Source organism: Pirellulales bacterium (genome assembly GCA_035546535.1).
Lineage (GTDB): Bacteria > Planctomycetota > Planctomycetia > Pirellulales > JACPPG01 > JACPPG01.
In genome coordinates this window covers 1-46,359 of sequence record DASZWQ010000109.1, presented here as the reverse complement: position 1 = coordinate 46,359, position 46,359 = coordinate 1, and the positions used below count along the sequence as shown (strand labels likewise).

The 46,359-nt window shown below is 62.8% G+C and carries 41 protein-coding genes; 34 read left to right on the top strand and 7 right to left on the bottom strand.

From position 1 onward, the window contains the following. From VHD36_13635 to VHD36_13610, 6 genes are all read left to right on the top strand, one after another. Nucleotides 1-126, top strand: a 126-nt coding sequence (locus VHD36_13635) for an IS5/IS1182 family transposase (protein ID HVU88357.1), incomplete at its 5' end; no start/stop codon positions are given. A 114-nt stretch (nt 127-240) separates the two neighbouring features. Next, complete coding sequence (locus tag VHD36_13630) at nt 241-1,122, top strand: ankyrin repeat domain-containing protein (GenBank protein ID HVU88356.1); 882 nt, start codon at nt 241-243, stop codon at nt 1,120-1,122. A 3-nt stretch (nt 1,123-1,125) separates the two neighbouring features. After that, the gene (locus VHD36_13625) at nt 1,126-2,022 is read left to right on the top strand and encodes a hypothetical protein (protein ID HVU88355.1); all 897 of its coding nucleotides are present in this window, start codon (nt 1,126-1,128) and stop codon (nt 2,020-2,022) included. A 408-nt stretch (nt 2,023-2,430) separates the two neighbouring features. Next, nucleotides 2,431-3,336 (top strand): PEP-CTERM sorting domain-containing protein, encoded by a 906-nt coding sequence (locus VHD36_13620; GenBank protein HVU88354.1) that lies wholly within the window; start codon nt 2,431-2,433, stop codon nt 3,334-3,336. A gap of 60 nt (nt 3,337-3,396) precedes the next feature. Next, on the top strand, nt 3,397-4,377 hold the full coding sequence (locus tag VHD36_13615; protein ID HVU88353.1) for a DUF1559 domain-containing protein: 981 nt from the start codon (nt 3,397-3,399) through the stop codon (nt 4,375-4,377). A gap of 57 nt (nt 4,378-4,434) precedes the next feature. Beyond that, the gene (locus VHD36_13610; protein ID HVU88352.1) at nt 4,435-4,866 is read left to right on the top strand and encodes a hypothetical protein; all 432 of its coding nucleotides are present in this window, start codon (nt 4,435-4,437) and stop codon (nt 4,864-4,866) included. 11 nt (nt 4,867-4,877) lie between these two features. Here the strand turns inward: VHD36_13610 and VHD36_13605 are convergent, their stop codons facing one another. Together VHD36_13605 and VHD36_13600 are read right to left on the bottom strand one after the other, a co-directional pair. Continuing rightward, a complete protein-coding gene (locus VHD36_13605) occupies nt 4,878-6,302 on the bottom strand; it encodes an NAD(P)(+) transhydrogenase (Re/Si-specific) subunit beta (GenBank protein HVU88351.1) in 1,425 nt (474 codons plus the stop codon). After that, entirely contained in the window at nt 6,299-6,733 is a 435-nt protein-coding gene (locus VHD36_13600; protein ID HVU88350.1) for an NAD(P) transhydrogenase subunit alpha, read from the bottom strand. Before VHD36_13600 ends, VHD36_13605 begins: the two co-directional genes overlap by 4 nt. Before the next feature lie 469 nt (nt 6,734-7,202). Here VHD36_13600 and VHD36_13595 point away from each other — a divergent pair, with 469 nt between their 5' ends. From VHD36_13595 to VHD36_13540, 12 genes are all read left to right on the top strand, one after another. Beyond that, a complete protein-coding gene (locus VHD36_13595; protein ID HVU88349.1) occupies nt 7,203-7,817 on the top strand; it encodes an aminodeoxychorismate/anthranilate synthase component II in 615 nt (204 codons plus the stop codon). Nucleotides 7,818-8,013: 196 nt separating this feature from the next. Next, nucleotides 8,014-9,267 carry a gephyrin-like molybdotransferase Glp gene (gene glp / locus VHD36_13590; GenBank protein HVU88348.1) on the top strand — a complete coding sequence of 418 codons (1,254 nt, stop codon included), beginning with the start codon at nt 8,014-8,016 and terminating at the stop codon, nt 9,265-9,267. 341 nt (nt 9,268-9,608) lie between these two features. Then, nucleotides 9,609-11,318 carry an apolipoprotein N-acyltransferase gene (lnt, locus tag VHD36_13585; GenBank protein ID HVU88347.1) on the top strand — a complete coding sequence of 570 codons (1,710 nt, stop codon included), beginning with the start codon at nt 9,609-9,611 and terminating at the stop codon, nt 11,316-11,318. Between the two features lie 412 nt (nt 11,319-11,730). Then, complete coding sequence (locus VHD36_13580) at nt 11,731-12,591, top strand: hypothetical protein (protein ID HVU88346.1); 861 nt, start codon at nt 11,731-11,733, stop codon at nt 12,589-12,591. Then, on the top strand, nt 12,569-12,832 hold the full coding sequence (locus VHD36_13575; GenBank protein ID HVU88345.1) for a hypothetical protein: 264 nt from the start codon (nt 12,569-12,571) through the stop codon (nt 12,830-12,832). Before VHD36_13580 ends, VHD36_13575 begins: the two co-directional genes overlap by 23 nt. Before the next feature lie 92 nt (nt 12,833-12,924). Beyond that, nucleotides 12,925-13,974: a rod shape-determining protein gene (locus VHD36_13570; protein ID HVU88344.1), complete on the top strand. Its 1,050-nt coding sequence runs from the start codon at nt 12,925-12,927 to the stop codon at nt 13,972-13,974. Then, nucleotides 13,964-14,950 (top strand): rod shape-determining protein MreC, encoded by a 987-nt coding sequence (locus VHD36_13565; GenBank protein ID HVU88343.1) that lies wholly within the window; start codon nt 13,964-13,966, stop codon nt 14,948-14,950. The genes VHD36_13570 and VHD36_13565 overlap by 11 nt, the downstream gene beginning before the upstream one ends. Nucleotides 14,951-14,996: 46 nt before the next feature. Continuing rightward, entirely contained in the window at nt 14,997-15,509 is a 513-nt protein-coding gene (locus VHD36_13560) for a hypothetical protein (GenBank protein HVU88342.1), read from the top strand. A gap of 182 nt (nt 15,510-15,691) precedes the next feature. Continuing rightward, the gene (locus tag VHD36_13555; GenBank protein HVU88341.1) at nt 15,692-17,920 is read left to right on the top strand and encodes a penicillin-binding transpeptidase domain-containing protein; all 2,229 of its coding nucleotides are present in this window, start codon (nt 15,692-15,694) and stop codon (nt 17,918-17,920) included. A gap of 448 nt (nt 17,921-18,368) precedes the next feature. Continuing rightward, nucleotides 18,369-20,183, top strand: a complete 1,815-nt coding sequence (gene typA, locus VHD36_13550; GenBank protein HVU88340.1) for a translational GTPase TypA — start codon at nt 18,369-18,371, stop codon at nt 20,181-20,183. A 231-nt stretch (nt 20,184-20,414) separates the two neighbouring features. Next, the gene (locus tag VHD36_13545; protein HVU88339.1) at nt 20,415-21,572 is read left to right on the top strand and encodes a glycosyltransferase; all 1,158 of its coding nucleotides are present in this window, start codon (nt 20,415-20,417) and stop codon (nt 21,570-21,572) included. Between the two features lie 265 nt (nt 21,573-21,837). Then, entirely contained in the window at nt 21,838-23,061 is a 1,224-nt protein-coding gene (locus VHD36_13540; GenBank protein ID HVU88338.1) for an MFS transporter, read from the top strand. A gap of 127 nt (nt 23,062-23,188) precedes the next feature. On the opposite strand, the gene VHD36_13535 is transcribed toward VHD36_13540, so the two are convergent. Next, nucleotides 23,189-23,644, bottom strand: coding sequence for a thioesterase family protein (locus VHD36_13535; GenBank protein ID HVU88337.1), 456 nt, complete (start codon nt 23,642-23,644; stop codon nt 23,189-23,191). 238 nt (nt 23,645-23,882) lie between these two features. Here VHD36_13535 and VHD36_13530 point away from each other — a divergent pair, with 238 nt between their 5' ends. The 5 genes from VHD36_13530 (at nt 23,883) to hemA (ending at nt 29,747) form a co-directional block, all read left to right on the top strand. Further along, a complete protein-coding gene (locus VHD36_13530; GenBank protein HVU88336.1) occupies nt 23,883-24,644 on the top strand; it encodes a TetR/AcrR family transcriptional regulator in 762 nt (253 codons plus the stop codon). 51 nt (nt 24,645-24,695) lie between these two features. Continuing rightward, nucleotides 24,696-25,151, top strand: coding sequence for an SRPBCC family protein (locus VHD36_13525; GenBank protein ID HVU88335.1), 456 nt, complete (start codon nt 24,696-24,698; stop codon nt 25,149-25,151). Nucleotides 25,152-25,268: 117 nt separating this feature from the next. Further along, complete coding sequence (locus tag VHD36_13520) at nt 25,269-26,669, top strand: cytochrome P450 (protein ID HVU88334.1); 1,401 nt, start codon at nt 25,269-25,271, stop codon at nt 26,667-26,669. Nucleotides 26,670-26,880: 211 nt separating this feature from the next. Beyond that, nucleotides 26,881-28,476, top strand: a complete 1,596-nt coding sequence (ccsA, locus tag VHD36_13515) for a cytochrome c biogenesis protein CcsA (GenBank protein ID HVU88333.1) — start codon at nt 26,881-26,883, stop codon at nt 28,474-28,476. Beyond that, nucleotides 28,473-29,747 carry a glutamyl-tRNA reductase gene (hemA, locus tag VHD36_13510; GenBank protein ID HVU88332.1) on the top strand — a complete coding sequence of 425 codons (1,275 nt, stop codon included), beginning with the start codon at nt 28,473-28,475 and terminating at the stop codon, nt 29,745-29,747. Before ccsA ends, hemA begins: the two co-directional genes overlap by 4 nt. A gap of 49 nt (nt 29,748-29,796) precedes the next feature. On the opposite strand, the gene VHD36_13505 is transcribed toward hemA, so the two are convergent. From VHD36_13505 to VHD36_13495, 3 genes are all read right to left on the bottom strand, one after another. Then, nucleotides 29,797-30,129 (bottom strand): hypothetical protein, encoded by a 333-nt coding sequence (locus VHD36_13505; protein HVU88331.1) that lies wholly within the window; start codon nt 30,127-30,129, stop codon nt 29,797-29,799. After that, the gene (scpB, locus tag VHD36_13500) at nt 30,126-30,941 is read right to left on the bottom strand and encodes an SMC-Scp complex subunit ScpB (GenBank protein HVU88330.1); all 816 of its coding nucleotides are present in this window, start codon (nt 30,939-30,941) and stop codon (nt 30,126-30,128) included. Before scpB ends, VHD36_13505 begins: the two co-directional genes overlap by 4 nt. Before the next feature lie 240 nt (nt 30,942-31,181). Then, complete coding sequence (locus tag VHD36_13495) at nt 31,182-31,841, bottom strand: hypothetical protein (GenBank protein HVU88329.1); 660 nt, start codon at nt 31,839-31,841, stop codon at nt 31,182-31,184. A 244-nt stretch (nt 31,842-32,085) separates the two neighbouring features. Between VHD36_13495 and VHD36_13490 the strand changes: the two genes are divergently transcribed. The 6 genes from VHD36_13490 to VHD36_13465 all read left to right on the top strand — a co-directional run bounded on the left by VHD36_13490 (nt 32,086) and on the right by VHD36_13465 (nt 39,989). Next, nucleotides 32,086-33,303: a cysteine desulfurase family protein gene (locus VHD36_13490; GenBank protein ID HVU88328.1), complete on the top strand. Its 1,218-nt coding sequence runs from the start codon at nt 32,086-32,088 to the stop codon at nt 33,301-33,303. Nucleotides 33,304-33,353: 50 nt separating this feature from the next. After that, nucleotides 33,354-34,427, top strand: coding sequence for a DnaA/Hda family protein (locus tag VHD36_13485; protein ID HVU88327.1), 1,074 nt, complete (start codon nt 33,354-33,356; stop codon nt 34,425-34,427). A 517-nt stretch (nt 34,428-34,944) separates the two neighbouring features. After that, nucleotides 34,945-36,060, top strand: a complete 1,116-nt coding sequence (gene dnaN, locus VHD36_13480; GenBank protein ID HVU88326.1) for a DNA polymerase III subunit beta — start codon at nt 34,945-34,947, stop codon at nt 36,058-36,060. Between the two features lie 25 nt (nt 36,061-36,085). Further along, a complete protein-coding gene (locus tag VHD36_13475) occupies nt 36,086-36,391 on the top strand; it encodes a DUF721 domain-containing protein (GenBank protein HVU88325.1) in 306 nt (101 codons plus the stop codon). A gap of 165 nt (nt 36,392-36,556) precedes the next feature. Continuing rightward, nucleotides 36,557-39,025, top strand: a complete 2,469-nt coding sequence (locus VHD36_13470; GenBank protein ID HVU88324.1) for a DNA gyrase subunit B — start codon at nt 36,557-36,559, stop codon at nt 39,023-39,025. Between the two features lie 181 nt (nt 39,026-39,206). Beyond that, on the top strand, nt 39,207-39,989 hold the full coding sequence (locus VHD36_13465) for a hypothetical protein (GenBank protein ID HVU88323.1): 783 nt from the start codon (nt 39,207-39,209) through the stop codon (nt 39,987-39,989). Between the two features lie 20 nt (nt 39,990-40,009). Here the strand turns inward: VHD36_13465 and VHD36_13460 are convergent, their stop codons facing one another. Then, nucleotides 40,010-40,933: a site-specific DNA-methyltransferase gene (locus VHD36_13460; protein ID HVU88322.1), complete on the bottom strand. Its 924-nt coding sequence runs from the start codon at nt 40,931-40,933 to the stop codon at nt 40,010-40,012. 168 nt (nt 40,934-41,101) lie between these two features. On the opposite strand from VHD36_13460, the gene VHD36_13455 reads away from it, so the two are divergent. The 5 genes from VHD36_13455 to VHD36_13435 all read left to right on the top strand — a co-directional run. Continuing rightward, on the top strand, nt 41,102-41,350 hold the full coding sequence (locus tag VHD36_13455; protein ID HVU88321.1) for a hypothetical protein: 249 nt from the start codon (nt 41,102-41,104) through the stop codon (nt 41,348-41,350). A gap of 16 nt (nt 41,351-41,366) precedes the next feature. Next, nucleotides 41,367-42,635: a hypothetical protein gene (locus VHD36_13450; GenBank protein HVU88320.1), complete on the top strand. Its 1,269-nt coding sequence runs from the start codon at nt 41,367-41,369 to the stop codon at nt 42,633-42,635. A gap of 143 nt (nt 42,636-42,778) precedes the next feature. Then, nucleotides 42,779-44,248: an HD domain-containing phosphohydrolase gene (locus VHD36_13445; protein HVU88319.1), complete on the top strand. Its 1,470-nt coding sequence runs from the start codon at nt 42,779-42,781 to the stop codon at nt 44,246-44,248. A 362-nt stretch (nt 44,249-44,610) separates the two neighbouring features. Beyond that, nucleotides 44,611-45,807, top strand: coding sequence for a DUF6666 family protein (locus tag VHD36_13440; protein ID HVU88318.1), 1,197 nt, complete (start codon nt 44,611-44,613; stop codon nt 45,805-45,807). 69 nt (nt 45,808-45,876) lie between these two features. Continuing rightward, the coding region (locus VHD36_13435) for a hypothetical protein (GenBank protein ID HVU88317.1) at nt 45,877-46,359 on the top strand (483 nt) is incomplete at its 3' end.

Sequence of the window (46,359 nt, the reverse complement as noted above, 5' to 3'; positions counted from 1 at the left end):
TGGCTCGTCCGCTACCGCCGCCACGCCCGCGACTACGAACGCAACACCGAAACCAGCGAGGCCATGATCTACATCGCCATGATCAACCTCATGTCACGCCCCCTGACCCGACACAAATACATTTGAAGACACGTTCTAAGGCGGCTGAAGCAAAAAAGGAATTGAAAGCAGACTTAGAGCGCGCGTCACAGAAACAGAATCCGCCACAGGCACCAACGCCGCCAATCATATTTGGCCAAAATGGAATATGATCGTCGCGAAAACCTCGTGCAGAACTTCCCCATTCTTGGGTTCTTGCACGATTCTGAGGAGCCGCCGCTTGATCGCCTGGCTATCGAAGAACTGGAACTTGTCCTAGGGGTTCTTCTGCCGGCCGATTACGTAGACTTCCTGTTAGCATTCAATGGCGGCCGCCTTGAGCCTTGGGCGCACTTCGACATGCCCCATCCCACGACATTCGTCAGCGGCGGCGCGCTTCCGGGGTTTTTTGGCGAACCGGGCAATGGTGTGAACGGCCTTGGCGCGTATTCCAAAATGTTTCGAGACCGGCTACCGGAAAACTACTTGGCGATTGCCGATGGCCCGTCTCAGGACCTTGTGGTTCTGAAGTTTCATAGTCCCAGGGAATTCGCTGGCGTCTGGTATTGGAACAGTTCGGCCTTCTGGATCTCTGAAGAAGAACAGAGCATGTACTGGGTTGCAGACACGTTCCATGGTTTTCTTAGAATGCTCACACCAGATGTTGCACTCCCCACGGAAACCACAGACGTCTACCAAGCCATTGAACAAAATGACAGCGATGCGGTCCGCCGATTTTTGTCCAAAGGCAGAGCGATCGAAGAGCGTAACGACCGCGGCTGGACGCTACTGACGTGTGCCGCACACTACGGCTATCCGCGCGTTGTGAAGCTTCTTCTGGAACACGGTGCCGACCCGCACGCTCGCGACCACAAAGGGAAGACGCCGCTGCATCATGCGGCTAAGGCTTCGCTCGACTGCGTGAAGCTGTTGCTCGCCGCCGGCGCTGACATCAAGGCCCGCGACAACGAAGGACACGGCGTCGTCGGAAACTGGTACTACCGCGCTGATAAATACCTGCGCGAGCACGGCGCTGAAGAGTGAGACATGGCACCCGAAGAAGCGGTTTACATTTGCAGTTGGTCCCAAACTGAGGAGGGCTTCGAAGTTTGGATCAAGTCGCGGCCCGACGTGCGCGCCAGCGGTCCGACTTCCGATGCCGCGATCGAGACGTTTCTCGAGGTGATCATAAAACGCGGCGGGGCGTATCACGCCGTTCTGGAGTTCGTTCCGCCACTGCCGGAATCAGACTTCGATCGACGCTACAGCCAACCTGCCATCGTCGCGCTCGGAAGTAACGACGGCTACGAGACCGACGAGCCGAAACGGATTCCTTTCGAGCCGCCCGAAGAGCGCGAAGTCCGTGAATCATGGTACGACGGTTTTTTCAAAGCGCCTTGTTGTCGAACATGCGGAACCCCGCAAGGACCCCGCAATCAACGGCCACTTCATCTGACGTACGCCCGAAACGATGCAGGTTCGTTATGGTTCCAGGGGGCAAGGCTACGGGTGTTCTCCGAAGACTTTCTCATGATGCTCTCCGGAGAGGAACATCGCCATCTGACGTTCCAGCCTGTCGAACGCAACAAGCGGTCGCGAAAGCGCTATTTCGAACTGCTCGGACCCTCCGGCGCGCCTAACGTAGCCATTCGTGGCCTGGACTTTTCGGGATGGCAGTGTGGATCATGCGGCACGCGCTGCTTCGGTTACTGGTCCGAAGCGGCGAGCATGATCCACTTTGTCGCCCGTGCCGACTTGCCTGATCCGCTACCCGAGGTGTTTACGATTGGTCCACTACACGATTTAGAATTGTGCGTGACGGCTGAGCGATGGTCGCGGATGGTCGGACAACGCGGCACGCGAGGCATGGTCTCGCTGCCCATCGGCGTGGTGCCCGACGAGGAAGTCGAACGCGAGCCAGAATTGCCGCCGCGCGAAGTCTAGTCGAAAAACACGATTCAAGCGGTGATCTACAATTTCGCCGGTTAGTCCTCAATGTTGCCTGGCGAGTTTTTCGCCACGCGTGATGATCTTTTCGTCGCGATCGCGCCGAAATGTCAATGGCTCGCGGTGAAACTCACAATCGTCGTTCGACGCGATTGACGAGGCTCGATAGCATTCCGATAATTCGACCCGTTCCTTCGGGCCCGTTCGGCCAAGTACAGACACTGCCGGAATCGCTATTGCAGTTGAAAGTCTCTCATCGCTGACCAGCACAGTTCGTCCTTGAACGAAGCTGGTCCAGCGCCCTCTTAGGACTTTCGTTCGCAACCTCATTCTGCACCCATGTGCGGTGCGCGGTTGCACTCCGTCCCTCGGTCAATTGACCATAGCCTCTTTTGAAAGCTGGGTATGAAGTTTATTGATATATCAAAGTTCAACAGAGTTGCCGTCGCGCTGGCCGTGATCGGCTATGTCTCGACGGCGGCGATCGCGGCACCCTTGTTGCATGACTACGAATTGAACGGCAACTACCTCGACTCACTAGGCGGACCCGCGATTACGCCGGAAGGGGGCACGATGACCGCGACCTATCACCAACTGACGCCCACGATCCCCGCCGTTCAGCTGAACAATAACAACAACGGATTGACACTCAACTCACCGGGCCTGACAGATCCCGGCGCCTACACGATTTACATGCGGCTCGACATGCAGGAACTGCGCTCGCAGCCGTACGATCGGGGATACATCAAACTGCTCGACTTCAAGGATGGTGGCTACGACGACATCGACCCGGGCAAGGGCTATACGTCGAACGTCTATTACGACAACGGGCTGTACGCCTACGAAGCCACCGCCGGCAGCGGCAAATCGTCGCTCGTCTTCTATGGCGATTCGGGCGGCTCGTCGCCGACGCCGGTCATTACCCAAAATCAATGGTTCGATCTAGTCGTCACGCGCGATGCAACTGGCGAATTCAAGGCGTACTCCGGGGCCACATTGCTCTTTAGCTTCAATGATGCGGCAGGAGACGCAGTCTTCGATCACGGAGACAACACGATGCGGTTCTACCAGGACGATCTGTTCACCTTCGACCCCGACCCCGCAAATCCGCACCGCGCCGATTACGAGTTCGGCGACGGCCGCATCGATTTCATTCGCATCTATGACGGCGCGCTAAGCGCCACGGAAATCGCCGCGATCGTGCCCGAGCCGGGCAGTTTACCCCTGCTCGCAGTCGGAGGGTTGGGCGTGTTTTTTCTCGCCAGGAAGTGCCGCACAACCGTGGCACCTTGCGCGACGACAGTTGCGTAACGCCAGGATCCGAAGCGCCACGCGAGTCCATCGAACTATTGGACGTTGAGGACTGACGTTATGCATCGACGAAAGCGCAACGGTTTGACCCTCGTCGAGTTGCTGGTCGTAATCGCTATCATCGGCCTCTTGATTGCCCTGCTATTGCCGGCGGTGCAGGCCGCGCGCGAGGCGGCGCGACGAGCGCATTGTCAGAATAATTTGAAGCAAATCGGCCTGGCAATTCTGGAACACGAAGGGACGCAGCGCGAATTGGTCCTGACGTTCTACAACCCGGGAGTCGTCCCCGGTTCGACGAGCCTGATGGGCCATATGCCCTATCTTTTGCCGTTTTTTGAGCAAGGCGCGCTCGCCGGCCAATACAACGTGCGTGTGAACTGCGACGAAACCGCGAACGATACGGTTGTAGGTCAGCAGTTGTCTGTCGTGCAGTGCCCCTCGACACCCGAGACCGATCGTACGGTTGCTGCCAATGTCACTCTTACGTATGCCGGCAATGCGCGGCCACCGTGGAACGCCGCCATGAGCGATTATGCCTGCGTTCGCGCGATGTATTTCGACGTCGGACCGCCTCAGGATCCTGCCGGCATCGGAGCCTTTGAACACTATTCGGCCGACTTTACGCAGCACACACGCGTCACGCTTCCCATGGTTCTCGACGGCGCATCACACACGATCGCTTATGCCGAGCGCGCAGGCATGCCAGACCGTTGGGTTTTGGGGAGTAGGCAGAATCCCACGATTCCGTTTTCCAAGACCTATGCCTGGTACGGGCCCTGGGGAGGGACTACTTCCTTCTGGCTGACCACCTTCGACACGACGGGTACGTCCATGCAAGCGAACGGCCCGTGCACGATCAATTGCGCCAATATCGGAACGCAATATAATGTCGGCGGGTTCTACGCGTTCCACCCCTCAGGCATGAACGCGCTGTTCCTGGACGGGTCGGTACGATTCATACAGGCAACGATTTCGCCACAGGTTCTACTTGCCATCGTCAGTCGCGCGTCGGGTGACAATGTTCTCGACGGTGACTTATAGTTTCGGACTTACCGTCCGTATTCGCGAAACATGATCGACATGCGAATCGTATGTCTGATGCTCGTGCCGGCGCTTGTCGCGTTCGGCTGTTCACGCGCAGAGCAAAGGCTTCCGACGCGGCACGTTGTCAAAGGAAGCGTCACCTACAACGGACAACCGTTGCAGGGGGCGACCGTCACTTTTTGGCCCATGCCCGTAGACACGCACGATTGGCGGGCAGTCCGACCGATCGCCATTGTCGACTCCGACGGAACGTTTGCACCGAACAGCTACAGTGAACGAGATGGGGCGGTTCCGGGTGACTATGCGGTGACGCTGATCTATCGCGCTTCACGCGCCTCCCCCGACGTCTTTCGGGGACGGTATGCCGATCCCGAAAAGCCTTTGCTGACCGTCATCGTGGGCGAAGGGGAAAACATTCTGCCGCCAATCAAGCTCGAAGGCCCGCCACTCGCGCGGATGCAAGCCGAACCAGATAGCGGCAACTGAGGCAAAGCCGCTTAGTGAATCCCCGAATCGCCGGCGAGCGCCTTCACCAGGTCGCCGACCACGCCCTTGGCGTCGCCAAAGAGCATCCACGTCGCATCGCCGTAGTACAGCTCGTTGTCGATGCCCGCGAAGCCTGGGTTTTTGCTGCGTTTGATGGCGAACACTGTCCGCGCCTTGTCCGCGTCGATGATCGGCATGCCATAGATGGGGCTTTTCTTGTCGTGCCGGGCGGCCGGGTTCACGATGTCGTTGGCCCCGATTACCAGCGCCACGTCGACCTGCGGCATCTCGGCGTTCACTTCGTCCATCTCGGCCAGATCGTTGTACGGAATCTCGGCCTCGGCCAGTAGCACATTCATATGTCCCGGCATGCGTCCGGCCACGGGATGGATGGCGAACTTGACGGTCGCCCCTTGTTTCTTCAGATAGTCGTACAGCTCGCGCACCTTGTGATGCGCCTGCGCGACGGCCATGCCATAGCCGGGCACGATCACCACGTTGCGGGCCATTTCCAAAATCTGCGCCGCCCCTTCGATCGATTCGCTCTTGTAGGCTTGTTGTTCGCCGCTGGCCACGGCCGCCTGCACCTGGCCAAACGCGCCGAAGAGGACGTTGAAGAACGACCGGTTCATCGCCCGGCACATGATGATCGACAGGATCAGGCCGCTCGAGCCGTCGAGTGCGCCGGCGGTGATCAACAGTTTGTTATCCAGCACGAAGCCCATCGCCACGGCCGACAGCCCGGCGTAGGAATTGAGAATCGAGATCACGGTCGGCATGTCGGCGCCGCCGATCGGAATAATCAGCAGCACGCCGAAGGCTAATGACAGCGCCGCCACGGTCAGAAACGCGGCCGACGACCACGCCTCGGCCGGATAGAGCACGAGCGCCAGGCCCAATAATGCCGCCAGCGCGAGCACGCCGATATTTCCGAAGTTTTGAAATGGATAAGTAACCGGCCGCTGCGGAATCCACTTCAACTCTTGCAGCTTGCCGGCCGCCATCAAACTGCCGGTGAACGTGATAAAGCCGAGAATCACCTCGGCCACAAGCGCCGCCATGCGAAAACCGGTCAGGCGTTCTAAACCTTCGCCGCGCATAACAAAATATTCGGCCGTTCCGACCAAACCGGTTGCCAGTCCGCCGAAGGCGTGCGAGAGCGCCGTGCGTTGCGGCACAGCCGTCAATGGGACACGCGAGAGCGGCACGCCCACGGCGAAGCCGGCCGCGATCGCGCCCATGATCCACAGTTGATGTTCTAGTTGTCCGAACGCCGCGGCCACTTCGATCCACGTGAACAGCACGGCCAGCACCATGCCGGCCACGCCGACCTGGACGCCGCGCCGGGCCGTCTTCGGATCGTTCATCCAATGCAACGACAACACGAACAGTGCCGTGGCGATGACGTAGGCAAGCTGGACGGCGGAGTGAATCATGTCGATTCTCCGCCGCCGGGCTGGCTGTGCTTGAACATCTTCAGCATGCGGTCGGTGATCAAGAATCCGCTGACGATGTTCGTCATCGAGGCAAAAAGCGCGATCGCGCCCAGCAAGCGAATCGGCGCCGGATAATTGGAGCCGGTAACGATGATCGAGCCGACCACCGCGATCGCCGAGATGGCGTTCGTCAGCGACATGAGCGGCGTATACAGAAGCCGCGATACGCGGCGAATCACGCCCAAGCCCACAAACGTGGCGAGCACGAAGACAAACAGCATCGACCAGTAGTCGAGCGCTGGGCGGGCATGTTCGGCGGCCGCGGAGGTCATGTCCGCGGCCATTGGCACGGCTTCTTCAGCGCCGGCAACCGTGACCAGGACAGCGATGATGATCGCCGGCAGTGCCCCCCACAATGCAGCCCCCCACAACCGATTAATCCTTCGTCTTGGCATGGGGCGCTCGAGATCCAATCGGCACAACAAGAACGGTGTCAGCCCAGGCCTAGAATGCCGCAAGGGGCGAGGACTGTCAAACGCGTGCGCCTCGCGGACAGATGACAAATCTGCAAGCAGAGTACCGCAACAAGATTGCTATAACGGGGATCTGTAGGGTGCCCTGTGGGCACCGTGCCGCGAGAACTTCGTTTGTGGTGCGCATAGCGCACCCTACGATTCCGGCCTCACAGAGGGCCGGCTACAGAAGACAGCTACGCTCGCCCGATTGCGTCATCCTGCCAGGGCTGCGGCCGTGTGGTAAACTTGGGACAACGCAGACAGGCGGGCCACTGCCAATTCGATCGCGGGCAGCACTCGACAGCCGGACAATTTGGCAGCGTGAGGCGCCCAAGGCACGAACCCGGCGACAGGCAGAGCTGTCCCCCCTCCTGAGCCGATTTGTATGATCCTGTTGATCGATAACTACGACTCGTTCACGTACAATCTCGTGCAGCGGCTGGGCGAGATCGACCCGTCGCTGGCGCTTGAGGTGCGCCGCAACGACCAGATCACGCTCGACGAGATCGCGGCCCTCGCTCCGTCGCATTTGATCGTTTCGCCCGGCCCGTGCACGCCCAGCGAGGCTGGCATCTCGGTCGAGTGCATTCAACGCTTCGCGTCGGAAATCCCCACGCTCGGCGTGTGTCTCGGGCATCAATCGATCGGCCAGGCATTCGGCGCCGAGATCGTCCGCGCCCGCCGCCTGATGCACGGCAAGACGGACCTCGTGTACCACGACGATCGCGGCTTGTTCGCGGGTCTGGAGAATCCCTTTCAGGCCACGCGCTATCACAGCCTGGTGATTCGCCCCGGCACGCTCTCCGACGAATTCGAGATGTGTGCCTGGTGCGATGGTCCCGACGGCGAAAAAGAAATTATGGGCATCCGCCACCGCAGCTACCCGCTACACGGATTGCAGTTCCATCCCGAAAGTTTTCTGACGCCGCGTGGCAGCGACATGCTGCGCGCGTTTTTGGCGATTCGTCGGCCGGTAGCTACCGTGGCACGCGGCAAGTAAGTCTCCCGGGTGGCACGGACAACTTGCTTGTCCGTGCTGCGAAGCAGCAAGAACCTTGACCTGGTTTATGCTGAAGCGCCTACGGCGCCCTGACAATGAGTTGTCAGGGCCACCCAGGCGACGCCATGCGAAAAATGTTCCGTGGCCCGCGACACCGTGAAATCCCGGCCTCACAGAGGCCGGCCATAGAAAACACATGCTTTCGGTCGACGAAGCCCTGGCACTCGTTCTCGCGCAATGCGTAACACTGCCACGACGCGAAATAGCGCTGGCCGAAGCCGATGGCGCGATCCTGGCCGAAGACGTGGCCAGCGATCTCGATTCGCCCCCTTACGACAAATCGGTCGTCGATGGCTACGCCATAATCGCCGAGGATCTGGCTTCGGGCGAGGCCTCGCTCGTGATCCTCGAAGAAGTCGTCGCTGGCGACGTGCCGACCGTTGCCGTGGAACGCGGCACGGCCACGCGCATCATGACCGGCGCCCCCATGCCGCCGGGCGCCGACGCCGTGGTCATGGTCGAACGCACCGAGCACCGGCCGCATGAATCGCAGCCGCAGGGTGCAACGTCGCTGGGGCGCGTGGTCATCCGCGACGCCGGCGTACGCGCCGGGCGAAATATCCTGCGTCGCGGCACATCGCTGCGCGCGGGCGACACTGTGCTGCGCGCCGGCACGCAATTGCGCGCTGCCGAGATCGGCCTGTTGGCCGAAGTGGGCCGCGTACGCATACAGGTCGCGTCCCGGCCGACCGTTGCCATCCTGCCGACCGGTAACGAGCTGATCGAACCGCATGAAACACCTGCGGCCGGACAGATACGCAACTCGAACGGACTATTACTCGCGTCGGCCGTGCGCGCAGACGGTGGCGATCCGGTGGTGTTGCCCATCGCGCGCGACAATGAATCCGACCTGCGCGAGAAAATCGCCCGCGGACTGGAAAACGATATGCTGATCCTGTCCGGCGGCGTGTCGGCCGGCGTACTGGACCTGGTCCCACGCGTGCTCGCCGATCTCGGCGTTGAACAAGTCTTCCACAAGCTAAACCTCAAGCCGGGCAAGCCTCTGTGGTTTGGCGTGGCACGCGGCCGCCACCGCCCGACCCTGGTCTTCGGCCTGCCCGGCAATCCGGTCAGCAGCTTTGTCTGTGCCGAATTGTTCGTACGCCCGGCGATTGACCATCTTTGCGGCCGCACGGGCGGCGGTCGGCAGTCGAAGACCGCGCGGCTGGAAACTGATTATCAGCAGCGCGGGGACCGCCACACCTTCTTGCCGGCCATTTATCGGGTCGGGAATGATGCGATCGCCCGGGTCGCCCCCGTCACATGGCACGGCTCGGCCGACCTGCGTGGGCTGACCGCGGCCAATGCGCTCGTTTCATTGCCCGCCGGCGATCGGCTCGTTAAAGCGGGCGAAAGCGTGACGGTCCGCCTGCTGGGCGACTCGCGTTAGGAGCGGGGCGTTCGCGCCCTCGGTCGCCGCAAGCTGACCTGGGCAAGATCGCCCGGCTGCCGTAGTCTGGAATCGGTGCGTTTCACCAGCCCGAAGCGCCAGCGAGGGGTTCGTCGTACCCGCAGTTCCGACAGCCATTGGTTTAAAAGCATGCTTATCGCCTAGGGCGAAAAGCATGCCACGCAGAAAGGCCCTCGCTTGCGCTTCGAGCTAGTGACCGAGGTCTCAAGTCCATGCCCGAGCATGGGTGCCCCTGGTGGGTTGACCACCAGTGCCTCGGATTCACGCTCGTGACATACGCACCGCAACGAAACAGCAGTGTCATCTAAGTAACTTAAAGCATGCCCAGCGTGAAGTCGCGCGAAAACGACGTTCGCAAGCCCGGCACGAGTCGACGCGCGTCGAACGCCTCGCGTCCAGAGCACGACGCACAAGACGCCCGCCGGCGCAGCGCGATCACGCTTGGCTGGGGATTGTTGGGAAGCTTGCTTCTCTGGTTGTCGCTACCGCCGGTTGGCTGGTGGCCTCTCGCCTGGATCGCGCCGGTGCCGTGGCTTGCGCTGGTTCGCCGCCGCGAGCTGCCAGGGCGCCGTCCTTATCCCGCGCTGTATCTGGCAGGCCTGGCGTTCTGGCTCGGCGCGCTGCACTGGCTGCGGCTGCCTCATCCCGAGACGAGCCTCGGCTGGATCGCACTATCGGGCTATCTCGGTTGCTACTTGCCTGTCTTCGTGGCGCTATCGCGCGTGGCGGTTCACGAGCTGCGCATTTCGATCCTTATCGCGGCCCCTGCGATCTGGGCCGGGTTGGAGCTCGCGCAGTCGCACCTGTTGACGGGCATCAATATCGCCACGCCCGGCCACAGCCAGTACCGCTGGATCGAACTGATTCAAATCAGCGACCTGGCCGGCGGCTATGGTGTGAGTTTCGTCATCATGTTCGTGGCCGCCTGCCTGGTACGGATGCTATCGATCGACGGCGCGCGGCGCGTGTTTTGGCCCCTCGTGGCGGCCGCCATGATGCTCGCCGCCACGCTCACCTACGGCCACTTTCGCATGGCCGGCGAGCATTTGCGTCCCGGTTTGAAGATCGCGCTCATCCAGGGCTCGATCGATTCGGAAATGAAGTCCGATCCCAAACAAGCGGAGAAAATTCACGAACAATACCTGGCCCTCTCGGATCGCGCGGTGCGCGAACACAGGGACCTCGACCTGATCGTCTGGCCCGAGACGATGTTCCGCGAGCCGCTGCGCAGCTACACGCCCGACGTGCGACCGCCCGAGGGTGTCGACTGGACGAAAGCCGACTTGCAGAGCGTGATCGACGATCTCGACCTGGCACTAGCGCACATGGCCGATCGCTACAAAGTGCCCATGCTCTTGGGCATGGACACGATCATCTACGGCGACCGAAACGTCGACCGCTACAACTCGGCCGTCCTCATCGACAAGGCGGGCCGCGTCGAAGATCGCTACGACAAGATGCGGCCCATCATGTTCGGCGAGTACATCCCCTTGGGCACGTACATCCCTTGGCTGTACAAGTTGACGCCGCTGGCCGACGGGCTCGATTGCGGAACAAGACCTAAATCGCTTTCGGTCGCCGGCGTGCGCATCGCGCCGAATATCTGCTTTGAAACCTTGCTCCCGCATTTCATTCGCGGCCAGGTCCAACAGCTGCGCGCCGAAGACGCCGAGCCGGACTTGCTCGTGAACCTGACCAATGACGGCTGGTTCTGGGGCTCGAGCGAATTGGATATGCACCTGATGTGCGGCGTCTTCCGCGCCGTCGAATGCCGTAAGCCCATGGTGATCGCGGCCAATACCGGCTTCTCGGCCGTGATCGACGCCGATGGCCGGATCCTGGCCCAGGGACCGCGCCGCGCGACCGACGTCCTGGCCTACGACGTCCAGCTCGATAGCCGCCGCAGTCCGTACGTGGCGTTCGGCGATTGGGGCGCCGGAATCTGCCTGCTGTTTGGCGTAGCCCTAGGCGCAGTAGGCATCTGGCGATCTCACGATCGGGCACGGAAGAGCTCTTCGGCGACCACCTAGCAGCCTGTTGAAAAAAGCCCTCGTGGCTTTTTTCAACCTCGCCAAGTGCGAAGCAAAGCTTCGCACGGCTCGCAAAATAACGACTTACGTCGATATTTTGCCATCGCATCCCTGCGATGTCGCAGCCGGTTGAGTTCTTCAACAGGCTGCTAGAGCACGATTGTGGCGATTCTAGCCCCGGGAGGAGTTCCCCATCCCTCCTAAATCGCCGTTTTTCGGGCAATCGTAATTGACTCGGGCGCAGACCCCCAGCTATTATGAAATCCTAGTCGTTTTGATCCTATCTCTTTGCCTGCACAGTTCTTCGGTTGCCGGCTCGACTTTCGCGCCCGCCGAGAACATGATGGAATTTCCAGGGCACGCTCGCGGTGCCTGACAACGGTCCAGCAGAGAGTCGTTTGAGGCTGCTTCGATGAACCTCGTCGGCAAAATCTTCGTCGTGCTCATCCTCTTGATGAGCTTCGTCTTCATGGGCTTTGCGGTCGCCGTTTACGCCACGCACCAGAATTGGGAACAGGTGGTCAACCGGCAAAAGAAGGACGCCATTGGCGGCCAGCCCGTAGGCCTGCGCATCCAGCGTGACGAAGCGCGTGCCGAGCGCGATCGGCTGGCGGCTGAAAAAGCCGCGGTGGAAGAACGCGCCAAGACCGAACTCGCGGCGCGCCAGGCCCGACTGGCTCAGCTCGAGACCGAGGCCAAGGAGCTGCGCACCGAGCATGACGCGCTCGTGAACGAGCACGCGACTCTGGTGCAGCGCGAGCGCGAAGCCGTAGCCACGATGGAGGCCACGCAACAAACGCTGGCTGCGATGCGCAAGGAGCTGGACGTTTTGCGTAGCGACATTCGCACGGCCCAGACCGAGCGCGACGAACAGTTCAAGGAATTCGTCAAGCTCACCGACGATTACAACCAGTCGCAAGGCGAACTGAAGCGCCTCAAGGCACAGACCATGACGCTGGCCGACCAGGTCGCCCGTTACGAGGCGACGGCCGCCCGGCTGAAGGTCGATTTGCGTCTTCCGCCCGAAGACGTGAAGCCGACGCTCGACGGACTGGTGCTGGCGGCGAACAAGGATGGCCTGGTCGAGATTTCGCTCGGCTCGGACGATGGGCTCGAGCGCGGCCATACGCTGGAAGTCTTCCGGGGCTCGCGCTACTTGGGCCGCATCGAAGTCTCGGTGACGCAGCCCGACAAGTCGGTCGCCAAGATTCTGCCGCAATTCCGCAAGGGCCCCATCGCGAAGGACGACCATGTCGCAACTCGGTTCAACTGAGCGCGGCCCGGGCATTCCGGTGCAGAAGCCTCGCCCCGACATCTACACGGTGCTTCTGGGCCTGTCGCTGACAGCGATCATCATCGCCATCATCATGCTGGTGTTGGAGCTGGGGCGTTACGGCTGGGACTACAAGGCCGCCAGCGTGCGGCTGTCGATGGCATCTCCGGCGCAGCAATCGCCGATGAATTTCCCGCACAAGTTCGACTCCTCGTGGAATGGAACCTCCACGTACATTTAACAGGCTTTGTATTTAGCCGCGTGTCAGCTAACAGCGCAACGGACGGCGTAGTCTCTCAAAAACAGTCGATCTCGAATACGTGACAGGCAAGGATGCTTGAACGATTCTTCGGCGTGCTAGGTTCCGACCTGGCCATTGATCTCGGCACCGCCAATACGCAAATCGGCGTAGCGGGCGAAGGCGTCGTCCTCGACGAGCCCTCGGTCGTCGCCGTCGAGGAAGGAACCACGCGCATCGTCGCCGGCGGCCGCGCCGTCGGCCACCTCGCCAAGCAAATGCTCGGCCGCACGCCGGGCTCGATCTCAGTCGTGCGGCCGCTGTCGGCCGGTGTCATCACCGATTTCGAGCTGTGTGAAGCGATGCTGCGCTACTTCTTCCGCAAGGCACAGCGCGGCGCCTGGTCGCGCGGGCCACGGGCATTAGTCGCCGTGCCGGGCTCGATCACGCCCGTCGAAAAGCGCGCCGTGTACAACAGCGCCCATCGCGCCGGCGCGCGGCAGGTTTTTCTGGTCAGCGAGGCGATCGCGGCCGCAGTCGGCGCCGGACTGCCGATCACCGAGCCCGTGGCCAGCATGATCTGCGATCTCGGCGGCGGCACCACCGAGGTGGCCGTGCTCAGCCTGGGAGACGTCGTCGCCGCTACCTCGGTCCGCGTCGGCGGCGACCGCATGGACCAGGCGATTGCGGATTATCTGCGCCGCAAACATAACCTGCGCATCGGGCTGGCCACGGCCGAGCAATTGCGGATCGACATCGGTAGCGCCGCACCTTTGGCCAAGGAACTCGACACCGAAGTCCGCGGCCTCGACGCGACGACCGGCCTGCCGCGGCGATTCGAACTGACGAGCGTCGAGCTGCGCGAGGCGCTCTCGGGCCCACTCGACGACATTCTCGATTGCGTCAAGACGACGCTCGACGGTTGCAGCCCCGACCTGGCGGCCGACCTGGTGGACCACGGCATCACGGTCTGCGGCGGCGCGGCACTGTTGCGGCAGTTTGATGTACTGCTGGCCGAACGCATCGGACTGCCGGCGCGGATCCTGCCCGAGGCCCGCACGATCGTCGCCACCGGCATGCTGACTTTGCTCGAAGACCTGGCCGAGTGGCAGCAGATGCTGCAGTCGAGTGACGATGATGTTTGAATCCTCCGAGCGACCCAAGCCGTTGCTTACGCGCCCGCGGCTGATCCTGGCCGGTTCGCTGGCGGCTGGGCTGATCACGGCGCTCTTGCCCGCCCGCGCCCTGGAACCGCTGCGCGCGCTTTACAACCGCGCGCTCGAGCCGGGGCAGCTCGTGGCCGGTCGGCTGGTCGCCCGCCTGGAAACGCTTGTCGCACAGGCCCGGCACGCAACGGCCACGGCCGACGAAGTCGCTGGGCTAACGGCCGACGCCGCGCGCCTGCGGGCGCGCAATCAGGAACTGGAAACCGCGCTAGCGCTCGCCCAGGCGAGCGCGGCGCAGTCCGAGGCAGCGAGCCATCTGCCGGCCACCCCGCCACTGGTTTTGACCGAGGCGATCCGCGCCCGCGTTCTGGGGCGGCGCGCCGGCGGACTATTTCCCGAGTCGGAAATCGTCGCCGTCGGTAGCACGAGCGGTGTCCGCCGCGAGGCCCTCGCGCTTAGGGATAGCACCGTGACCGTCGACGCCGGACACGACGTGCAGGTCGTGGCGGGCGATTTCGTGCTCGCCGGGCGGCGCATCTACGGCAAAGTCCTTGAAGTCGCGCCGCATACCTGCGTCGTTCGTGGCGCGGACCAGGCTTCGTACCGCGACGTCGTGCAACTGGTGAAGCTCGTCGACGGCCGAGCAAACGTCGGCCCGACCGGCATCCTCGAAGGAACAGGCGATGGCCGGTGCCGCGTGCGCATGATCAATGCCAGCGAAGACGTTTCCGTCGGCGATCTGGTTTTCACGGCCCACGACGAAGGTCTCACGACACAACCGCTTTTGTACGGCCCGATCGCCCGTTGCGAGCGCGCGCCGGGCGCCCCGCACTGGGATCTTTGGGTTGACCTCCAGCGCGAGCACCATCGGCCGAGCCACCTGGTCGTACTGCGCGCCTCGTTGAATCCTGCCCGCGTGGCCGCCCTGCCGGCTTCGCAGTCCGAACAAGAATGATCGAAAATCTCTCAGCGGCATTTGAAAACCTGCCGGAGGAACGGATTTGACCGTCGCCATTCTGATCCTGTTAGCCACTTATCTGGCTGCCATCGTAGATACGGTGTTTGCACCGTACGTCGCGATCTACCACGTCGCGCCGACGATGCTACCACTGGTGGTAATCGTGGCGAGCGTGCTCACCGCGCCTTCGCCCTGGCGCATCGCGCAGATGGCCGCGGTCGGGCTGGTTTTCGATTTGAGCGCTTGCGGGCATGCCGGTGCAGGAGTGATCAGCTTCGCGCTGACCGCATACGTGCTCGGCCAGGCGCGCGGCACGCTGCGCCGCCTGGAACCACTGGAGCAAGCCATGGCCTGCGTACCGATCGTGGCAGGAATGCTGCTCGCTGTCGCCATCGGCAATCTCGTGTTTCCGGAAGGAACCAGCGCGACCGGCATCGCATGGACGCGCGCGGGGGCTGCGAGCGTTTATACCGCGGCTCTCAGCTTGCCCGTATGGACGCTTGCCGCGTGGCTGCGGCAATCGCGACAAGTCCGACCAGCGACGCTACATCGGTAACGGCGGCCGGGATCTGTAACCCCCGGTCAGAAGCATGTGGAAATTCCAGGGGTGGCACGGACAACTAGCTTGTCCATGCTGCGAAGCAGCAAGAGCGTCAACGCGGTTGGCGCTGAAGCGCCTACGGCGGCCTGACAACGAGATGTCAGGGCCGGCCAGAGAAGAACAAGACACCAAGACGCATGCGTAGCGAGCTCCGCCTGACTCTCGAATCCGCCCGACCGCGCTCCTCGCTCAACGAGGAGACCGTGGCCGATTCAGGCGCGCGCATGCAACACCTGCTTTTGCTCTTCGGGGCTTTGCTGTTGCTGGTATTCTGCCGAGTCGTGCAGCTCGAGCTGACGCAAGGCGAGGGTTTTCGCGGCGTCGCGGCCCGGCCGTTGGAGAAATCACGACCGCTCGTGGGGACGCGCGGCCGAATCGTGTCACGCGACGGAGTTGTCTTGGCCACCGATGGGCGGATCGCATCGCTGGCGGTCCACTATCGCTACCTGGAAGACCCACCGAACACCCGTTGGCTGCGTCGGCAAGCTCGGGCCCGCGTCAGACCGGATGATCCACAACGCGCCGCCCGACTGATGGCCGAGCAATCCTGGGTTCGCGAGTATCGCGATACGCTCGTCGATCAACTCGCCCGCTTGTGCGGCCGCCCGATCGACGATTTGCAGGCGGAACAGGGTAAGATTCAAAAGCGAGTCCGCGCGATTGCCGCTGCTGTGAACCGCGCGCGCGACCAGCGACAACAGTTGAGCGCGGGGGCGCAGTCGCTCAGCGCCTGGCAAACCTGGGCAACAGCGGCCCCAAGTTGGTTGTTCGCCGCCGACGATCCTCGCGTCGCGCCGCGCATCATCGTGGCCGAGGAGCTCGATTACCACGTGCTCGTGCCCGATGTGCCACTCGAGGTTATCGCCGAGGTGGAATCACACCCCGAGCAATACCCGGGCGTGCGCATCGTGGAGCAGTCGGGCCGGCACTATCCGCGCGGCGCACTGGCGGCCAACCTTGTGGGCCACCTGGGCATGGCGGATGAAATCGCCGGCGCCCCATCGGCTGATTCAGCGTCCCCGGCAGCAAGTGAGCCGCAGGACCCTCGGCGAAGCGAGCGACTCACCGAAAAGCTTGTGGGCCGAATGGGCCTGGAGCGGCAATATGAGCGCGAACTGCAAGGGCGCGACGGCCTAGTGGTTGATTTCACCGATCACAGCGGCCGCTGGCTATCGAGCCGTCGCCAGGCCGAACCGGCCGCCGGCGCGGACCTCGTTCTTACCGTCGACGCGCGCCTGCAGCAACTCGTCGAAGAGCGGTTGGATCGCGCGTTGGCCATGGCCGATCGCTCGGATGCCGTCGTCCATTCGGCCGCTGGCGGGGCCGTCGTGATCATGGACGTGCACTCAGGCGCGATCCTGGCTTCTGCCACCGCGCCGCGCTTCAATCCGAACGCTTTCGCCAGGCGCGATACGGCAGCCATCGAAAGGCTGCTCGCCGATCCTGCCCATCCGCTTTTCGACCGGGCGACGAAAATGGCGATTCCACCAGGAAGCGTGTTCAAAGTGGTCACGGCACTTGCCCTGCTCGCGGAACCAGGATTCGATCCATGGGCCACGTGCGATTGCCAAGGTTATCTCAGCCGGCCTGATCGTGAGCGCTGCCAGATCTTCCGCCGCTTTGGTGTCGGCCACGGCGAAACGGATTTGTCGACGGCGCTTGCGCGCAGTTGCAACGTTTATTTCTTTCAGCATGCGGCGCAGCTCGCCCCCGCGCGGTTGGCCGATTGGGCATTGCGGCTGGGATTTGGCCGCGCGAGCGGAGTCGACTTGCCTGGCGAAGCATCTGGCTTTGTCCCCCACACGTTGCCGTCGCGCGCTGACGAGCCCACCTGGAAACTGGTCGATACGCAAGCCTTCGCGATTGGGCAAAGTCGCCTCACCGCGACTCCGCTGCAAATCGCCCGGCTAATGGCCGCCGTGGCCAATGGCGGCACGCTGGTGACGCCCCACGTCGTCGCGTGCGGGGCCGAGGCGAACGCGCACGGCACCTTCTATCCGCCGGCGGCAACGAATCACCCCATCCAGGGTCTCAACAGCGAACAGTTAGCGGTCGTCCGGCGGGCGCTGGAACGAGTTGTCGAAGATCCCGAGGGAACCGCCTACGCGGCCCTGGCCGACACGGGCCTTGCGGTGGCCGGCAAAACCGGGACGGCCGAGACGGGCGCGCGCACGGCCGATCACGCCTGGTTCGCCGGCTACGCCCCGGCCGACGCGCCGCGCGCGGCCTTTGCCGTGGCCCTTGAACATCGAGGTTCGGCCGACCGTGCCGCCGCGCTGGCCAAGGAACTGGTGCAAGGGCTCGAAGCCCTTGGCCTGCTAGCGGGGCCCGCGCCTGCGGAACTGGTGCAGGCCGATGAGCCATAAGCTTGCACAAAGGCCGCTAATGTATTCCGCAAGGCGATGCCACCGCGCAGCCGGAACGGCCGCACCACAACTCGTGTCACGTCGGCATTTTGTGGTGCGGGCGTCGCGCCTGCATCTTTACGCCGGGCGACTCGCTCTATCCGCCGCAAAGCTTTTCTGCTAAGATTCTTACATTCGGCCGCGCCAGCGCAAGGCAGGCGCCTTGCGGGCAGAGAGTAACGCTCGTGACGCAGCCGACGGATTTGGTCAATCCGCAATGAAATGGCGAAGGGCTCGCCCGTAACCCCGCGGGCCAGTTTGCCGACCGTGTCGCCTGGCGACCGCCACTGACCTTCTGGCCGGGCGACATTCCTGAATGGCTTTTTGATGCCGGACACCAGCCACACAGGCGGCTGATGCATCCGGCCGTCCCGCTCCCTAAGCCGGTCCTATCCGGCAGACGAGACCCATGCGACGCAACGACATTCGCAATATCGCCATCATCGCCCACGTCGACCACGGCAAGACGACCCTCGTCGACTGCTTGCTGCGGCAGAGCGGCGAGTTCCGCGCCAGCCAACTCGTGGGCGAACGCATCCTCGACTCGAACGAGCTGGAGCGCGAACGCGGCATCACGATCCTGGCCAAGAACATCGCCATTCCCTACCAGGGCGTGAAGATCAACTTGATCGATACACCGGGGCACGCCGACTTCGGCGGCGAAGTGGAGCGCGTACTGCGGATGGCCGACGGGGCGCTGGTGCTGGTCGACGCGGCCGAAGGACCGATGCCGCAGACGCGCTTCGTGCTATCGAAGGCCCTCGAGTTCCGTCTCAAGCCGGTCGTGGTGGTCAACAAGGTCGATCGCCCCGACGCCCGCCCGCGCGAGGTGCTGGACGAAACGTTTGAGCTATTTCTGGAGCTGGGCGCCGACGACGAGCTGGCGGATTTTCCGTACATCTTCACCAGCGCCCGCGACGGCTACGCCACGGCCGAGCCCGGCGAGCGCGGCGAAACGATGAAGCCGCTTTTGGACATGGTGCTGGACCAGGTTCCCGGTCCAGAGATCGACGAGAAGGCGCCGCTACAGATGCTGGTCACCACGCTCGACTGGTCCGAGTATGTAGGCCGCATCGCCGTCGGGCGGATTTACTCCGGTGGCATCAAGCGCGGCCAGCAGGTTGCCCTCATGCAATCGGGCGATAGCTCCGTCAATGGCAAGGTCGTCGGACTGCACGTCTTCAGCAACCTGGGTCGCGTCGAGGTCGAAGAAGCCGCGGCGGGCGACATCGTGGCCGTTGTGGGCCTCGAACAAGTCGAGATCGGCGACACGATCAGCGATCCGATCGAGCGCAAGTCGATGCCGCGCGTCGAGGTCGATCAGCCGACCTTGGAAATGATCTTTTCGGTGAACAGCTCCCCCTTGGCCGGCCGCGAAGGGCGCTATCTTACGAGCCGGCACCTGCGCGATCGGCTGATGAAAGAGCTGGAACGCAACGTTGCCCTGCGCGTCCGCCCGGTCGAAGGATCCGACGCGTTTGCCGTCAGCGGTCGCGGGCTTTTGCACCTGTCGGTGTTGATCGAAACCATGCGCCGCGAAGGCTTCGAGATGTCGATCGGCAAGCCACGCGTCATTACCCGACAGCGCAATGGCGTGCTGGAAGAACCGTACGAATCGTTGGTTGTCGAAGTTCCGCCCGACCGGCTGGGGCCGGTGATGGAGCTGGTCGGCGCGCGACGCGGTCAGTTGGTCGAGATGGGGACGCGCGGCGAGTTGTCGCACGCCACGTTCTCGATCCCGGCCCGTGGCTTGATCGGATTGCGGACGCGCCTCTTGAACGCCACGCAGGGAACGGCCGTGATGCACCACCGCTTCGAGGCTTATCGTCCCACGTCGGGCGACGTGCCGGGCCGGGCCAACGGCGTGCTCGTCTCGATGTCGCCGGGCAAGGCCGTGGCCTTCGGTCTCGACGGGCTGCAGGAGCGGGCCGAGATGTTCATCGCGCCGGGCGAAGAAGTCTACGAAGGGATGATCGTCGGCGAAAACAGCCGCACCGGCGACATGCCGGTCAACCCGACCAAGGAAAAGAAGCTGACCAACATGCGGGCATCGGGGAGCGACCGCAACATCATCCTCAAGCCGCCGCGCGTGTTGTCGCTGGAAGAAGCGCTCGAATACATCGAAGATGACGAACTGGTCGAAGTCACGCCGTCGATCGTGCGGCTGCGGAAGATTCTGCTCTTGGAGACCGACCGCAAACGGGCCGCGCGGCAACGAGCGTAAGTCGCCGGCACTGAGCGCGAAGTGATAAGTGCCCAGCGGCGCGCGAATCTGCGGCTCTCAGATCGCGCTAATAATGCGTTTTCGGCGGTCCTCGGCGTGCCTTGCCTGTCCGCCACGGGCGGAGAAGCATGTCTTCAACGACCCGGCTCGTTTCCCGCGCCGCGGCCGCGCCGTTACACTTAACCGCGCTGCGGTGAGCGTCGTTCCTAGCTCGGGCAGGAGATCCGTCACATGACACGCGTCGTCGTTCTCTCGGCCTCGGTCGGGGCGGGGCACCTGCGCGCGGCTGAAGCCGTCGAGCTGGCCCTGCGGCAAATCGCGCCGGAAATCGAGGTTCAAAATCGCGACGTTCTCGATTTCACGAACGCCGTCTTTCGCCGCGTGTACGCCAAAGCGTACCTGGACCTGGTGAACAACTTTCCGCACTTCGTCGGCTACTTCTACGATTGGCTGGAAGGAGACGGCGAAATCCGCCCCCGCACGCGCGACAAGCTGCGCCAGGCCGCACAAAAGCTGAACCTGCTCTCGTTCGAGCGCTTCTTGCACGATGAGCAATGGGACCTGGTGATCAACACCCACTTCCTGCCGGCTGAGCTGATTTCGAAATTACGCGCCAGCGGGAAGCTGAACGTGCCTCATGTCACGGTCTGCACCGATTTCGACACGCATCGGCTATGGGTCAATCAGCCGACCGATCGCTACTTCTGCGCCACCGAAGAGGGCTCGCTGCACTTGCAACACTTCGGTGTGCCGGCCGCCGATATCGACGTCACCGGCATTCCTATTCATCCAGTCTTTGCCGAACCGGCCGACCGCGCGCGATGTCTCGCGCAACAGGGTCTGAGCGGCGACCGTCCTGTGCTCCTGCAACTGTGTGGCGGTTTTGGCGTGGGCCCGGTCGAAGCCGTGTTTCGCAGCTTGCTGGCCGTGGAGAAGCCGGCCCAGATCGTGGTCGTGTGCGGCCGCAACGAGGAATTGAAAGAAGCCCTGGAGAAGATTTCCACGACCGATCGGCACCGCGTGAGAATTCTCGGCTTCACCAAGGAGGTCGATCAACTGATGGGCTGCGCGGACCTGGTCGTCTCGAAACCGGGCGGTTTGACGACCTCGGAATGCCTGGCCCGCGGCCTGCCGATGGTGATCGTCAATCCGATCCCTGGCCAGGAGAGCCGCAACAGCGATTACTTGTTGGAGAGCGGTGCCGGTGTGAAGGTGAACCACGTCTGCACACTCACGGCCAAAGTGAACGATCTATTGAGCAATCCCGACCGGCTGGCACGCTTGCGCGCCGCCGCCAAGGCCATTGGACATCCGCAAGCAGCGTTCGACGTCGCACGGCGCAGCCTGGCCGTGATCGGCGTCCGCGCGAGCGAATCGGCCCATTGTTAGTTGACTGGGCGTTGCGGCTGCGTTTGCGAGGCGTGGCGGCGCTCAGTAAACTCCCCTCCCTGCCAGGGAGGGGCCGGGGGAGGGTTAGGCGCTTACTCGCAATCACGGTTTCCACTCTCAAGCGCACGAGAAAATCAGATTTACGCTCTCGATTCGCAAACCCACGACCCTCACCCAACCCTCTTCCTGAGAGGGAGAGGGGTTTCTACACCGCGCGAGCGAACCGGCGCATTGCTGGAGAAAATGCGGTAACGAAGGATCTATCTTGAGTGACGAGGAGCAACACGACACGCCTTCAACCGCTGACACGCGGAAGCTGCCCGCCAACGTCAAGCTGCTGGGCCTGACGAGCCTGGTCAACGACATTGCCAGCGAGATGATTTATCCGCTGCTCCCCGATTTGCTGCGTGGCATCATGGCTGCCAGCTACGAGCAAGTGGCGCTGGCGATCGGCGTAATCGAGGGGATCGCCGAAGCCATCTCCAGCATCTTGAAGCTCTTTGCCGGTAGTTGGTCCGATCGTACCGGCCGGCGTAAAAGTTGGATCGTCGCCGGCTACTCGATGGCCGCTGCCGCGCGACCGCTGTTGGGCCTGGTCGTGCTGCCGTGGCAAGTGCTGGCCTGCCGCGTCGGCGACCGGCTGGGCAAAGGCATCCGCACCAGCGCCCGTGATGCGGTCATCGCTGAAAGCACTCCGCCAGCGCAGCGAGGTTGGGCCTTTGGCTTTCATCGGGCGATGGATCACTTGGGGGCGGCGATCGGGCCGGTGCTGGCGACGCTGTTTTTATGGTGGTGGCCCGATCACTTGCAGACACTCTTTCTGCTGACGATCATCCCCGGCCTGATCGTGGTGGCGATTCTGGTTTTTGGCCTCCGCGAGCCCAAGCACGCCGCCGGTACAGCGCAGCCGTTTATCTGGTCGCTGGCGCCGTTGAGCGGCAACTTTCGGCTGTACCTCGTTTCGCTGGCCGTCTTCACGCTGGGGAATTCGAGCGATCTGTTTTTGCTGTCGCGTGCCGGGCAGCTCGGCGTGCGCGAAGAGCTGCTGCCGATCATGTGGTTTACGTTCCACGTCGCCAAAAGCGCCGGCAACATGATCGTCGGCCGGCTGGTCGAGCGCTTGGGCGCACGGCGCCTGATCGTTGCCGGCTGGGCCGCCTATGCGGCTGTCTATTTCGGATTCGCGCTGGCGACCGAGGCCTGGCACGCCTGGGCCCTGTTCATGTCGTACGCCCTGTTTTACGCGCTGACCGAGCCGCCTGAGAAAACGCTGGTCGCCGAGCTGGTGCCCGGCGAGCGCAAAGGACTGGCCTACGGCTGGTACAACTTCGCGATCGGCGTCGCGGCCATGCCGGCCAGCGTGCTGTTCGGTTACTTGTACAAAGACTACGGGGCGCTAACGGCCTTCAGCACCGGCGCCGCACTGGCCATGCTTGCTGCGGCGCTCTTGCTTGGCGTGAAAACACCAGCGAAAGAGAAAGGCAGGTAACTCACCACGGAGACACGGAGGCACGGAGGAAATACGAAATGACGAATGCAGGATGACGGCTTTAGGCGGCTGCCATGGGACCTCCGCCCGCGTTCGTCATTTCATTCATCATTTCATTCTGCATTCATCAATTCTTCTCCGTGCCTCCGTGCCTCCGTGGTGCATCCTCTTCATCGCGCACGATTTCAAAAGCCGTGGCGACCTCGGGCGGAATGCGCGCCAGCGAAAACGAATCGAGCTTCACGAACGCCCATTCCGTGGCCGCGGTAGCCAGCACGGCTTCGTCCTGGCGGCGGATGATCTTGTAGCGCCGCAGGCAGGAAAGGCGGCGAAAATCCGCGACCCAGGTGCGCACCACCACTTCATCACCGGCGAAAGCGGATTGCAGGTACTTGATTTCGTGCGAGCGGACGACAAAGCCGGCTCCCAACTGCTCGTACTTTTCCGCCGGCCATCCTTGGGCGGCCGAATGCGCAAGTGCCGCCGCGAGCGCCCAGCGCAGGTATTCCAGGTTGTTCACGTGACCTAGTCGATCGATGTGCTCGGACGTGACGACGAGCGGATGTTCGAAGATGGCGGGCATGCAGATCCTTCGCTGGTACTTCGAGGCGTGACACGCGAATCCCGTTGTAACGAAGCGCCGTTGCGGCGGCGAGCGGCGCGGCCTGCTCTCGGCGCCGCGCGGTCTGTTCTCAGCTACGCCCGGTTGGCGCCCTTGTCTCTGGCGAGCGTCCCTCGTATCATGCATTCAAACGAACGTTTGAATGGTTGGACGCGGCCCATCCGCAAGGACCTTTTTTTCCAGGTTGCCCGCGGAACCCATGCCCACGCCTTCCGATACCCGCACCCATATCCTGGACACGGCCGAACGGCTGTTCGCGGCCCGCGGGATCGACGCGGTCGGCATTCGCGCCCTGGTCGACGAGGCCAAGGTCAACCTGGCGGCGGTCCACTACCACTTCGGCAACCGCGAAGAGCTGGTCCGCGCCGTGATCAAGCGCCGTGTGCTGCCGATGAACGCCGAGCGCTTGCGCCGGCTGGACGAAGTCGAAGCGGCCGCCGGCGGCGCGCCGCAACTGCCCGACATTCTGCGGGCTTTCGTGGCGCCGGTGTTCGAGCTGGTCGACGAGCAGCCGCACCTGGGCTGGCTCTTGGCCCACATCGACGTCACGCCCGACGAAAAGCTGCGGATGTTCTTCTATTCGCTGTTCGTGGAGCTGGTCTGGCGCTTCGGCGCCGCGCTGCGCAAGGCCGTGCCGCAGGAGATCGGCGATCGCGAGGGTTGGACCCGCGTGCAGTTCACCTGGGGGGCGATGCTCTTCACGATGGCCAAGCGCACCGATCGCGAAGTGACGGCCAGCGGCCAGATCGAGCCCTTGCCGGTGGCGCAGCTCATCGACGAATGGGTGGCGTTTTGCACCGCCGGGTTGACGTGCGAAAGCCCCGCGGCGAACCACGCTGCCCATCCGGCACGCAAGAACGGTCGCCGCGCAACCCCCGTTCGAACCCCGCCGGCAAAAGCTGAGAAACAGACGACGCCCCAACGCCGTAAGAGCGCGACCAAAAAGCGTGATCCTAAATGACGCGACCGAGGGATTAGGAAACCCAGCCCACAAGGGTCGAGAGGAACGACAATGCACCTGGAACATTCGCTCGCGATCGCGGCTCCCTGGGAGGTGGTATGGGCGGTCACGATCGACGTCGAGCGCTGGCCTGAATGGACGCCGACGATGCAGCGCGTCGAACGCATCGACAGCGGGCCATTCCGCGTGGGCAGCCAGGCGCGCGTCAAGCAGCCGCAATTTCGTGAAGCGATTTGGACTGTTACCGCGCTGGAAGCAGGCCGTCGCTTCACCTGGCAAACTCGCATCAGCGGCATGGACATGACCGCGACGCATGAAGTCATTCCCGCCACGAGCGGATGCACGAGCCTTCTGCAGTTGGAAATCTCGGGCTGGCCGGCCCTCGTTTTGGGTCCTTTGGTACGTGGCGGAGCACAAAAGGCGATGGCCACGGAAAATGCCGGCCTGCGCGACCGTTGCGAAAAACTAGCCCGTCCGTCTCCTCATAAGGACCCGCAGAACAAGTGAGTGCCATAGCCCGTCACCACACTAGCCCGAAGCGCCAGCAAGGGACTGAAATCTCTTGCGGCCATCACCCTCGCTGGGGCTTCGGGCTGGTAGCTCAAACCGTTTTAAGGTGATCCCATGACGACGACTCATCCTCCCGGCCCGCGATCGCTATTCGGTTTCCACTTAGCCCGCGCGATGCAGCGCGACGTGTTTGGTTTCAGCATGGACTTGGCGCGGCGCTACGGCGACGCCGCCTATTTCCGCATCGGGCCGGTGCGGTTTTTTCAGTTCATTCATCCTGACCGGGTCCAGGAAGTTCTCGTGAAGCAGGCGAAAAAGCTGCACAAGCCGCGCCGGCTGAAAGAAGTGTTTGGCCGGTGGGACGGCGAGGGACTCTTGTTAAGCGAAGGCGATCTGTGGGTCCGCCAGCGGCGGTTGGTGCAGCAAGCTTTTCAGCCGCGCCGCGTCGAAGGGTACGCCGCGGTCATGTCGCAGCTGGCCAGCGAAATGGTTGCGCGCTGGCAGACGCGGTCCGAAATCGACGTCGTCGACCAGATGCATCGCGCGACGCTCGACGTCGTTTGCAAGACGCTGTTCGGTTTTACCGCCGACGATCACGCCGGCATTCGCGACGCGGTGCAAGACTTGCAAGATGCCGCGCTCATCGAGTTTGGCCGGCTGGTGCCGATGCCCGACTGGATGCCGCTGGCCTCGAAGCGACGCATGCGGGCGGCGATCCGATACATGAACCATCTGCTCGACGATATCATTCGCCAGCATCGCGCGACGGGCGAAGATCGCGGCGATCTGTTGTCGATGCTCCTCTTGTCGGTCGATCACGAAGGAGACGGCCGGGGGATGAGCCATCAGCAAGTGCGCGACGAGGCCATGACGCTGCTTCTGGCGGGGCACGAGACCACGGCCACCACACTCGTCTGGACGCTGTACTTGCTCGCGCGCCACCCGCAGGTTCAAGAGCAAACCGCAACGGCTGTGCGCGATGTGCTCGGCGATCGACTCGCCACGGCAGCCGATGTGCCGCGCCTGGCGGCTGTCGATTGCGCGATCAAGGAAGCGATGCGCCTCTACCCGGCCGTGTACTTCACCGCGCGCGAAGCGGTCGAAGAGGTCGAAATCGGCGGCTACCGGATCCCGCCGGGGAGCCAGATCCATCTGCTCCTGTACGCCATCTATCACGATCCGCGCTGGTTCCCGGCGCCGGAGGAATTCCTCCCCGCACGTTTCGCGGACGGGGGTGAAGAGCGGCTACCGCCGGGCGCCTTCGTGCCGTTTGGCGCCGGGCCGCGGGCGTGCATCGGCCGGGCCATGGCGATGATCGAAGCCACACTGATCGTCGCCACGATTTTGCAAAAGTATCGGCTGTCGCTGGCCCCCGGGCAGGGAGAGCCGACCCCGGTCGCGCAAGTGTCGCTGCACCCGGCCGGCCCGGTGCGACTGACGCTAGCGCCTCGCGAGACAGGCACCGCCGAGCGACCAGCAGTCGCCTCCCGAAGTCCTCAGCCGCAGAGGGCTTAGGTACACTTTTTTCGCCGCAAAAACATGCCGCGAAGCCACTTTCGGCGGGTGGACATCCGAACCGCCGAAACGTAGCCTGGAATATACAGTTACTGCAACGCTCGCGGGGGCGGTCTTTTCGGCCTGAGGGGTGTCTGTCGGGCCGCCGCTCCAGCCCGAAGCGCCAACCGCGCGGCCACTCCCCCCAACGTTCCCACCGGTATCCGGCGCAATGCTCGCGGGAATCAGCACACTTTGTTTCGGGGCCAGCTATGCCGTGGCCTTCGCGCTCGAGTTGTCGCGGCTCTGGTTCCGTAGCGGCATCCGCGGGGCGTTACTGATCGCGTTCGCCGCGGCCGGCTTGCTCGCACATACGCTGTTTCTCGGCTACCGAGCGGCCACGGCGACGAGCACGCCGATTTCCAGCCCCTTCGATTGGTTTCTCGTGGCGGCCTGGGTTCTGGCGGCCACGTATCTGTACCTGACGTTCTATCATCCGCGCACTGCGGTAGGCTTGTTCATTCTGCCGCTCGTCCTGGCGCTTGTCGGCATCGCACAGTTCTTCGCCAGTCATGAACCGTTCGCCGAGACGCGCGCCTCGCAAATCTGGGGCGCGATCCACGGTGTGTTCATCCTGCTGGGCACCGTGGCCGTAATGGTCGGCTTTGTGGCCGGCGTGATGTATTTGCTGCAATCGTACCGGCTGAAGCATAAACAGCTCGCTCCGCAGGGCTTTCGCCTGCCGAACCTGGAATGGCTCGACCACATCAACAGCCGCGCGATCGTTATCTCGGCATTGATGCTGGCCGCGGGATTTCTCTCCGGCACGGTTCTGAACCTTGTGAATCATCGGCTCGAAGTCGACGAATTGCCGTGGAACGATCCGGTGATCTGGACGTCGAGCCTGCTCTTGGCGTGGCTGGCAACGGCGGCCGTCTTCGGCATGATCTACAAACCGGCGCGGCAGGGACGCAAAGTCGCGTACCTCACGGTGGCGAGCTTTTTGTTCCTGGTGCTAGCGCTGGGCCTGCGCTTGTTTCTGCCGAGCGCACATTCGCCCGCCCGCGAAGCCGCGCCGCGAATGGATTCCCCCTCCCTGTCAGGGTGGGGCCAGGGGAGGGTAACGCGTTCAGGGCCGAACGACGTTGAATCTTGGCTAGGTTCGTTCCGCCGCGGTTTGGCGAGTGATGCATCTCTGGCGGCTTACGACTCGACCCTCATCCTGCCCTCTCCCTGGAAGGGAGAGGGATTCGAGCGAGTTCTTTCTCTAAGCGCATGCGCCGATAGCGCAAAACGCCACACAGCGTACTTGCAAATGTTGGCGGCATCTCATCTCTTATCCCCCTCCCTGTCAGGGAGGGGCCAGGGGAGGGTGACGCGTTCAGGGCCGAACGACGTTGAATCTTGGCCAGGTTCGTTCCGCCGCGCTTTGGCAAGTGATGCATCTCTGGCGGCTGGCGACTCGACCCTCACCCTGCCATCTCCCTGGAAGGGAGAGGGATTCGAGCGAGTTCTTTCTCTAAGCGCATGCGCCGATAGCGCAAAACGCCACACAGCGCACTTGCAAATGTTGGCGGCATCTCATCTCTTATCCCCCTCCCTGTCAGGGAGGGGCCAGGGGAGGGTAACGCGTTCAGGGCCGAACGACGTTGAATCTTGGCTAGGTTCGTTCCGCCGCGGTTTGGCAAGTGATGCATCTCTGGCGGCTTACGACTCGACCCTCACCCTGCCCTCTCCCTGGAAGGGAGAGGGATTGGAGCGAGTTCTTTCTCCCCGGAAGGGAGAGGAAGTGGTTGCGCTGGACGTTCATGCGGAGGCTTCCGCATGAAGTACCAGATCTGTGGGCTCAGCCATCACACCTCCTCGGTCGAGAAGCGCGGGCGGCTGGCGTTTAGCGCCGAGCAGGCGCGATCGGCGCTGGCGAATCTGCGGCAGCGCTTTCCTGCGGCCGAGGCGGTCGTGCTGTCGACCTGTAATCGGGTCGAAATCTACACCGCCTGCGATGCGCCGGCCGGCGTGCCGACGCACCAGGAAGTGGCCGAATTCCTGGCCGATTTTCATGGCCTGAATCTGTCCGACATCTTCGATGATCTTTTCGAGCGCACCGGCGAAGACGTCGTGCGGCACTTGTTCCACGTCGCCGCCAGTCTCGACAGCATGGTGGTCGGCGAGCCGCACATCGTGGCGCAGATCAAACAGGCGTACGAGCTGGCGTGCGAGCGCGACAGTACCGGTCCGCTCACGAACCAGGTTTTTCAGGCGGCCCTGCGCGTGGCCAAGCGCGTAACCAACGAAACGTCGATCAACGAAAAGCGCGTGAGCATTCCCAGCGTCGCCATCGCCGACTTCGCCAAGCAAATTTTCGAGCGTTTCGACGACAAGCGGGTGCTGGTGCTCGGGGCGGGCGAAATGGCCGAAGAGACGCTGCGCTATCTGCAAGACGAAGGGGCACGTGACGTACACGTGCTGAATCGCAATTTCGAGCGGGCCGAGATCTTGGCCCGGGCCTGGCAAGGCCGGGCCGCTCGGTGGGAAGATCTGAACACGGAGCTGACCGCAGCGGATCTCGTGATCAGCACCACGGCCGCCACCGAGCCGATTGTCACGCGGCAATCGTTTGCGCCGGTTGAAGCCGCGCGGTTTCAACGCCCGCTCTTCATTCTCGACCTGGCCATGCCGCGCGATTTCGAGGCGGCGGTTGGCGAATGCCTGGGAGTCTACCTGTACTCGATCGACGACCTGCGCGAGGCTTGCGACCGCAATCGGCGCGAGCGCGAAAAAGAATGGCCCGCAGCAATCCGCATTGTCGAGCAGGAAACGGCCCGCTTCATGGCCGACTTGAATCATCGCGCCACGGGGCCGATCATCAAGCGGCTGAAACAAGGATGGCAGCAGACGACGCACGACGAATTGCGCCGCCTGCTCAACAAGCTGCCGGATCTCGACGATCGCGAGCAGCAAGAAATCCGACAATCATTCGACCGGCTGATCAACAAGCTCCTGCACCCGCCGCTGGAAAGCCTGCGCGACGAGGCGAGCGAAGGCATGACGCACACGCTGTTGGACGCCTTCAAACGTTTGTTTCAACTCAAGGATTGAAGGACTCCCCGCGCATCATGCTCGGCGCTGCCAGACTCATAAGGGCGCGCTACTCGTCCTCGTCCCAGTCCTCGTCTTCTTCATCGTCGTCGTCGTCCTCATCATCGTCGTCCCAGTCGTCGTCCTCTTCGTCCTCGTCCTCGTCCTCGTCCTCTTCCCAATCTTCATCGTCTTCGTCGTCGACTTCTTCCCAGTCGTCGTCGTCATCTAAGTCTTCATCATCGTCGTCGAGGTCTTCATCGTCGTCCTCATCCTCGTCCTCTTCGAATTCGTCTTCGTCCTCATCGGCTTTCTTCTTGGCGGCGCGCACCACACTCGCGCTCGCCGCGGCCGACAACGACAGCCAGTCGGCTTCCCACTCACGCTCCAGAGAAATCGTCACGACTGATGCTCCTCTTTCAGGTCAAGAATGGTTCCGGGTAAATCCTGATCCCGGCGCGGGCCGGAGATGACTTCAGTGTTGGTTGGCAAGCTGGTTGCCGCCGGCCGCAACTCTCGCGCCCGGGGCAAATCATCCAGGTGCCGTAGTCCAAAGATTCGCAAGAACCGTGGAGTGGTACCATACAAAAACGGTCGCCCCAAGTCATGCGATTTGCCGACGATACGCACTAAATCGCGATCCATCAACTGCCGCAGCATCTCGCCGCATTGCACGCCGCGGATCGATTCCACTTCCGCCCGCACCACCGGCTGTCGGTATGCCACCACGGCCAAGGTCTCGATCGCCGGGGCGGAAAGCCTTGTCATGGCGCCTGTCGGGTAGAGCTTTCGCAACCACCCCCCGAATGATGGGCGGGTCATCAACTGCCAACCGCCGGCCACTTCCTCGACGGAAAACGCGGACTGCTCACGCCCGTAACACTCGCTCAGACGCCGCACCAAGGTGCGCGCCTGCGTAGGATCGTCGAGCCCTGCGGCCTGGCACAGTCGCCGCGCGGTCATCGGCTCGTTGGCCACGAGCAGCACGGCCTCGAGCATGGCCAGCACCGGGTCGCGCCGACAACTTCCGGCGCCGGGACGTTCCGTTGACGGGCCGCGGCGCGACGGCAGTACCGGCCGCGGCCGAGCGTCTTGCCAAGCACGCGGCGTGCGCGGCTGATAGCGAAGCGCAACGCTGCGCAACAGCAAGCCAACGGCAGGTCGGGGGAAAGCCATCAAAATCTGGGGGCTGCGCGGGGCAGGTTCTCGCAACATGCTTCCTGTTAGCGCGAAGCGAATACCGCCCGCATGATCCGGAGCTTGTTCCGGCGCGCTACAAATCACGGTAAAGAGGAGACGCGGCCGCGGGCGGACATGGGAACGTAAAGCCCGCCTCGGATGCAACTTCCTCGCGTCGCAGCCGCCAAAATATGCCGAGTGCAGGGCGTCTGGCAAGCCCTTCTCGGCCAGGCCGTTGAATTTCGTAATTCAATGCGGTGGCTGGCACGACGTTCGTTAGGGAACGTTGCTCGCGCGATACTGTTCGACTTGCTCTTGCACCTTGCGCATCGCCCGCAACGGATCGCTGTCGGTGGCGTCGAAGTGCTGAATCTGGCTGGGGTTGGCGGCCACGGAAACCTTGCAGTGGAAGCGGTACATCTGTCCCGCATTGCCCCACGTCTCCAGCAAGTAGTACGTAGCCCCCAGCTCGCGCAAACGATGCTCGATCTGCTGAAAATCCTCGCTGGCGGTGCGCGGATCGCGCGGCGCGGCTTGTCCGGCAGGCACCGGCAGAGGGTTTTGTGATGCGGCGGAAGCAGCCAGCCCGGACGGTTCGGCGCGCGGCGATACTTCGGCCCCAGCCCGATCCGTCGCCGAAGAGATGGCCCCCGGCGCCCAGAGTGACCCGGTATTGTCCATGCGTTGCGCGGGCGACGCTGGCTCAACGCGCAGGGGTGTTTCGGGCGAGGAGGCAAAGATCGGGGCGTCTCCACCCCGGCTGCGCGCGTCATCCGTGGCACGCGCCGTGCCTGTAAAGCTTGGCAAGCCACGTCCTTGCACCAAGGAGTTGAAGGCCTGCGGCAACGACGAGCCAAAGATGGCCGCCAGCGGCACCGCCACCAGACACACCAGCATGACCAGTGCGCGAAGGGTCACGACAGCCGACGATTGCATGGCAGACCGACTTCTCCAGCCGACATTCTTGCATTCCGGGCCGGAAGGGCCGCGCGCAAGACGTCTCTTCCGTGCCCAGGAATGCGTGCTGTTACCGCCGAAAAGCGGGCGGATGATACAACCGCCCGGCCGGCAGGGGCAATGGCAATCGCAGGTGCTATCGCCCCCGGCGGACGCGGACAGCGGGGCCTTGGCTCGTTTGTCGCCAAAGACGCTCGAGATTCCATGCGGCTATAATGGCTGAATGACGCCGGGCACACAGCAAATCTATCTTGACCATAATGCCACTTCGCACCTGCTGCCGCAGGCCGCCGAGGCTATGGCGCGCGTTCACGAAGCGCGCCTCGGTAATCCGGCCAGCCCGCATTGGGCCGGGCGCAAGGCACGGCAAATTCTCGAAGATTCCCGCGATGCGATCGCAGAATTCCTGGGTGCCCGATCCGGCTCGACGGCGGCGGACCGTGTGATTTTCACCAGCGGCGGCACCGAGTCGAACAATCTGGCGCTATGGGGTCTCGCGGGACCCAAACCGGCGCATGCGATCGTGTCGGCCATTGAACATCCGTCACTGGCCGGCCCGGCTGACGAGCTGCGGCATCGCGGCTGGGTCGTGGATCTGCTGCCCGTCTCGGCAACCGGCGTGATCGAGGTCGAGGCCCTGGTCGATTTGCTGCGTCCCGACACGCGGTTGGTCAGCCTGATGCTCGCCAATAACGAAACGGGGGTGGTGCAGCCGGTGGCTCGCGCCGCCGAGATCTGCGCCAGCCGTGGCATTCCCTTGCACACCGACGCGGTACAGGCGGCCGGCAAGCTGCCGATCGACATTGCCGCTCTGGGCGTCGCCGCCTTGAGCGCTAGCGCCCATAAATTCGGCGGTCCAACGGGGGTGGGTTTGCTGTTGGTCCGACATGAGTTCGTACTAAAACCGCTGCACCACGGCGGTTTTCAGCAGGCTGGACTACGACCCGGAACGGAACCGGTCGCGCTGGTGGCCGGCATGCACGCGGCGCTTGCGTGTTGGCAGCGTGAGCGAGAAGCACACGCGGCGCGCCTGGCGTCCCTGCGCGATGAATTCGAAGCCCGTCTGCGCGCCGGCTGGCCCGAGCTGATCGTCAACGGCGGCGCCGCGGCACGGCTACCGCACGTTAGCAACGTCTCATTCCCGGGCCTGGACCGGCAGGCCCTGGTCATGGCCCTCGACCTGGCGGGGGTCAGTTGTTCGACCGGTTCGGCCTGCGCCAGTGGGTCAAGCGAACCCTCGCCGACGCTGGTGGCGATGGGGTGTTCGCGGACCGTTTTCGACAGCGCGCTGCGGTTCAGTTTGGGGGCTACGACCACGGCCGCCGAAATGGCCGAAGCGACGGATCGCATCTTGAAGGTTTGCAACGAGTTGCGGGCAGGAAAATTGGGGCGAAAAATCCCCTTAAGCGGTCGCCGGGAGGGAGCAAATTTGGTACATTGACGGCTTGTTTTAGGCACACCATTTCCAAGCTGGAAACAGGCCTCAAGAACGTGCCCGACCGAGCCCTCGTGACACCGCTGGCAGAAGGAAGTTTCGCGCTGGCGCTGTCAAATCAAACCGGGGCGAACGGAACTGGCTGGTGCAGCCGGTTTCTCGCTGGTCCGGAGAACGCCCTTCTGGTGACCGCTGTTGGGGATCTGTTCACTGCGCCCGCTGATTCCTACAACCCGCTCATCCTGCACGGTCCGACGGGCGTAGGAAAATCACATTTAGCGCACGGCATTGCCGAGCGTTTTGCGCAGGTACATCCGAGCAGCTCGGTCGTATGCGAAACGGGCGCGGACTTCGCGCGGACCTATGCCGAAGCGGTGGAATCGCGCAGCGTGCCTGCCTGGCGCGAGGAGCGCCGTTTTGCGGCCTTGTACGTGCTCGACAACCTGGACGAGCTGTCCGATCGGTCGGCGGCGCAAATCGAATTGCTGCACACGATCGATGCGCTTTTGCAAGGAGGAAACCGTCTGCTCGTTACGGCGCGGCAGCTCCCGGGCCGGATTCCGCACTTGCATCCTGGCGCGGTGAGCCGATTGTCGGCCGGTTTGAGCGTGGCATTACCTCTGCCCGGCCTGGCGGCGCGTGGCATCGCGCTGGCGACGATGGCGCGCGAGCGGCAATTGTCCATCGCTGACGACGCCCTGCGATTGCTGGCAGAACGCGTCGAAGGGACCATGCCGGAATTGGCAGGTTCGCTCGTCGAACTCGCCACGAGCGTCGGCAAGGCGCGTATCGATCGAGAAGCCGTTCAAACGTTGCTGCGTAAACGCGCGCCGGCGCGGCAGGCCACGATACGAGACATCGCGACGCGCACGGCGCGGCATTACGCCTTGCCATTGGGAGATTTACGTGGCCCGTCGCGGCGGCAGAACGTTGCGCTGGCCCGCTCGGTGGCGATGTTCCTCGCCCGGCAAATGACAGACAACACATTGGGCGCGGTCGGAAAGTATTTTGGCGGCCGCGACCATACCACGGTTCTGCACGGCTGCCGCAAGATGGAAGAGTTGATCGCGCGCGACGCGGAGGTGCGTCAGACCGTAAGCGAGTTGCAATCCGCGCTCGCCCGCAACTAGGGATTTTTGCGGTTTTTTGAAACTACGCCCTGTCCGCGGGTGCCACTGGTGGCTGGTCCACCCGTGCAGAAGGGAGAAATTGATGTCGGGGGCACGGGGGCGTGGATAACGCGTCGGCAACTGTCGACAGGATCGAGGGACTCGACGAGCGTCACGAGCAGAGAGGAAACAACGCGTAATTCGTCGACAGGACGAGGCGGACTTGATAACAGCTGTCGACGGCTGTTCGACAGCTTGTACACAGGCTATTCGGCGCATCGCACGATCGTAAACAGATCGCAGTTCGGTCGTTAAGGAATCGTGCCGCGAGTTATCGACGGAATTCGCGGTCGCATTGCTACTACTACTTTCTGAAAAACTACGTAAGAGAAAACCGATCCAACCTCGCACCGCGGTGCAACAGCCAGGACGCGAAGCAACTCGCCAGTTCGGCACGGGCGCGACGACCACAATACCTTGGAAACAGAATTTGTGATAACGGACGAATCGAACGACCCGTCAGGAGCGCGGGAAACCTATGAAGCTGACATGTGATCGCGAAAAGATGTTGAATGCGTTTCAAAGCGCCGCGGCCGTAGCCCCTGCGCGCAGCCCCAAACCGATCCTGCAAAACGTCAAGCTCGATGCCCGCGGCGACGGCGGCGTCGTGCTGGCCACGGACCTGGAAATAGGGATCCGCGTCGAAGTGCCGGGCATCACGGCCGAGGCTCCGGGCAGCGTGGTGCTGCCAATTGGCCGCTTCGGGTCGATTCTGCGCGAAAGTGGCGATGCGACCTTGCGGCTCGAATCCGACGGCAGCGGCGTCGTCGTCCGCGGCGAGCACAGCGAGTTTCGCCTGCCGGCCGAGAATCCGGCCGAGTTTCCCGCGGTGGCGGATTTCAGCGAATCGAAGTACCACGTCGTGCCGGCGCGCGTCCTCTCGCAGATCATCCGTCGCACAACCTTTGCCACCGATAATGAAAGCAGCCGATACGCTTTGGGTGGCGTGCTCGTCGAACTCTCGGCCGACAAGATCACGGCCGTGGGCACCGACGGGCGCCGCCTGGCCATGATGGAGGCGCCGGCGCAAAGCGTCGGCGGCCACGCGACGGGCGACAACATGACCATCGTGCCCGCGCGCAGCATGCACCTGATGGAAAAAATTCTCACCGAGCCGGATGCCGAAATTCAGATCGCGGCGCGTGCCAATGAAATTCTGGTGAAAAGCCCGCGGGCGACGCTCTACTCGCGCTTGGTCGAGGGGCGCTTTCCCAAGTGGCGCGAAGTGTTTCCCAAGCGGCCTGATGCGGTGAAGATCGAGCTGTCGGTCGGCCCGCTCTATTCGGCCGTCCGCCAGGCGATGATCGTGACCAGCGAAGAAAGCCGTGGCGTCGATTTCACCTTCGGCCAGGGAAAGGTAATTCTCGCCGGCCGCGCGCCCGAGGTGGGTCAATCGCGCGTCGAGCTACCGGTCGCGTACGACGGCGCCGCGGTATCGATCAGCCTCGACCCGCGGTTCTTCAACGATTTTCTCAAGGTGCTCGAGCCGGAAGCGACGTTCACGCTCGAGCTGAAAGATGCCGAAAGCGCGGCGGTGTGCCACACCAGCGACGGTTATTCGTACGTGATCATGCCGCTGGCGCGCGACCGCTAGACGATGAAGGAACAAGTGCAATCACGTGTCGAATCGACGACCGCAAAAGATTTCCGACGTGCTGGCCGACTTGATGGCGCAGCGCGGCTATGCGCGCGATCGCTCGTCGGCCGACCTGGCCGAGGCGTGGCAGGAGGCGGCAGGAGAATTGATCGCCCGGCACAGCCGCGTAGGCCTGGTTCGGCAGGGTCGATTGGAGGTCACGGTGGCCCATTCGGCACTGGTCCAAGAGCTAACCTTTCAGAAGGCGGCCATCCTCACGCAGTTGCGCGAGCGGCTGCCGCACGAACACATTGCCGACCTGCGATTTCGGGTTGGCCCAACGGAGTGATACGAGAACGAAACTGGGTCAGCACGATTGACGGCCAAGAGCGCGAGCCGTTTGGCCAGCGCGAGATCGATCGACACGGACCCATTCTCTTAAAGGACGAGTAACAGCCCTATGGCAGACGAACCCGCATCCCCTGCGCCCGGTCCCGACGACGCCGCCGGCGACATGCCGGAATATCGCAAGGTGGAATCCGAATACGGCGCCGATCAGCTCGAGCACTTAAGCGACCTGGAGCACGTGCGCGAGCGGCCCAGCATGTACATCGGCGATACCGGCGCGCGTGGCTTGCACCACCTGGTTTACGAAGTCGTCGACAATTCGATCGACGAGGCCATGGCCGGCCACGCGCATACCGTGAGCGTGACGATCAATATCGATGGGTCGGTCACGGTCGAGGACGATGGCCGCGGCATCCCCGTCGAACAACATCCGGATCTCGGCTTTTCCACGCTGCAGGGCGTGATGACCGTGCTCAAGTTCGGTGGCAAGTTCTCGAAAGGGGCTTATCAAACCTCGGGCGGTTTGCACGGCGTCGGCGTCACGGTCGTCAATTTCCTTTCGGAATGGTGCGAAGTCGAGGTGCGCCGCAAGGGGCACGTCTATCAGCAGGAGTACGAACGCGGCGAGCCGACGACCGAAGTGCGCCGCATCGGCACCACGGACAAGGTCGGCACGAAGACCACGTTCAAGCCCGACCCGCAGATCTTCGGCAACAATAAGTTCGTCTACAACACGCTCTACAAGCGGTTGCAGGAACTGGCGTTCTTGAATCGCGGCGTGCGCATCAACTTCAGCGATCAGCGCACCGGCGAAGGGGATTCGTTCCAGTACAAGCGCGGCATCATCGAGTTCGTTCAGCACTTGAACCGCGCCACCGAGCCCTTGCACGCCGAGGTGGTGTACATCACCGGCGATTACGACGGCATCGGCCTGGAAGTGGCGCTGCAGTACTCCTCGGAATACACCGAGAACGTTCATTCGTACGTCAACAATATCGCCACCACCGAGGGCGGCACGCACCTCTCCGGCTTCCGCACGGCGCTCACGCGCACGCTGAACAACTACGGCAAGAAGGAGAATCTCTTCAAGGACCTCGCGCCGACGGGCGAGGATTTCCGCGAGGGCCTCACGGCCGTGATATCGCTGCGCGTGCCCGAGCCGCAATTCGAAGGGCAAACCAAAACCAAGCTCGGCAACAGCGAAGTGGAAGGGATCGTCAACTCGGCGGTGGGCGATTTCCTCAGCCGCTTCCTGGAAGAGAATCCGAAAACGGCCAAGGTCATCGCCCAGAAGGGTCTGCTCGCGGCCGAGGCGCGCGAAAGCGCCCGCAAGGCGCGCCTCATGGTGCGCGAACGCAAGGGCGCCCTTTCCGGCGGCGGGCTGCCTGGCAAGCTGCGCGACTGCTCGAGCCGCGACGTGGAACGCTGCGAGCTGTACCTGGTCGAAGGTGATTCGGCCGGCGGCAGCGCCGAAGGGGGCCGCCTGCGCGAGTTCCAGGCCATCCTCCCTTTGCGTGGCAAGATCATCAACGCCTTCAAATCGCGCGAAGACAAGGTGCTGGCCAACGAAGAAGTCCGCAGCATCATTTCCGCGATCGGCTCCGGCATCGGCGAGGAAATGAACCTCGGCAAGCGCCGCTACAACAAGATCGTGATCATGACCGACGCCGACGTCGACGGTTCGCATATCCGCACGCTGCTCTTGACCTTCTTCTATCGGCAGATGTATCCGCTCGTGAAAGGCGGGCACGTTTTCGTCGCGCAGCCACCACTGTTCCGCGTGAAGTCGAAGAAGGACACCTACTACGTCCAGACCGACGAAGAGATGCGCGGCCAGCTCTTGGAACTCGGCCTGCAAGACGCCGTCTTCGAGCCGGGCGACGATCGCAAAATCGAAGGCGCCGAGATGAAGAAACTTTCGCAGACCTTGGCCACGCTCGAAGAATCGCTCGTGGCGCTCGAGCGCCGCGGCATCAGCCTGCGGCAGCACGCCGTACGACAGGATCCGGTCTCGGGCCGGCTGCCGGTCTATCACGTGTATCTGGGCGCGCACGAGCATTGGTTTACCACACGCGAGGAGCTCGACAAGTTCGTGGCCGATAAAGAGGCCGCCGGCGGCAAAGAGCTGACGGTCACGGACCGCCCCGGCGGCAAGCCCGCCGCGCCGCATGCCGATGCCGAGCACACCAACGGCGACGCCTCGCACCGGCTGCACATCGTCGAACTGCACGAGGTCCGCTCGATCAACAAGGCGCTTGCCGACCTGGCCGCAATGGGCTTCGACATCCAATCGCTCATTCCGCAGGAGCGCACCGGCACCGAAGAGCCGCGCTACATCCTGCGGCGCGGCGAAAGTGAAATCGGCATCGAGGATCTGCGCAGCCTGCTCTCGGCCATCCGCTCGGCCGGCGAACGCGGCCTGGCCATCACCCGCTTCAAGGGCTTGGGCGAAATGAACGCCGAAGAGCTGCGCGACACCACGCTCAACCCCGAGAACCGCACGCTTTTGCAAGTGCGGATGGAAGACGTCTCGGGCGCGGACGAGCTGTTCCGCGTCTTGATGGGAGACAAAGTCGAACCCCGCCGCGAGTTCATCGAGAAACACGCGTTGGAAGTGCGGAATCTGGATGTGTAGTTGGACGACGGCAGGAGCGCGAACGATACTGGAAGGACGTTGGACAAACGCGCTGCGAGAGATGTTTTGCCGGGATAATGTGCGGTGATCGACAATGTCCGAACTCTCCGCAAATTCGATTCCTCCAGCCGGCTCTGTACGCACGTTCGAAGAGCGACTGGCTGAAAACTCGAGGTGGGCCTTGTCCGAAGGAAGCCTTTTCTTTTCCGGCGAAGGCGCCGTGCAGGGGGCGTTGCAGCGCATCGGGCGGCGGTTGAACGAGCTGGGAATTCCCTATGCAGTCGCCGGTGGAATGGCACTTTTTCAACATGGGTACCGCCGCTTCACAGAAGACGTCGATATCCTCGTCACGCGCGAGGGTCTGAAGGCGATTCATACTGCGCTCGACGGGCGGGGTTACGTACGCCCCTTCGAAAAAAGCAAGAACTTGCGCGACGCCGAGTCGGGCGTAAAGATCGAGTTCTTGCTGGCGGGCGATTATCCCGGAGACGGCAAGCCCAAGGACGTGCGCTTTCCCGACCCCTGTGCTGTTGCAATCGATCGCGACGGGATCAAGTACGTCAACCTGCCGACCCTCGTGGAATTGAAGCTGGCTTCCGGCATGACCGGCGCCGATCGCATGAAAGATCTGGCCGACGTCCAGGAATTGATCAAACTTCTGCAACTTCCGAGCGGGTTCGAAGCGGACCTGAGTGACTCGGTGCGCGGCCAGTACCGCGAGTTGTGGCGCTCCGTTCACGCGCTGGCGCGTCGGTATGTCAAGCTATGGCGTCCGGACCTTATGCCGGCTGACGACGCCGAGCGTCAACTCGCCGCGATGCAGGCCGACGGCATCACGGTGGACGACAACCGCCATGATTCTGCAGGGCGCCGACTGTCGTATCTCGTGACGACGGATCCCGAAGCCGCAAGGAAGTACGGCCTGCAAGACGAATCCGAGTACTGGGCCGACGAAGACGATTGACAGTTGTAGTCAGTCCCGCCTCACACCCGCTCGCGCGTCCGCGTCTTCTTCGGCTGCTGAACGCGCTTTTTGGCCGCGCCATTTTTCGGCGTCGCCGGCGCGCTCATTGTCGGCTCGGGTGCGCCATCCAGCGCGTCGCCCACGGCGATTCCGTCCAATCGGGCGCGGCCGCGGGTGACGTATTCGGCCGACAGATCGATGCCCATGTGCCGCCGGCCGAGCTTCTTGGCCACGGCCACGGTCGTGGCACTGCCGCTGAACGGGTCGAGGACGATCTCGCCTTCATGCGAGCAAAGCCGGATGATCCGCCCCAAGAGTTGCTCGGGCATCTGGCAGCCGTGAAATCCGGCTCGCTCTTTGAACGTGCCCGCCACGCGCGGGACGTACCAGGTGTCTTCGCCGGTGGTGAAGCATTCGGCCAGATCTTGCGGTCGCAAGACCCAGGTATCGTCGGGCAGCCGGCCGTTGGGATTGGCGCGCTTGTCGGCGTACACCAGTTGCCGCGCCGAAGGGACGCGATTCTCTAGTTCCTCGGCCCGGAAGGTGAATCGCGCCGGATCCTTCACGAAGTAGAACAAGTGCGCGTGCGAGCGGCTGAACTTGTTCGTGCAATTCACGCCGAACGTGTAATACCAGATCACCCAGCTACGGCAGGTGAAGCCGATTTCCTGGCTGGCGATTTTCAACTCGGCGGCGTACTCGTCACCGATGGCCAGCCAAAACGTGCCGTCCGGCTTCAGCACGCGATGCACGGCGCTGATCCACTTGCGCGACCACGCGAGATAGTCGTCGCGCTCTTTGCGGTCCTCGTAGACGTCGTACTCGTAGCCGATGTTGAACGGCGGATCGGCGAACACCAGGTCGACCGCGCCGGCCGGCAGCGACTGCATCCGCTCGATGCAATCTCCTTGCACAACGTCGTTGATTCCGTGGATCTTCGCCACGATTGCTCCTCCTGGCACGAGATTCCTGTGCTCTGGCGCTCAGCTTCGGCCGCGCGTCCAGCCTAGCGCCAGGCGGCACGTGGCGCTAGTGAACATTCGATCATAGCGCCTGCCCGCGAAAGCCGCAAGTGCGCCGATTCTCGCAACTCAAACCCTTACACTGTCTGCATGGACGAACCAGATTCAGAGGTGGAAGTACGGCTGACGCATGATGAAGCACTCGTGCTATTCGAGCTGCTTTCGCGCTACTCCAATTGCGACGTCCTCGAGGTCAAAGACCCCGCTGAACAGATCGCACTTTGGAACCTTTGCTGCATGCTCGAAAAAGTACTCGTCGAGCCTTGGCAGGGAGACTACCAAGCGCTGCTTGACCATGCACGAGCCAGAATGGTTGAAGGGCGGAATGACCCCGAATAAAAGAGGTGGGATCGCGATGCGAAGTTCGGCCGCGCTATATGCCGTCGCACTGTCCGTAACGACTTTCGCCTGCGTAGGTACGCGCGCAGCCGAGCCCACCCCTTCCGTGCCGCATCAAAAGCGCGTCGCCGCGATTGTCACCGAGTATCGCCACAATTCGCACGCCGACGTGATCGTCAGCCGGCTGTTGCAGACCGACACGCTGGATGGCAAAGGGCGCGAGTCGCCACTTGAGCTTGTGTCGCTGTACACCGATCAGCGCCCGGCGAACGACATTAGCCGACTGTTGGCCGCGTCGCACCGTTTTCGCGTGAGCGAGACGATCGAAGACGCCCTCACGCTTGGGACCGGAGAATTGGCGGTCGACGGCGTGTTGCTGGTTGCCGAGCACGGTCAGTATCCCAAGTCGAAAACCGGCAACACGCAATATCCGAAGCGCCGCTTCTGGGACGAGACGATCCGCGTCTTTCGTCGTAGCGGTCGGGTTGTTCCCGTCTTTATCGACAAGCACCTGGCCGATAATTGGGACGATGCCAAGGCGATTTACGATTCCGCCCGCGAGATGCACGTGCCGCTGATGGCCGGTTCATCGCTGCCAGGCTCGTGGCGCAAGCCGCCGGCCGACGTGGCCCGCGGTGCGAAGCTGACCGAAATCGTGTCGATCACATACGGCTCGTCCGACGCGTACGCATTTCATGCGATGGAGTTCACGCAGGCGTTGGCCGAGCAGCGCGGCGGTGGCGAGACAGGTGTCAAGGCCGTGCGCGCCCTGGCCGGCGATGCTGTCTGGCGGGCGGCCGAACAAAAGACATTCGATCCGGCGCTGTTCGAAGCCGCCTGGCAGCATATTCCCAATCCACGCACCGAGGGGCGCGCGCTTCGCGACGTGGTGCCCGAGCCCAAGTTATTCACGCTCGAGTACAACGATGGTCTGAAAGCGCATTTGCTGGAATTGAATGGCGCGGTCAGCGCCTTCGCGGGCGCCTGGCGTTACGCGGATGACGACCGCGTCGAATCGTGCGAGTTCTGGACGCAGGAGGGACGACCCGCGGCGCATTTTGGACTGTTGCTGGGCGGCATCGAGCAGATGATGCTTACGGGCCGCCCCACCTGGAACGTCGAGCGCACATTGCTGGTCTCGGGCGCGCTCGATGCGCTTTTGGCCTCGCTGACCGAAGAGAGCCGGCGGATCGAGACCCCTTATCTCGATGTGAAGTATCAACCGATCTGGCGCTGGCACGCGCCTGCACCTCCTCCGCCGATGCGTCCGTGGGCCGATCAATAGGCGGCACGGAGTGTTTCGCCAGTTTGCGCGGGTGTGTCGATTTTGCTGCTGGCACGGCCGTAAAACTCGTCGCCGAAACGATTAGTGACCTATGTTTTCCGAAGGCAACTCGCACGGTTGTCCTACTTCGGAGAACGCGCCGCATGCCCCACGCCTGCAGTTGTACGGCCGCACTTGGACCAGCGTGTAGTCAGCCCGACGGCGCCGGCCGTCTGATCGTGGGAAGCGAGATCCGCTTTTCCGAGATCATATCGGCCTTGTCGGTGGCGCTCGACGTCACGCAGGGCAACCCGCAAGGCCACTGCATGCGTTCGGCCCTCGTCAGCATGCGGCTGGCCGAAGAGTTACAACTAGGGTCGTCGGATCGATCGGCTCTCTTCTACGCCGTATTGCTCAAGGATGTTGGCTGTTCCAGCAACGCCGCGAAGATCTCTTACCTGTTCGGCGCGGACGACCATCAGGTCAAGAATTCGATCCGCCTGACGAACTGGACGAGTGCCGGCGAGAATCTGAAAAACTGCTGGCGGCAGTGTGCTCCGGAAGGTTCGACACTCGACAAGCTGCTGCAGATGGCGGCGCTCGTGCGCAGCGGCATCAAAGGGGCGAAGAAACTTTCGCAAACCCGCTGCGAGCGCGGCGCATCGATTGCCCGCATGCTGCGCTTGCCCGAGTCCACGGCCCGCGCGATTCTCGACCTCGACGAGCACTGGGACGGCCGTGGGCATCCGTGGGGGCGGCGCGGGGAAGAGATTTCCCTGTTGGGGCGTGTCTGTTGCCTGGCACAAACGGTCGAGCTGTTCTTTACCACGTACGGTTTAGCTGCGGCCATCGAGGTGGCGCGCGAGCGGAGCGGCACCTGGTTCGATCCCGAGCTGGTCGACATCGTGGAATCGCTGAGCACCGACACGTCCTTCTGGGCGCGGCTCACTTGCACGGACTTGCCAGCCGAGCTTAGCCGATGGGAGCCCGAGGATAAGCCGCTGTTGGCCGACGAGGCGTGCCTGGACCGCGTGGCCGAGGCGTTTGCCAACGTGGTCGATGCCAAGAGCCCCTGGACGTATCAGCACTCGATCCGCGTGGCGGATATCACGGTCGGCATCGCGCGGCAGTTCTCTTGTGGCACGGATTTGCTGCGCGACATGCGCCGCGCGGCGCTCTTGCACGATATCGGCAAGCTGGGCGTGTCGAACCTGATTCTCGACAAGCCCGGCAAGCCCGACGACGACGAGCTTGCGCAGATTCGCCGGCATCCCGATTACTCGCAACAGATTTTGCAGAAGGTCGACGCCTTTAGCGCACTGGCCGAAGTGGCCGGCGCGCATCACGAGCGTTTGGATGGCCAGGGCTATCACCGGCAATTGCCCGAAGAAGTGTTGCCGTGGGCGACGCGCGTGCTGACCGTGGCCGACGTGTGCGAGGCGCTGACGGCGCGTCGCCCTTACCGGCGGGCACTCTCCTGGTCGCAAGCACGAGAGATCATGTTCGCCGATGCTGGCGCTGGCTTCGACCACGATTGCTTGCACGCTCTTGGGAATTGGTACGACGAAGTCGAGATGCAGTCGCGCGTCGACGAGCAACTGCAGGCGGTCGAGCGGCTCGTGGCCGAGCTCTAGCGGTCGCAGCGCGCGACTGCCCAGCCGCAGGGCGAGTCACCAGCCGCGAGAAGTCCTGCTGGGTAAAATGTGCCGACAGGGTCGGTTGTTCGCATCGCGAAGCTTGCGACCTGGAGTGCGCAAAAATTGGCTCGTGCCGCCTGTGCCGGTCGAAGAGAACCGTCAGGCGCGCCACGGATGCGGCGCGTCTTACCTGCCCCTGGGCGATGTGTGCGGCAGGGACGCAATCGCCTTGAACCGATTTTGAAGCGCGCGGCTTCCCGTGCGCGCAAGGCCCGGCCATCGCTGGCGGGCTCAATCTGCGCGCTCGCGCGGCCTTCGCGCATGACAAAGCCGCCGAACCACTGCAGGGAGGCAGGTGGGTGCGCTACAGTCTCCGTCCGGGTATCGTAGCCCTGGCATTTTTCGTCGGACTGGCGAGTCTGCGCTCTGCCGCCGCACAAACGCCAGCCTGCATCCGCTTGCCCGCCCCGGTGGGCGTCTCTTCGCGTGCGCAATTCTCGTCGGTGGCCGACATCATCGGCCGCGATTCGAACATGGCGGCGTCCGGCCAGCCTGCGATCGCGACGGTGTCGAGCGCGCAGGCGAATGAGCCGCAACTGCCCGAACTCATCGATACGCCCCCCGTCGAACTTGGGCCGCGCGGCGACCGTGCGCGTGGTCACGATCATGCACAGGCGCTCCCGGCCATGTGCGATGCCTGCCCGAATTACGTTTTCAACGGCTTTGTCAGCTACGACTCGTTCAAAGGAGTGGCCGACGGCGGCTGGCAGAATAATGGCGTTGTCGCCGGGTTCAACCTCGGTACCCGGCTGGGCGTGCTCAGCGACCTGACGGGTATCGGCTTTCAAATCGGCGCGAGCATCGGCGTCTTCGATTGGTCAGGCGCCGATTATCGTCCCTTCACGCCCGATTCGGCGCAAACGCAAGGCTTCTTCACCTTCGGAATGTTTCGCCGCGCGGTCGAGGGCTCGCGATGGACCGGAGCGTACGTGCAAGACACGATGTACAACAACAATTTCGGCATCTTCGGCCAGAACCCGATGCTGATCCAGATGCGCGGCCAGCTCGGCTACTGCACAAGCGCCTGGAACGAGTTCGGCATCTGGGGCACGATGCGCGGCTTTGGCCAAACGTTGATCGTGCCCACCATCGGCCCCGTGCGCTGGCAGCCGGTGCAGCAATTGAACGTCTACTGGCATCACAAATGGTTCATGGGCGGACCCGATACCTGGTTCTGGGTGGGCCGGCCCGAACAGTCGCGCATCACGCGGGACGGCAGCTTGGGCGATTACCTGGCCGGCGCGGCGGCCACGGCGCCGTTGAGCGATCGCGTCTCGATCTTTGCGCTGGCGACTTACATGCATCCCTCGGCCGCGCCCGGGCCCGACGCTTCGATCGACGAAGCATGGAACTTTACGATCGGCCTGGCTTTCTATCCGAAGCCGAACGCCCGCTCGACCACCGTGGCCGGCCGCTGCTGGGCACCGCTCTTGCCCGTGGCCAATAACGGCTATTTCCTGACAGACACGAACTTCAGCAAGTTCGGGCCGACGTAGGCGCCTTGCTGGCCCTTCAGCATTTACAATGCGGTCGAGGCGTGAGAGTTTCACACGAGGGCCACGTATATGTCCACCGTCGGAAGATTAACAGAAGATGTCGAACTCATCGAGCAACAGAAAGTGTATTTGGAACTGGCAAAACTCTCCCTAAAGAGCTTTCAGCATCGCCGCGAATACGAATGGAAGGTTGCATTCGGACTTTGGACCGCCATCGGACTCTTCACGTATTTCATCGTGAAAGAAGGCGCGTATATCGACCGCGGGTGGCTGGCATGCGGCTATGTTTTTTCGGGGTTTGTCTGGTTCATTTGCTGGCAGCTACCGATGCGCCGCGGGTTCGACTTGGACCAGGAGTTCAAGCACTACTACATGGCCCTCGCAGCCGGCGAAAAGCGTGACAAACCAGATCTTAGTTCGGCTTTCGCAGTTTTTGCTAGCGTTGACAGCTTCTTGAGAAATAGGACGAGCCCCGTTCACGATGCAGATAGGTTCTCACGCCAATCGCATCGCCAAGGAGGCTCGCCATGTGTCTTGTTACTTCGTTCGTCG

Coding starts and splice junctions, on each gene's coding strand:
- VHD36_13535 (HVU88337.1), bottom strand. CDS start 23,644: ATGCCCGCCATCTTCGAACATCCGCTCGTCGTCACGTCCGAGCACATC.
- VHD36_13495 (HVU88329.1), bottom strand. CDS start 31,841: ATGCAATCGTCGGCTGTCGTGACCCTTCGCGCACTGGTCATGCTGGTG.
- lnt (HVU88347.1), top strand. CDS start 9,609: ATGCCCAGCGTGAAGTCGCGCGAAAACGACGTTCGCAAGCCCGGCACG.
- VHD36_13620 (HVU88354.1), top strand. CDS start 2,431: ATGAAGTTTATTGATATATCAAAGTTCAACAGAGTTGCCGTCGCGCTG.
- VHD36_13445 (HVU88319.1), top strand. CDS start 42,779: ATGCCCCACGCCTGCAGTTGTACGGCCGCACTTGGACCAGCGTGTAGT.
- VHD36_13615 (HVU88353.1), top strand. CDS start 3,397: ATGCATCGACGAAAGCGCAACGGTTTGACCCTCGTCGAGTTGCTGGTC.
- VHD36_13450 (HVU88320.1), top strand. CDS start 41,367: ATGCGAAGTTCGGCCGCGCTATATGCCGTCGCACTGTCCGTAACGACT.
- VHD36_13605 (HVU88351.1), bottom strand. CDS start 6,302: ATGATTCACTCCGCCGTCCAGCTTGCCTACGTCATCGCCACGGCACTG.
- VHD36_13580 (HVU88346.1), top strand. CDS start 11,731: ATGAACCTCGTCGGCAAAATCTTCGTCGTGCTCATCCTCTTGATGAGC.
- VHD36_13525 (HVU88335.1), top strand. CDS start 24,696: ATGCACCTGGAACATTCGCTCGCGATCGCGGCTCCCTGGGAGGTGGTA.
- VHD36_13555 (HVU88341.1), top strand. CDS start 15,692: ATGCGTAGCGAGCTCCGCCTGACTCTCGAATCCGCCCGACCGCGCTCC.
- VHD36_13595 (HVU88349.1), top strand. CDS start 7,203: ATGATCCTGTTGATCGATAACTACGACTCGTTCACGTACAATCTCGTG.
- VHD36_13545 (HVU88339.1), top strand. CDS start 20,415: ATGACACGCGTCGTCGTTCTCTCGGCCTCGGTCGGGGCGGGGCACCTG.
- ccsA (HVU88333.1), top strand. CDS start 26,881: ATGCTCGCGGGAATCAGCACACTTTGTTTCGGGGCCAGCTATGCCGTG.
- VHD36_13630 (HVU88356.1), top strand. CDS start 241: ATGGAATATGATCGTCGCGAAAACCTCGTGCAGAACTTCCCCATTCTT.
- typA (HVU88340.1), top strand. CDS start 18,369: ATGCGACGCAACGACATTCGCAATATCGCCATCATCGCCCACGTCGAC.
- VHD36_13570 (HVU88344.1), top strand. CDS start 12,925: ATGCTTGAACGATTCTTCGGCGTGCTAGGTTCCGACCTGGCCATTGAT.
- scpB (HVU88330.1), bottom strand. CDS start 30,941: ATGTTGCGAGAACCTGCCCCGCGCAGCCCCCAGATTTTGATGGCTTTC.
- VHD36_13530 (HVU88336.1), top strand. CDS start 23,883: ATGCCCACGCCTTCCGATACCCGCACCCATATCCTGGACACGGCCGAA.
- dnaN (HVU88326.1), top strand. CDS start 34,945: ATGAAGCTGACATGTGATCGCGAAAAGATGTTGAATGCGTTTCAAAGC.
- VHD36_13565 (HVU88343.1), top strand. CDS start 13,964: ATGATGTTTGAATCCTCCGAGCGACCCAAGCCGTTGCTTACGCGCCCG.
- VHD36_13470 (HVU88324.1), top strand. CDS start 36,557: ATGCCGGAATATCGCAAGGTGGAATCCGAATACGGCGCCGATCAGCTC.
- VHD36_13455 (HVU88321.1), top strand. CDS start 41,102: ATGGACGAACCAGATTCAGAGGTGGAAGTACGGCTGACGCATGATGAA.
- VHD36_13490 (HVU88328.1), top strand. CDS start 32,086: ATGACGCCGGGCACACAGCAAATCTATCTTGACCATAATGCCACTTCG.
- VHD36_13575 (HVU88345.1), top strand. CDS start 12,569: ATGTCGCAACTCGGTTCAACTGAGCGCGGCCCGGGCATTCCGGTGCAG.
- hemA (HVU88332.1), top strand. CDS start 28,473: ATGAAGTACCAGATCTGTGGGCTCAGCCATCACACCTCCTCGGTCGAG.
- glp (HVU88348.1), top strand. CDS start 8,014: ATGCTTTCGGTCGACGAAGCCCTGGCACTCGTTCTCGCGCAATGCGTA.
- VHD36_13520 (HVU88334.1), top strand. CDS start 25,269: ATGACGACGACTCATCCTCCCGGCCCGCGATCGCTATTCGGTTTCCAC.
- VHD36_13625 (HVU88355.1), top strand. CDS start 1,126: ATGGCACCCGAAGAAGCGGTTTACATTTGCAGTTGGTCCCAAACTGAG.
- VHD36_13610 (HVU88352.1), top strand. CDS start 4,435: ATGCTCGTGCCGGCGCTTGTCGCGTTCGGCTGTTCACGCGCAGAGCAA.